A 57,671-nucleotide genomic window follows, 5' to 3' on the forward strand; every position below is an offset into this window, starting at 1 on the left:
GCCGTTCGGGCATGGGCGGCGGACTCCTCGAATCGTCTTGACATCCCATTGTGTCAGGTCGGACGCTTGAGTAAGCGACCTCCCACAATGGGATGTCGGGGGAGGGGAGTCGTCGTGCGTACCGTGCTCGTTCTCGTCCATGCCGGCTGCGGCGCCGTCGGCCTGCTGCTCGCGCTGCCGGTGCTGCTCGCGCCGAAGCGTCGGGGCCGTCACACGCTGCTCGGCTGGGCCTACGCGATCGCCGCGCTCGGCCTGAGCCTCAGCGCCCTCGGGCTCTTCGCCCTCGACCCGGCCCGGCTGTGGGGGCTGGCGGTGCTCGGCGCGCTGACGCTCGGCTGGCTTGTCGGCGGCGTCCTGATCGCCCGTCGCCGCCCGCGTCGTCTCGGTGCGCGCGGCTGGCGGATCTGGCACCTCAACCTGATGGGCAGCACCGTGATCGCCTTCGTCACCGGCTTTGCCGTGCAGATGACCGACGGCAACCTCGTGGCCTGGCTCGCGCCCACGGTGGTCGGCTCGCTCCTGATCGCCCGCGCCACCGCCCGTGAGGTCGCCCGTGCCCCGCGCCGGATCGTGACACCGCTCGCCGGCTGAGCCCCGGTCGGCCCGCCGCAGTCGGGCCGCCGGGTCGGGGCCGCCCGAGTCGGGTCGCGAAGGTCGGGCCGTCGGGACCGGGACGCCGCGGCCGGGCCGCGCGGGCGGTGGGTCCGGGGGCCGCCCTCGCGGTCCGGTCCGGTGCCGCCCCGGCTAGGCTGGCGGCGCTATGGACTCCCGTACCGGACTCCCCGTCGTCGGCATGGTGGGCGGCGGCCAACTGGCCCGGATGACCCACCAGGCCGCCATCGCCCTCGGCCAGTCGCTGCGCGTGCTGGCGCTCGCCCCCGACGACGGCGCGGCGCTCGTCGCCGCCGACGTCCAGTACGGCGACCACACCGACCTGGCCGCGCTGCGCACGTTCGCCAAGGGCTGCGACGTGGTCACCTTCGACCACGAGCACGTGCCCAACGCCCACATCCGCGCGCTGGCCGACGAGGGCGTGAAGCTCTTCCCGCCGGCCGAGGCGCTCGTGCACGCGCAGGACAAGCGGGTGATGCGCGAGCGGCTCGGCGAGCTGGGCGCGCCGAACCCGGCCTGGCGTCCGGTGGAGTCCCCGGCCGACCTGGTCGCGTTCGGCGCGGAGACCGGCTGGCCGGTGGTGCTCAAGGCCGCCCGGGGCGGCTACGACGGTCGGGGCGTCTGGATGGTGGACGACGCCGACCAGGCCGCCGAGCTGGCCGCGACGCTGCTGGCCGGCGGCACGCCGCTGCTTGTCGAGGAGCGGGTGACGCTGCGCCGGGAACTGGCCGTGCAGGTGGCGCGCTCGCCGTTCGGGCAGGTCGCCGCGTACCCGGTGGTGGAGACGGTGCAGTCCGACGGCATCTGCGTCGAGGTGTTGGCGCCCGCGCCGGACCTGCCCGAGGAGCAGGCGCTCGCCGCCCAGCAGCTCGCCATCGACCTGGCCACCGCGCTCGGCGTGGTCGGGCTGCTCGCGGTCGAGCTGTTCGACACGCCCACCGGGCTGGTCGTCAACGAGCTGGCCATGCGCCCGCACAACTCGGGGCACTGGACCATCGAGGGCGCCCGCACGTCGCAGTTCGAGCAGCACCTGCGGGCGGTGCTCGACTATCCGATGGGGGACACGTCGCTCACCGCCCCGGTCGTGGTGATGGCGAACGTGCTCGGCGGGGAGCCGGGCGGGATGTCGATCGACGAGCGGCTGCACCACCTGTTCGCCGCCGAGCCCGGCGCCAAGGTGCACCTGTACGGCAAGCAGGTCCGGCCGGGCCGCAAGATCGGGCATGTCACCGTGCTCGGGACCGATCTCGCAGACGTACGGGCCCGGGCGGCGCGGGCCGCCCGCTGGCTGCACGAGGGAGACCGGTGAGCGCGAGGAGTGAGCTTGCGAGCCCCGCAGTCGCGAACGAAAGGGAAGCACCGTGAGCACCGTCGGGCTGATCATGGGCAGTGACTCGGACTGGCCGACCATGCGGGCCGCCGCCGAGGCGCTCGACGAGTTCGGCGTGCCGCACGAGGTGGGTGTGGTCTCGGCGCACCGCACCCCGCTCAAGATGATCGAGTACGGCCGGGAGGCCGCCGGTCGGGGCGTCCGTGTGATCATCGCCGGGGCGGGCGGCGCGGCCCACCTGCCCGGGATGGTCGCGTCGGTCACCCCGCTGCCGGTGATCGGGGTGCCGGTGCCGCTGAAGCACCTGGACGGGATGGACTCGCTGCTGTCCATCGTGCAGATGCCGGCCGGCGTGCCGGTCGCCACCGTGTCGATCGGCAACGCCCGCAACGCCGGGCTGCTCGCCGTCCGCATCCTGGGCGCCTCCGACCCGGCGCTGCGCGACCGGATGGTCGCCTACCAGGCGAGCCTGGAGGACCTGGTGGCCGAGAAGGAAGCCGCGCTCCGCGCCTCGCTGGGCTGACCCGGCCACCCACGGCTCATCGCATGCCGCGCAGCGCGGTCTGGAGGCGTTCCTGGGCGCGGCGGCGGCGCTCGTTGCTCGCGCCGAGCACCAGCAGGACCAGGCCGACCGGGAGCAGCACCAGCCACGGGCCGAGGCTGAACAGCGCGTGCACGGCGGCCACGGCGGTCACCGTCGCGCCCACGATCACCGGCGCCTGCTGCCGGCTCGTCGAGCCGAAGATCAGCACCGCCACGGCACCCAACAGCAGCAGCACCTGGCGCAGCATGGTGGAGTCGGTCGCCAGCACGATCGCCAACGTGGGCAGGAACGCGGTCACCAGCGCCGGCCCGTACGCCACCCAGCTCGACATGTCCGGCCGCTGGCGCAGTTGCAGCACCCCGACCAGCAGGGCCAGCGCCGCGAACGGCAGCGTGTACGCCTCGGGCAGCGCCACGTCGGACACCCGCATCAGGATCCACCAGGCGGTGATCTCGCACGCCACCACCGCCCAGAACAGCAGGTTCCGCTCCATCGGCCGCCGACCCGGGCGGCTGGCCGCCACCCCGAGCACCGCGCCCCAGGCGGCCAGCAACGCGGCGATGTGCCGGGGCGAGTCGTACGCCAGGGCCAGCGCGATCAGCGCCGACCCGTAACCGCTCCACTCGACGGTGGCCGCCTCCCGGTACGCCTCGGGCCGGCGTAGCCGGGGCAGGGTGGCGGCGAAGACCTGCAACGCCGCGCCCACCGCGAGCACCCCGAACGCCGACCACACCGCGGCGAGCCCCGCCACCAGCCCCAGCGTGAGCACGAAGAGCTGAGCCATCAGCGAGGCGAACAACCAGCCGAGGATGCGGGCCCGCTGGGTGGTGCCGAAGAACGCGGCGATCGCCCCCACACCCACCGCGCTACCCAGGGTGATCAGGGTGAGATCACGGGTGGCGAGGGCGCCGGCGAGCCCGGCGCCGCCGGCGGCCAACCCGATGGCGAAGACGAGCACCCGGGCGACCCGGATCGAGCGGCCCGGCTCCGCCAGCGCCGGCGGCGGGGTCAACGCCAACCCCAGCATCGAGATGGTGAACACCACCAGCCCGGCCTGCGCGGTCACCGGCCAGCCCTGGCCGAGCGCCACCGGCGTGATCAGCAGGGTGAGGGCCGCGCCGGGCAGGACCACCGGCACCGCCCGGGAGCGGCGACCGCCGCTGAAACCGGTCGCGGCCAGCGCCGCGGTCGCGGTGAGCAGCAGCGCGGTGAGCACGTGGGTGGGGTCCACCGCCTCCGGCGGCGGCGTGAGCAGCTCCGGCGGCGGCCCCTGCCACACCCGACCCAGCACCGCGAACGTCGAGAACAGCGCCACCCCCAGCGACGGGGCCAGCGTGACGAGCGCCAGCGCGGTGGGCAGCGCCGCCGCGGCCAGCGCCCCGGCGGCCGGGCTGACCCGCCACCGCAGCTCGGTGCCGGCGTCCGGGTCCCGGCGCAGCGCCCCGTTCAGCAGCACCGACAAGCGGTGTACCGGACGGGCCGAGCCGGCCGGCGGGACGGTGGCCGCCCGTACCAGCTCGGCGAGCACACCGAGCAGCGCCGCGGCGGCGGCGAAAACACCGGCGGGCAGGTGGACGAGGAGGGCGGCAGCCGCCGTGACGGTGGCCCCGCCGACCACGGCCACGCTGGCGTACGGCAGATATTGCGGCACCTGCCGGCGGACCGCCGCGATCACGGCGAGGCCGATGCTGGCGGCGGCCAGCGCCGCGGTGAGTATCACCTGCGCCGGGCGGCCGAACTCGGCGGACAGCGCGGCCACCGCTCCGGGCAGCGCCAGCAGAGCCGCCCCCGCAGCCGCGCCGCCCACCTGCACCAGGTGCGGCGGCATGCCCTCGGTGCGGAAGTCGTCCACGAGCGCCGGCGCGAGCGCCCGGGCCAGCACCGCCACCGTCACCCCGATCAACGCGACGCTGCTGAGCGCCAGCGCGGTGGTCCAGGGCCGGACCAGTCCGGCGCCGGTGGCGTGCAGCGCCACCACGCCGGCCACGGTGGCCCGGGACAGCGCCGCCCGAGGGTCCGCCGCAGCCGCCGCGGCCATCCCGTAGACCGTGGCCACCATGCAACCGACAAGCACCGGCGACCACCAGGGCAGGTCGAACGCGGCCGGCGCGCCCACGGTGGCCAGCACCGCGGCCACGCCCGAGATGTCGTACTTCCACGGCGGCGGCAGCAGGACGGCGGCGGTCACCGCCAGCAGCGCCAGCGCGACGGGCGCCTGCCACGCCGCCCCGCCGGTGGGTGCGGCCGGCCAGCCGCTCAGGTCGCCCGCCCAGATCGGCCCCGGGGTGGCCAGCACGCCGAACCCGCCGCGCAGCGCGCTCCAGGCCGCGACGAGGCCGATCAACGTGCCACCGGCCGCGATGCCGAGGACGGGTCCGCGCCGCCACTCCTCCGGCAGCGCCCGCGCCGCGACGGCCACCACAAGCACCAGCGCGGCGGCCACCACGAGCTGGCCGCCCGGCGCGAGCACCGCGGCGATCCGGGCCAGCGTGGCGACAAGCGCCACCGTGGTGGCGGCGAGGGCCAGGTCCGACCCGTCGAACGACATGTCGGCGCGGCTCCGGGCGTCGATCCGCGGGGCCAGCGCCAGCATGGCGGCGGCGATCAGCAGCAGGCCGCCCACCCAGGCGTCCGCCGAGGTCGCCCCGGGGGCGCCGAACGCGGCGGCGACGACGGCCACCGCGCCGAACACCGTGCCCAGCGCGTGCGGCATGCTCAGTTGCCGCTGCGCCACCTGGACCAGGGCGGCGTAGGCGAGCGTCACGCAGACGCCGAGGAAACTCGCGGCGAGGATCGGTACGGTGATCTCGCGCAGGTTGGCCGGGGTGGAGATCGGCGGCGTCGGCACGCTTGCGGCGACGAACGCGGCCACCGCGCCGGGCAGGGCGAACGCGGCGCCGCCGGCGGCCCAGGCACAGACCGTGTCCGTCGCGGCGGCGGCGAGCCGGACCCGGGGCGCGAGCGAGACCAACGCCCCGGCCAGGAAGAGCAGGGTCAGCGCGGCGGCGGTGAGCGCGGGCCGGGCCAGCGCGGCACCGGCTCCGGCCAGCCCCAGCACGGCCGCGGTCACCGCGTGCGCCACGGCGGCGCGTTCCGTGCCGGCGCTGAGCCCGAGCACCCCGATCGCGACGGCGGTCAGCAGCATCGGCCAGCAGGCCGCCGCCCAGCCCAGCCCGAGGGAGGCCGGCACGGCGAGCGCGGTGAGCGCCGCGCCGACCACCGCGAACTCGCGTCGGATCTCGGGGGGCAGCGCGACCACGGCGGCGACGGTGAGCAGCAGGGCGCTGGCGGCGAGCTGCCAGCCGGTCGGCCCGACCGCCCGGGCCAGCTCGGCGTGCCACCCGCTCAGGTCCGCCGACCAGGCCGGCAGCGCCGCCCGGACCGGCGCCAGCCCGGCGCGCAGCGCGCCGCCGGCGACCACCAGGCCGCTCACCGTCAGCGCCACCGCGGAGGCGAGCTGCGGGCCCCGGCGGGTCACCTCCGGCATGGCCCGCACGGCGACGCCGGTGAGCGCGATGACGGCGGCGATGAACAGCAGGGACCGGCCGGGCAGGGCCACCGAGGCCACCCGGCCGAGCGCGCCGATGACCGCGAGGGTGACGATGCCGGCGCCCAGGTCGGGCAGGGGCGGCCGGCGCAACACGAGCGTGCCGGCCAGCGCGGTCAGCGCGGCCAGCAGCAGCACCGTGCCCGCGCCCGCGGCAGCCGACACGGTGGTGGCGCGCAGCAGGGCGGTGACCGCGTACGCCAGCGCGAGCGCGACCGCCACACCGTGCAGCAGCCAGGTCGCCTCGCGCAGCCACGGCACCGGACGGGTCGGCGCGGCGGCGGCCGGGCCGGCGGGCGGCTCACCGCCGAGCACCTCGGCGGACTCCTCCGGCGCCGACTCGGGCCGGTCGTCGTCGGCGCCCTGGCGGCGCGGGACCGCCGCCGGCGTGGTGGGGGGCAGGTCCGACCGGACCGGCCGTTCGAGCATCACCGCGGACCGGGCCAGCGCCAGGTCCAGCACGGCCACCACGGTGAGCACCAGGGCCCAACCGGCGGGGCCGGTGATCCGCTCGTACGCCAGCAGCGGCAGCACCGGCTGGGCGGCGAGCACGGTGGCGAAGCGGGGCGCGCGCAGCCCGGTGCCGTACGCGTACCCGACCGCGACCAGGGTGGTGACCAGGAAGATCGCTCCGGCGAACGCGGCACCGGACGTGCCGCCCCCGATCCGGTCGACGGTCCAGGCCGCGTACCCGGCGAGCGGCACCAGCAGCAGCCCGACGGCGGCGATGGTCTCGGCGGTCGAGGTCAGCCCGCGGCGGGCCAGCACCGGCGGGGCGAGCAGCATCAGCACGGTCGCGACAAGCAGCACGCCGAGCCGGGCCAGCGCGTCCATCGAGCTGGTGGCGACCGCGGCGAAGACGACAGCCGCGATGCCGAGAAGGAGCCCGGCGAGCCCGAGCGGGATGTTCTGCACCTCGCGGGAGGACGCCTCGGGCGGGTGCTCCGGGTCGTCCGCGTCGAGCCACTGTGGGCGACCGCGGGGCGGTGACGGGGGAAGGTCCTCCGGAGTGGGCGGCGGCGTGCCCTGCCGGGGCACCCGGGGCGGCGCGCCGGTGGCGGCGGTGGGCGGCCGGCGCCCCGGACGCCGGCGCAGCACCTTACGCGGCCGGGTGGCCTGTTTGATCCGTTCCTCGCCGGCGTGCGCCAGGATGTCGCGCTGGAAGAGCGCGGCCTGCATCTTGGCGGCGATCTGCCGCTGCTCGCGGGCGATCTCGGCGTCGCGCGCCTTCATCTCGGCGATCGAGCGCTCGATGTCGGCCAGGTGCTCGGCCCACTGGGGCTGCTCCGCGCCGCAGTGCGGGCAGACGGCGGCGGGTTTGATCTCCCGCCCGCACGAGGCGCATCTGAAGCTCTCCACGACAGTCTCCCGTCCGCCCACGCCCCGCACTGTGGACCTCTCAGTGGCAGCATGCCCTGACCGGGCCGGGATTTCGACAGTTGCGGGCGCGTTCCGGACAACAATAGGGGCCGGCCGGCCGGGGAACTGGTCCCCGGCCGGCCGGCCCGACGTTGATCGGTCAGGGGCGGCCCAGGCCGCGGTACTCCCAGCCGGCCTGCGTCCACAGTGTGGAGTCGAGGCAGTTGCGCCCGTCGACGACCCGGCGACCGTTGGCCAACTCGCCCAGCGCCACCGGGTCCGCGTTGCGGAACTCGGCCCACTCGGTGAGCACGCAGACCAGGTCGGCGCCCTGGACGGCGTCGGTCATGGTCTCCTCGTAGGCCAGGTCGGGCACCGCGCGGCGCGCGTTCTCGATCCCCTGCGGGTCGAAGACGTGCACGTCGGCGCCGGCCTTGCCGAGCAGCGCGGCCACCGCCAGGGCGGGCGCGTCGCGTACGTCGTCGGTGTTGGGCTTGAAGGTCGCGCCCAGCACCGCGATCCGGGTGCCGGAGAGGTCCGGGCCGGCGGGCCCGGAGCGGCGGCCGAGGAGTTCGGCGGCGAGCTGCACCACCCGGGTACGCCGGCGCAGGTTGATCAGGTCGACCTCGTGCAGGAACCGCAGCGCCTCGCCGGCGCCCAGCTCCTGGGCGCGGGCCTGGAAGGCGCGGATGTCCTTGGGCAGGCACGCGCCGCCGAAGCCGAGCCCGGCCTGGAGGAAACGGTTGCCGATCCGTGGGTCGTACCCGATGGAGCGGGCGAGTTGGGTGACGTCGCCGCCGGCGGCCTCGCAGACCTCGGCCATCGCGTTGATGAAGGAGATCTTGGTGGCCAGGAACGCGTTCGCGGCGACCTTGACCAGCTCGGCGGTGGCGAAGTCGGTGACCACGAGCGGCACCTCGCGGTCCTCGGTGGCGGCCAGGTCGAAGACGCCCTTGTGGGCGGCGAAGAGCATGCCGTTGGCCCACTCGCTCTTGACCCCGACCACGATCCGGTTGGGCCGCAGCACGTCGTCGACGGCGAAGCCCTCCTGGAGGAACTCGGGGCTCCACGCCACCTCGACCCCGAGGTCGTCCGGGCTGTGCTTGCCGACCAACTGCTCCACCCACTCGGCGGTGCCCACCGGCACGGTGGACTTGCCGACGATCAGCGCCTTGCGCGTCAGGTGCTGGGCCAGGCTGGTCACCGACGCCTCGACGTACGACAGGTCGGCGCCCATGCCGTCGGCCCGCTGCGGGGTGCCCACGCAGATGAAGTGCACGTCGCCGAAGTCGGCGGTCTCCTGCATGTCGGTGCTGAACCGCAGCCGGCCGGCGGCCAGGTTGCGCCGCAGCAGCTCGTCGAGGCCGGGCTCGTGGATCGGCACCTCGCCGGCGTTCAGCTTGGCGATCTTGTCCGCGTCGACGTCGAAGCCGAGCACCTCGTAGCCCAGCTCGGCATAGCAGATGGCGTACGTCGCACCGAGGTAACCGGTGCCGAGGAAGGTCACCCGGGGCCGGGCCGCGCCGGAGGGCGGGGTCACCGCGGCGATGGCGGGCATCGGCTGGGAGTTCGGGTACGGGATCGTCACGCCTGTCTTCTCCGCTCGCACTGGCGGCGCATCCTCGCGTCGCATTCTGCTGGGGCGCCTGGGCCGGGCACCGAGGGGACCTGATTCTGGTGTGAGGGTAGTGGGTCGGGTGGGCGACGCTCGGGCGCGATCCTACCCGCCGGTAGCTCCGGTCGAGGCCCGGTGGCTATCCTTCAGTCTGCGGCAGTCGGCGGCCCCCGGGCAGCACAGACTGCGCATGATAGCCGTGAAAGGGGGCCGACGTGGCCGCAGAGCAGTCGTTCGACGTCTACCGGTTGCCGGAGGAGCACGAGGCGATCCGGGAGGCGGTCCGTGAGGTCTGTGCGGCCAAGGTGGCTCCGCACGCCGCGGAGGCGGACGAGACAGGCGAGTTTCCCAAGGCGTCCTATGACGCCCTGCGCGCGGCCGACTTCCACGCCCCGCACGTCCCGGTCGAATACGGCGGCGCCGGCGCGGACGCGCTGGCCACGGCCATCGTGATCGAGGAGGTGGCCCGCGCCTGCGCGTCGTCCTCGCTGATCCCGGCGGTGAACAAGCTGGGCACCATGCCGCTGCTACTGGCCGGCTCCGAGGAGCTGAAGCGCAGATATCTGACCCCGGTCGCGGCCGGCGACGCGATGTTCTCCTACTGCCTCTCCGAGCCGGAGGCGGGCAGCGACGCCGCCTCGATGACCACCAGGGCGGTGCGTGACGGCGACCACTGGGTGCTCAACGGCGTGAAGCGGTGGATCACCAACGCGGGCGTCTCGGAGTACTACACCGTCTTCGCTGTGACCGACCCCACAGCCCGCTCGAAGGGCATCTCCGCCTTCGTGGTGGAGAAGTCCGACCAGGGCGTCAGCTTCGGCGCGCCGGAGAAGAAGCTCGGCATCAAGGGCTCACCCACCCGCGAGGTCTACCTCGACAACGTCCGGATCCCGGCCGACCGCATCATCGGCGCCGAGGGCGACGGCTTCGCCACCGCCATGCGGACGCTCGACCACACCCGGGTCACCATCGCCGCCCAGGCGATCGGCATCGCCCAGGGCGCGCTCGACTACGCCAAGGGGTACGTCCAGGAGCGCAAGCAGTTCGGCAAGGCGATCGCCGAGTTCCAGGGCATCCAGTTCATGCTCGCCGACATGGGCATGAAGCTGGAGGCGGCGCGGCAGCTCACGTACGCCGCCGCCGGCAAGTCCGAGCGCGGCGACGCGGACCTGACCTACTTCGGCGCGGCGGCCAAGTGCTTCGCCTCGGACGCCGCCATGGAGATCACCACCGACGCGGTCCAACTGCTCGGCGGCTACGGCTACACCCGTGACTACCCGCTCGAACGGATGATGCGGGACGCCAAGATCACCCAGATCTACGAGGGCACCAACCAGGTCCAGCGGATCGTCATGGCCCGGCAGTTGCTGAAGGGCTGACCGGGCTGTTCTGTGCGGGCGGACCGGGACTCCCGGCCCGCCCGCGCCGGTCAACGAAGGTCGGTCGGGCCGTCCGGCCGGGTGCCGCCGCGCGGGGGAGCGGACCACGGTGACTCGCCGCCGGTCCGGCGAGGCAGGGGTTCGGTGGGGGTGTCGGGATAGGCGAGCGTCAGCGGGGCCGTGTCCGGGTCCCTCGGCGGCGCCGGCGGCGGAGACCAGTCGCTCGACGCGGGCGTCGACTCGACCGGCGGAACGGCCGGGGTCAGCTCCGCCCCGTCCGTTTGCGGTGCGGGTCGACTCCGCCACCGCTGGCCGCTGAACACGGCCATCAGCAACAACATGCCGATCAGGAACAGCGTGCCGTTGTCCAGGGGCTGGCGCAGCGGCAGCGGGTCACCGAGCAGCTTCAGGTCGCCGGGCACCCGGTCCCGCACGCTGAAGGGCTCGACGAACAGCCAGAGGTAGGGGACCGCGAGCAGCAGCCCCGCCACGAGCGGGCCGAGAGGCGAGAAACGCAGCGTGCCGAGCAGGCCGAGCAGGACGCCGGCCACGCCGAGATAGACGGCCGGCTCGATCAGGTTGGGGGTGCTGTACGTACCGATCTCCACCCAGCGGTTGACGGTCCGCCCAGATCCGTCCTGACCGAGGGTGACGAGCACCCAGGTGACCGGCGCCACCACCAACCCGGCGAGGAAGCTCCAGAGATGTCGCATCCGCGCACCGTACCGTTTCCGGCATGACAGATCATCCCGCGGTGCCGTCGGGTAAGCCGACCTCGTACTCCCGCGTCACGCTGAGTCGCATCATGACCGCTGTCGATGTAAATCTGTACGGGACCGTGCACGGTGGGGTACTGATGAAGTTCGTCGACGACGTGGCCGGCGCGTCGGCCGCCCGGCACAGCGGCGGCACCGCGGTCACCGCGTCCATCGACGAGATCGTCTTCTCCGAGCCGGTCCGGGTGGGCGATCTGGTGCACGCGCACGCCCAGGTCAACTGGACCGGCAACACGTCGATGGAGGTCGGCGTGCGGGTGGTCGCCGAGCGCTGGGACTCGGCCGAGGACGAGCCGGTGCGGGTCGCCACCGCGTACCTGGTCTTCGTGGGCGTGGACGTCGGGGGCGCGCCCCGCGCGGTGCGCCCGGTGCTGCCGGAGTCACCGGACGACGAGCGCCGCTTCCGCGAGGCGGAGATCCGGCGCGCCCACCGGCTGGCCCGCCGCCGCGCCATCCAGGCCCACCGCGCCACCTGAGGTGTTAAGCGGGGCCCCCGCCTATGCAGAATGCGTTAACAAGGGCCCCCTCCTTACACCCCACATGGGGAGGGGGCGGGGGGTGTGGGGTGGGCACGCCGTACGAGGGGCGCCTGGTGCGGAGAATGGCGGCACCGGGTAGGGCAAGATGGCGCCACGGCCCATGCACAGTGTCGTGCCGGGCCTCAGGGGAGGGTGTGACAGTGGGTGACGTGCTGTGGACGCCGCCGGCGGACGTGCGCGAACGGTCCCGGATCGGTGACTACCTGCGCTGGCTGGCCGAGCACCGGGGGCTGGAGTTCGCCGACTACGACGCGCTGTGGCAGTGGTCGGTCACCGACCTGGACGGGTTCTGGGGCTCGATCTGGGACTACTTCCAGGTGGTGGCGCACACGCCCCCGACCGCAACGCTGGCCGGGAGGTCCATGCCCGGCGCCCGCTGGTTCCCCGGCGCCACGCTCAACTACGCGGAGAACGTGCTGCGCATGCCGGGGCTGCGCGACGACGACCCGGCGGTGATCGCGCACGGGCAGACCCGCGCGCCGGAGACGCTCACCGTGGCGGAGGTGCGGGAGCGGGTCCGCCGGGTGGCCGCCGGCCTGCGCCGCCTCGGCGTCGGCCCGGGCGACCGGGTGGCCGCGTACGCGCCGAACATCCCGGAGACGTACGTCCTGCTGCTCGCCGCCGCCAGCCTGGGCGCGATCTTCTCGTCCTGCGCGCCGGAGTTCGGCACCCGCAGCGTCACCGACCGCTGGCAGCAGATCGCGCCGACGGTGCTGGTCGCGGTCGACGGCTACCGCTACGGCGACAAGCCGGTCGACAGGCGCGCCGAGGTGGCCGCCATCCGGGCCGCGTTGCCGTCGTTGCGGCACACCGTCGGCATCGCGTACCTCGATCCGGACGGCCCGGCCCCCGACGGCGCGCTCGCCTGGGCGGAGCTGGCGGCGGAGACCGACGAGCCGCTGGCCTTCGCGCCGGTGCCGTTCGACCACCCGCTGTACGTGCTCTACTCCTCCGGCACCACCGGCCTGCCGAAGCCGATCGTGCACGGCCACGGCGGCATCCTGCTCGAACATCTGAAGATGCTGGCGCTGCACCACGACCTGGGTCCGGCCGACCGGTTCTTCTGGTTCACCACCACCGGCTGGATGATGTGGAACTTCCTGGTCTCCGGGCCGGCGGTGGGCGCGGCGATCGTGCTGTTCGACGGCAACCCGGGCCACCCGGACCTGGGCGCGCTGTGGCGGCTCGCGGCGGAGACCGGCACCACCTACTTCGGCACGTCGGCCCCGTTCCTGCTGGCCTGCCGCAAGGCCGGGCTGGTGCCGCGGGAGATCGCCGACCTGTCCGCGCTGCGCGGCCTCGGCTCGACCGGCGCGCCGCTGCCCGCCGAGGGCTTCACCTGGGTGTACGAGAACGTCTCTGACCGCCTCCAACTCCAGTCGCTCTCCGGCGGCACGGATGTGTGCACCGGTTTCGTCGGTGGGGTGCCGCTGCTGCCGGTGCACGCCGGTGAGATCGCCTGCCGCGCGCTCGGCGCGAAGGTGGAGGCCCGATCCGCCGACGGCTCTCCGGTCATCGGTCAGCTCGGCGAGCTGGTGATCACCGAGCCGATGCCGAGCATGCCGGTGGGGTTCTGGAACGACCCGGACGGCGTGCGCTACCGGGAGGCATACTTCGAGGTCTATCCCGGGGTGTGGCGGCACGGCGACTGGATCACCGTGAACGAGCGCGGCGGCTGCGTCATCACCGGTCGGTCCGACGCCACGCTCAACCGGGGTGGCGTGCGTCTCGGCACCGCCGAGTTCTACTCCGTGGTGGAGGGCCTCGACGAGGTGGTCGACTCGGTGGTGGTGCACCTGGAGGACGACGAGGGCGGCGCGGGGGAGCTGCTGCTGTTCGTGGTGCTCGCCGAGGGCCTGGAACTCGACGACGCGATGCGGAAGAAGATCTGCCGCGAGCTGCGTACCGCCCTGTCGCCACGGCACGTGCCGGACGAGATCCACCAGGTCCGCGCCGTGCCGCGCACGCTGAGCGCGAAGAAGCTGGAGGTGCCGGTCAAGAAGATCCTCACCGGCACCCCGGTCGACCGGGCCGCCGCGAAGGGCGCCCTGGCCAACCCCGAGTCCCTTACGGCCTTCGCCGCGTTCGCCGAGGGCCGCGCCGCCCCCTGACCTAGGTCAGGATGTGGGTGGCCTTCTCGGTCGCGGCCCGGGAGTCCAGGCGGGCGCGGTCGAGGTGGGCGCAGGCCACGACGCTGGCCCCGGCGGTCAGCGGGGCCAGCAGCCAGTCGACCGGGTCGGGGTGGCGGGTCACGTCGACCAGGAGGCGGTCGCCGGCGGTGAGACCCAGCTCCGCGGCGCGGGCCTCCGCGCGACCCAGCAGCGCCGCGTCCGCCTCACCACCGGAGGGGTACGGGGTGAAGTGGTCGCCGTGCCCGCGTACCGCCGCCACGAAGTCGGCGCAGCCGGCCGGCACCTGCCGCATCGGCAGGGCGAACGGGTCGAGCGCCAGGGCGTACCGCTCGCCGGCCGGCCACCGGCCCGCCTCGTCGACCCGGTCGACGGCGGTGAACAGCACCTCTACCGGACCCGGCGTGTCGATCATGGTCAGTTTCGCCGACCAGCAGCCGAGCAGGACCGCGGCGGTCTGCCAGTGCGGTGGCAGCAGCGCGCCGGCCGGATCGCCGGGGGCGCAGCCGGCCTCGTCGACGAGCAGGTTGGCGGTCTTGGCGACCCAGTTCGCAAGCGTCGCGCCGGAGAGTTCGGTGCGTTCGCCGGTGGCGTCGTCGTACCAGGTCAGCAGCGGTCGGGTGGGGTCGGTCGCGATCGTGTCGGCGAACACCCGGGCAATGTTGTCGGCCATCGGCGCGAACGATACGCCGCCCGGGTACGTACTCGATGACAGCGACAAGTCGGCGTACCGTCGGGTCGCAGTCAGCGTGGGACACCCGGTCCGGCGTAGGCTTGCCGACAGTGTTGTTCCCCACAAACGCGCCACCTGAGGAGTCGCCCCGTGACCGCCGGTCGCCCGCCCCGCGTTCTCATCGACGCCACGAGTGTCCCCGCCGATCGCGGTGGCGTCGGTAGATACGTCGACGGCCTGCTCGGCGCGCTCGGCCGGGTCTGCGGAGACGGCGTCGACCTGGCCGTGGTGAGCCTCCGCACCGACCTGGAGCGCTACGCCCGGAGGCTGCCCGGCGCCGAGATCATCCCCGCGCCGGCGGCGGTGGCGCACCGCCCGGCCCGGCTCGCCTGGGAGCAGACCGGCCTGCCGCTGCTGGCCCAGCAGGTCAACGCGGAGGTGCTGCACTCACCGTTCTACACCTGCCCGCTGCGGGCCGGGTGTCCGGTGACGGTCACCGTGCACGACGCGACGTTCTTCACCGAGCCGGAGCACTACGACAAGTCGCGCCGGACGTTCTTCCGCAGCGCGATCAAGACCTCGCTGCGTCGCGCCGCCCGGGTGATCGTGCCGAGCAAGGCCACCCGGGACGAGCTGATCCGGCTGCTCGACGCCGACCCGACCCGGATCGACGTGGCCTACCACGGCGTCGACCAGGCCGCCTTCCACGCGCCGGGTGACGAGGAGAAGGCCCGGGTCCGGGCCCGGCTGGGGCTGGGCGACAACAGCTACGTCGCGTTCCTCGGGGCCAAGGAGCCGCGCAAGAACGTACCCAACCTGATCCGCGGCTGGGCCCGGGCGGTGGCCGACCGGCCGAACCCGCCGGTGCTCGTGGTGGCCGGCGGCCAGGGGCACGACGACGACATCGACCGCGCGGTGGCCGAGGTCCCGTCGCACCTGCGGCTGCTCCGCCCGGGCTATCTGCGCTACGCCGACCTGCCCGGCTTCCTCGGCGGTGCGCTCGTCGCCGCCTACCCGTCGTACGGCGAGGGCTTCGGGCTGCCGATCCTGGAGGCGATGGCGTGCGCCGCGCCGGTGCTCACCACGCCCCGGCTCTCCCTGCCCGAGGTGGGCGGCGACGCGGTGGCGTACACAAGCGAGGACCCGGATCAGATCGCCGCCGACCTGGGCGCCCTGCTCGACGACGAGCAGCGGCGGCTCTCCCTGGCGAAGGCCGGTTTCGACCGGGCCAAGGAGTTCACCTGGGAGTCGAGCGCGGAGGTACACATCGCCGCCTGGCGGCGGGCGCGTTCCTGAACGTCCGCTGCGGATCCTTCGCGACGACCGTGGCGGGTCGCCCGCTTCGGGCATGATGTGCTGATGTTCTACGCCGTCATCCCGGCGGGCGGCAGCGGCACAAGGTTGTGGCCGCTGTCCCGCGCGGGCCATCCCAAGTTCCTCCACCCGCTGACCGGCACCCCCGCCTCGCTGTTGCAGGCCACGGTCGACCGGTTGGCGCCGCTGACCACACCGGAGCGCACGCTCGTGGTCACCGGGGCCGCGCACGCCGCGGCGGTGGCCCGGCAACTGGCTGGCCTGCCGGAGGAGAACGTCCTGGTCGAGCCGTCACCGCGGGATTCCTGCGCGGCCATCGCGCTGGCCGCCGCGGTGATCGCCCAGCGTGCCCCGGCGGCGGTGATGGGCTCGTTCGCCGCCGACCACCTGATCGGCGACCCGGTCCGCTGGGCCGAGGTGGTGCGGCAGGCGATCTGCGGCGCCGAGCAGGGGCTGCTGATGACGGTGGGCATCACCCCGACCCGGCCGGAGACCGGCTACGGCTACCTGGAGACCGGCGACCCGGTGGACGGCGGGCCGCTGCGTCCGGTCCGCGAGTTCAAGGAGAAGCCCGCCGCCGAGGTGGCGGAGGTCTACGTCCGCTCGGGCCGGCACCTCTGGAACGCCAGCATGTTCGTGTGGCGGGTGGACGTCTTCCTGGCCGAGCTGGCCCGTCAGCAGCCGGCGCTGCACGCGGGGATCACCGCCATCGCGGCGGCCTGGGGCACGCCGGAACAGGACGACGTGCTCGGCACGGTGTGGCCGACGCTGCCGAAGATCTCGGTCGACTACGCGGTGATGGAGGGCGCGGCGACCGCCGGCCGGGTGGCCACCGTGCCGGGCGACTTCGGCTGGAACGACGTCGGCGACTTCCACACCCTCGGTGAGGTGCTGCCGGCCGACGACGGCGGCAACGTGGTGCTCGGCGGCGACGCGAAGCCGGGCGTGCTGCTGCACGACACCTCCGGAACCGTGGTGGTGCCGCACTCCGGCCGCCTCGTCGCCACGGTCGGCGTGCACGACCTGATCGTGGTGGACACGCCGGACGCGGTGCTCGTCTGCCCCCGCGACCGGGCGCAGGACGTGAAGAAGATCGTCGATCAGCTCAAGGAGCGCGGCGAGGAGGGTCTGATCTAGGGCCTGTGTCGAAGTCGGTGCCAGGGCTTGAGTTGTTGGGTGAGGGTCTTGGCGTGTCGGTGTTCGAGATGTAGCGAGGTCTCCGGTATCTGGTTCAGCGACCAAGCAGAACCCGAACACCGGAGACCTCGTGGACACCCTAGCGGTGACGAGGCGGCATGACCTGACCGACGCACAGTGGGCGGCGCTGGAGCCGTTGCTGCCTGCGGGGCGTCGGCCGGGTCGGCCGTCGACATGGACGAAACGGCAGCTCATTGATGGGATTCGGTGGCGGGTACGGGTTGGTGCCCCGTGGCGGGACGTCCCGGAGTGTTACGGGTCCTGGGCGGCGGTGTACGCGCTGTTCCGGCGTTGGCAGCGCGATGGGACCTGGGCGACGATCCTGACCGTGTTACAGGCCCTGGCTGACGGGGGCGGACGCGTCGTGTGGGACGTGTCGGTGGACTCGACGGTCGCTCGGGCGCATCAGCACGCCGCTGGGGCGCGTAAAAGGGGGATCTGCAGGTCGAGCCGCCGGGCGGGGTCACGGTCGAGCCGGACGACCATGCGCTCGGTCGCTCGCGCGGTGGGCTGACCACGAAGGTGCACCTGGCATGTGAGCAGGGGCAGAAGCCGCTGTCGATCGTGTTGACCGCCGGGCAGCGCGGGGACAGCCCGCAGTTCATCCCGGTGCTTGACGGGATCCGGGTGCCCCGTCTCGGCGGTGGCCGGCCCCGGACCCGCCCGGACCGGGTCCTGGCTGATAAGGCGTACACGTCGAAGGCCAACCGCCGCTATCTGCGTCGACGTGGGATCGCCGCGACGATCCCGTCGAAGGCCGATCAGGACGCGAACCGGCGTAAGAAGGGGTCCAAGGGCGGCCGGCCACCGGCCTTCGACCCCCAGCGGTACCGGCAGCGTCACGCCGTGGAGTGCGGCATCAACCGCCTCAAACGCCACCGTGCCGTGGCCACCCGCTTCGACAAACTCGCCGTCCGCTACGAGGCCACCGTGCACATCGCCGCGATCAACGAGTGGCTGTGACCGACTTCGACACAGTCCCTAGGGGCCGGTTTCGGCCCGTCGGCCGCCGGTGCGCGACTCAGCCGGCGGCGCGGCGGGCCAGGGCGGCGAGCGCCGGCGCCACCAGATGGGCGGTCCCGTGCGCCAGCGGCTCGGGCAGCTCGTCCGGCGGGAACCAACCAAGCGCCTCGGACTCGTCACTGACCCGCTCCGTCGCTCCCGCCGGGGCGAACACCGCGTACCGCACGTCGAAGTGCAGCGAGCCGCCCTGGCAGGTGACCGGGTGGATGTCGACGTCGATCGGGTCGGGATCGAGCGTCAGGCCGGCGATTCCGGATTCCTCGGTGGCCTCGCGCAGGGCGGCTGCGGCAAGCGTCCGGTCGCCGGGCTCGCAGTGCCCGCCGAGCTGCACCCAGCGACGGAACTTGCCGTGCAGGCAGAGCAGCACCCGGTCGCCTGTGGAGTCGAGGACGAGCGCGCTCGCGGTGACGTGTCCCGGCCGGTGCGCGCGGCTCATCGCCACCGGCCCGTCGGCCAGCAGGGTCAGCGTCCGGTCCCGGTTCGCGGCGGCGGCCGGGCTGGCCGCCGTCCAGCGGCTCAGCGCCGCGACGGCGTCGGCGTGCAGGTCGGCGTACGCGGTGAGATCGCTGTCAGGCACCCCGACACTGTACGAGCGTCGTCTCCGTACCCTGACCCGGTGACCCTGCGACTCGTCGAGTTCCTGGTGGCCGGCAACGAGGCAAGTGATCTGCTGCCGGTCCGTTCGCCGGCGTTGCTGCGGGCCCACGGCGCGCGGCGTGGGTTCTGGACCGTGCTGGACGAGGGGCCGGTGGAGCAGTGCCTGGCGCTGCTGCTGGAACGCGACGACGGCGAGTGGCTGGCACACCACGTGCCCGCCGACGCGGGCCGGGAGAACGGCCGCACCGAGGACGGTGAGGCGCTCGCCCACCACGACGGCTGGGTGTACGTCTTCGGCTCGCACTTCGGGTCGAAGGGCGGGCCGCTGCGACCCCGTCGCGCCTTCGTGGCCCGGTTCCGGGAGGACGACGCGGTGGGCGGGTCGCTCGCCGTGCACGTGGTCCGCAACCGCTTCCGGCTGCACCGGGCGATCAACGACGCGCTCGTCGCCGCCCCGCTGACCCCGCTGCCGCCCGGCGACCGGGTCCGGCAGCGGTTCGTGGTGGAGACCGTGGCCCGGGGCGTCGCGCGGGCCAAGGGTTGGGTTAGCCGGCTGGCGGAAGACGACCTGCCCCTCAACGTCGAGGCGGCGGCGTTCACCCCGGCCGGGACGGTGCTGCTCGGGCTGCGTTTCCCGGTGACCGCCGCGGGCGAGCCGATCTACGTCGAGGTGGCCGGGGTGGCCGGGATGTTCGACGACGCCGACGTGGCGAGCTGGCCGCGGGCGCTCGGGGCGTACGCGCTGACCGGGGTGACGCCGGCCGGCGCGTTGGCCGGGTTCCGCGCGATCACGCCGACCGGCGACGGCGGCTACGCGGCCGTGATCGGTTCGATCGACGCGCTGGGCAAGGGTTCGGTGCTGCTCGACGACCACCCGCACGGTGGTGAGGTGACGTCCCGGCACGTGCGGTTCCGGCACAGCCCGGGCGCGGACGCCCGGGTGGGCGCCGAGCTGGTGGCGGAGTTGGCGCCGTTCCATCACGTGGAAGGGCTGGCCGAGGTGGCGGGACGCTGCTATTACGTGACCGACGAGGACCACCGGGTGGCGCTCTGGATCGGATGAGCGACGGCCGGACGGCACCCCTGCGGAGCGATCCGCAGACCCTCGTGGTGCCGTCCGGCCACGCCCGTCGGCCGGCGACCGGGTCGGCAACGCGCCCCGGCGTCGGTGGGCAAGGGAGAGTTTGCCGAACCGGTACGCCAAACGTCGAGGTCTTTCACGTCACGCTTAAAAATGGAGATTAGTGCCGGCGGGTAAAGTGCCAGGGGTGGCGGGCACCTCCGCCGTCCACCCGGGAGCGATTGATGTTGAAGATCATTTTCTCGCGCGAGGACATCCTGCGGACCCGGGTCGCCCCGGCCGCGGACCCGCTGTGGGAACTGGTTCTCAGCCTGCACCTGCTCCAGGGGCGCAGCCGTGACCCGCTGTCGACCACCTGGCGACGCGGCGTGGCGCGCGGTCTGCGGACCGACACTGGGGCCGAACGCTACCGGCTGCTCCTCGCGCTCAACCCGCCCCGCGGCTACTTTCCCGACTTCCTCACCCCGTCCGCCAGCCGGGACGGTTTCGAGGCCGGGCTGGAAGCGGTCCGCGGCACCCCGCTCGGCATGCTGCGCCGCGACCTGACCGTCCTCGCCGGAGAGACCGCGCTGCCGCCCTCGGCGACCGCGCTCGCCCGGGGTGAGCCCGAGGCGTTGCAGGACCTCACCGACACCATGGCGCGTTACCAGGCGCTCGCGGTCACCCCGTACTGGGCGCGGGTCCAGGCCGCCGTCGAGGCGGACCGGTCACGGCGTGCGCGGGCCATGCTCGACGGTGGCGCCGAAGGGCTGCTGGCCAGCCTGCGCCCCACCATGCGGTGGGCCGACGGCGTGCTCGAGGTGCTCGACTACCCGGACACCCGGGAGCTGCACCTGGACGGCCGGGGCCTGCTGCTCGTACCGTCGTTCTTCTGCACCGGAAACCCGGTGGCGCTGCTCGACCCGAGCCTGCCCCCGGTGCTGGTCTACCCGGTCGACCGGCTCGGCGGCCTCACCCCCGAGACCGGCGGCAGCCCGGACGACGCCGCCGCCCAGCGCGAGGCGCTCGCCGCGCTGCTGGGTCGCACCCGTGCGGCGGTGCTCCAGGTCGCCGACGAGGGCTGCACCACAGGCGAGATGGCCCGGCGGCTGCGCATCTCCGCCGCCGCGGCCAGCCAGCACACGTCGGTGCTGCGCAACGCCGGGCTGCTGGTCAGCCACCGCGACCGCAACACCGTGCTGCACACGTTGACGCCACTGGGCCGCGCCGTCCTCGACGCCTGAGAGGTGCCGCTCGACGGGTCAGAGTGCCAGCGTGGCGCTGGCCGTGCTGCCCGCCGGGGGCGGCAGCAGGACCGACCCGACACCCTCGGCGGCCAGCGCGGTGCGCAGGCGTTGCACGTCGGCGCCGAACCGGACCAGGTCCGCCCGGTCGACCGGGGTCGGCGCCGCACCGAGGACCAGGCCGGTGGCGGTGTTCGGCCAGCCGGACACGGTGGCGGTGAATCCGGCGCGTACCTCCTCGTCGGTGACGTGGGTGAAGACGGTGCCGGGGGCGACCGCCTCGGCGACCGCGGCGATCGCCCGGTCCACCGCGGCCGGGTCGGCCGGGGTCGGACCGGTCACGTCGGGCAGGGTGGCCGCCGCCCGCAGGCCGGCGGCCCGCGCCTCGGCCGTGCCGAGCGAGAAGAGGTCAAGCGACGCGTCCCGCACGAGGGTCCGGGCGCCCTCGTCGTCGTCCCGGGTCGCGGTGAGGTAACCGCGGACGACGGCGACCGGCACCTGATCGCACTTGCCCTTGATCAGCTCGCCGGCGCCGGCCAACTCGTCGACCACGGCCATCTGGGTGAGATGGAGTTCGTTGCCGTACGGGTCGACCTCGCCGCGGTGGTCGCGGATCGCCGGCATGCCGGCCACCCCGAGCGCCACGTCGGTGAGCCCGTTGCGCCACGGGCGGCCCATGGTGTCGCTGACGACGACGGCGACGTCGAGGCCGTGCCGGTCGCGCAGCGCCGCCCGCAACGCGCGCGCCGAGGCGTCCGGATCCACCGGAAGCAACACCAGCCGGGTCTTGTCCACGTTCGAGGCGTCGATGCCGGCGGAGGCCATCACGAACCCGTGGTGGGTCTGCACGATCCGGGTCGCGCCCCGGGTGGCGACCACCCGGGCGGTCTCGGCGGCCAACACCCGGTCCCGCTCGGCGAGGCGTTCCGGGCCGTCCGCCGGCACGTCGACAAGCCGGCCCTCCGCCTTCGAGACGATCTTGCTGGTGACCACCAGCACGTCGCCGTCGCGCAGCCAGGGCGCCGCACCGGCGATCAGCGCCGCCAGATCGTCACCCTCGGTCACGTGGCCGATGCCCGGCACCGGCAGGATCTCCAGCTTCACATCAACTCCAGCGCGGCGAGAACCATCGCGGTGGTCGCCGCCTCGTCGGTCATCCGCAGCGGCGCCGCACGGACCACCACGCCCGGCACCGTGGCGCCCTCGTCCTCCTCGGCGACCAACCAGCCGTCGAGCAGGCCCCCGGCGGAACGGGCGCCGTAGAGGCCACCCACGCCGGCCGCGCTGCACTCGACGCCGAGCACGGCCAGGCAACGGTCGGCCATGCCGCGCACCGGCGCGCCGCCGATGACCGGCGACACCCCGACCACCGGCGCGGGGCCGCCGACCACCGCGTCACGCAGGCCGGGCACGGCCAGCACCGGCGCGACGCTCACCACCGGGTTGCTCGGCGCGATCAGCACCACGTCCGCGGCGGCGAGCGCCTCGACCACGCCGGGCGCCGGCTTCGCCGCCTCCGCGCCCACGAACACGAACCGGTCCGTCGGTACGTCGGCCCGGTAGCGCACCCACCACTCCTGGAAGTGGATCGCCCGCTGCCCCTGCCCGTCGGAGACGACGGCGTGGGTCTCCAGGCGCTCGTCGGTGGCCGGCAGCAGGCGTACGCCGGGCTGCCAGCGGCTGGCCAGCGCCTCGGTGACCTGGGAGAGCGGGTAGCCGGCGTTGAGCATCGTGGTGCGGACCAGATGGGTGGCGAGGTCCTTGTCGCCGAGGCCGAACCAGCTCGGCTCCGCGCCGTACGCGGCAAGCTCGGCCTTGACCGTCCAGGTCTCGCCCGCCCGGCCCCAGCCACGCTCCGGGTCCGCGCCGCCACCCAGCGTGTAGAGCACGCTGTCCAGGTCCGGGCAGACCTTCAACCCGTGCAGCAACAGGTCGTCGCCGACGTTGACCACGGCGGTCACCTCGGCGCCCACCTCCCGGGCGTACGCCCGGACGCCGAGCAGGAAGCGGGCGCCCCCGATGCCGCCGGTCAGTACCACGATGCGCATGCCGTCCATCCTTCCGCACGTGCCGCCGTCGATCGCCAGGTGGCCGGAGAGACTAGGCTCACTTCGCCAACTGTCCGCTTTCGTCCCCTGGGGGAGTCCGTGACCAGCCCCGCCGAGCCCGCGTCCGGTGACGCCGCGCAGGCCAGCCAACTGACCAAGCCGCTGCGCGAACTGGCCGCGCTCGTCCTGCTCGGCGCGAACGCCGTGCTGCTCTTCGTCGGCCTGCTGCGCCTGCTGGTGCCGGTCGACGACTACAGCACGTTCGGCGGCCGGGCCGGCAGCACCTTCTACGCCTTCGTCGGCCTGGAGGCGACGGTCCTGCCGCTGCTCGCCGTCCTCCTCGCCACGCACATCCGCCCGACGCTGGCGAAGGCGAAACTGATCACCCTGGTGGCACTGGTCGAGTACGGCGTCTCCGCCGTGTTCGGGGTGCTGACGTTCCTGATCTGGCTGCTCGGCCGGCTCGCCGACGGTGAGGTGCTGGACGCGTTCCTCGGGCTGCTCACCCGGGCGGCCTGGCTGGCGATCTTCGCGGTCGCCGCGTACGTGGTGTTCAAAATCTGGCGCACGCTCTACTACGTGCCGAGGCCCAAGCCGCAGCCCGGCGTCTACGGCCAGGCCCAGCCCGGCTGGCCGCAGCAGCCCGGCCAGCCCGGCGGCTATCCGGCTCCGGGCGGGTACCCGCCGGCCGGTGTGCCCCCGCAGCCCGGTCACCCGTCGGCGGGTTACCCGCAGGCGGGCGCGCCGCCGCAGCCCGGCTGGCCGCAGGCCGGCCCGTACGGCCAGCCGCAGTCGGCGCCGCCGTTCAACACCGCCCCGCCGCACGCCCCGCAGTCGGCCCCGCCGTTCGGGGCCCCGCAGCCCGGCGGCCCGCAGTTCGGCGGCCCACAGTCCGGTCCGCAGTTCGGCGGCCCGCAGCCCGGCTCGCCGTTCGACGGCCCGCAGTTCGGTGCCCCGTCAGCGGGGTCCCAGCCCGGTGGTGCGTCGGCCGGATCCCAGCCCGGTAGCCCGTCGGCCGGGTCCCAGCCCGGTGCCCCGTCGGCCGGGTCCCAGCCCGGCTCGACGCCGCCGGCACCGCCGTTCGGCCAGCCGCCGTCGGCCGACCCGACCCAGGCCATCCCGCGTCAGCCCGGGGAGCCGGGCCAGCCGGCGTCCCCGGCCGACGACGAGCGCACCCAGCGTTTCGACCGCGAGGACCCGAACCAGTCCCGGTGACCCAGCGGGCGGCGGGCGGCGGCCTTCCCCGCCGCCCGCCCGCCGCTCCGCCGCGTGTCGTGTTAAGCGGGGGCCCCTCCTCTACCAAATGCGTTAACAAGGGGCCCCGCCTTACACCTGAGCGGGCGCATAGGCTGGGGGGATGGGTGATCACGGTGGGCGCGTTCCGAACGGGGCCGAGGTTCGGCGGGCGCTCGGCCGCGCCGCCACCGGCCGGGCGCTTGACGTGGGTGAGGCGACGGCGTTGCTCACCGCGCGCGGGGCGGCGCTGGACGAGCTGCTCCGCGTCGCCGGTGACACCCGCGACGCCGGGCTGCGGGAGGCCGGCCGGCCCGGCGTGGTCACGTACTCCAAGAAGGTCTTCGTGCCGCTGACCCGGCTCTGCCGGGACCGCTGCCACTACTGCACGTTCGCCACCGTGCCGCACCGGCTGCCCGCCGCCTACCTGGAGCGCGACGAGGTGCTGGCGATCGCCCGCGAGGGCGCCGCGCAGGGCTGCAAGGAGGCGCTGTTCACGCTCGGCGACCGTCCGGAGGAGCGGTGGCCGGCGGCCCGGCGGTGGCTGGACGAGCGGGGGTACGACTCGACGCTCGACTACCTGCGCGCCTGCGCGGTGGCGGTGCTGGAGGAGACCGGCCTGCTGCCGCACCTGAACCCGGGCGTGCTCTCCTGGTCGGAGTTGCAGCGGCTCAAACCGGTCGCGCCGAGCATGGGCATGATGCTGGAGACCACCGCCACCCGACTCTGGTCGGAGCCGGGTGGCCCGCACTTCGGCTCGCCGGACAAGGAGCCCGCGGTCCGGCTGCGGGTGCTCGACGATGCCGGCCGGGTCGGCGTGCCGTTCACCACCGGCATCCTGATCGGCATCGGTGAGAACCTCACCGAGCGGGTCGACGCGCTCTTCGCGATCCGCCGCGCGATGCGGGAGTACGGCCACCTCCAGGAGGTGATCGTGCAGAACTTCCGCGCCAAGCCGGACACCGCGATGCGTGGCATGCCGGACGCGGAGCTGCACGACCTGGCCGCCACCGTGGCGGTGGCCCGGCTGCTGCTCGGCCCGAAGGCCCGCATCCAGGCGCCGCCGAACCTGATCGCGGGCGAGTACGACCTGCTGCTGCGCGCCGGCATCGACGACTGGGGCGGGGTCTCGCCGGTCACGCCCGACCACGTCAACCCGGAGCGGCCCTGGCCGCACCTGGACGAGTTGGCCGCGCGTACCGCGAGCGCCGGGTTCACGCTGCGCGAGCGGTTGACCGTCTACCCGGAGTACGTGCGGGCCGGCGAGCCGTGGCTGGACCCGCGGCTGTTGCCGCACGTCACCGCGCTCGCCGACCCGGTCACCGGGCTGGCGGTGGAGGAGGCCCGTCCGGTGGGGCGGCCCTGGCAGGAGCCGGAGGAGGTCTTCGGCGGCCGGACCGACCTGCACGCCACCATCGACGTCACCGGGCGCACCGAGGACCGGCGGGGCGACTTCGACAGCGTCTACGGCGACTGGTCCGAGGTGGCGAACAAGGTGACGGCGGAGGCGCTCGCGGTCCGCGCCGGCGTACCCGGGACCGGTGGCGCCTCCGGCGCGGACGGCGACCTGCGCGCGGGCCTGCGGCTGGCGGCGGACGACCCGGCCGCGTTGCTGGAGCCGGCGCACGAGGCGAAGGCGCTGGCGTTGTTCGGCGCGGACGGGCCGGCGCTCGACGAGCTGTGCCGGATCGCCGACGACGCGCGCCGGGACGCGGTCGGCGACGACGTGACCTACGTGGTGAACCGGAACATCAACTTCACGAACGTCTGCTACGTGGGTTGCCGGTTCTGCGCGTTCGCCCAGCGGGAGAGCGACGCCGACGCCTTCCGGCTCTCGCTGTCGCAGGTGGCCGACCGGGCGGAGGAGGCGTGGGTGGGCGGCGCCACCGAGGTCTGCCTCCAGGGCGGCATCGACCCGAAGATGCCGGTGACCGGCTACGCCGACATCGTCCGCGCGATCAAGGCGCGGGTGCCGGGAATGCACGTGCACGCGTTCTCCCCGATGGAGATCGTCACCGCCGCCGCGAAGGCGGGCGTGCCGGTGCGGGAGTGGCTGGGCCGCCTACGCGAGGCCGGTCTGGACACCATCCCGGGCACCGCCGCCGAGATCCTCGACGACGACGTGCGCTGGGTGCTCACCAAGGGCAAACTGCCGGCCTCCGCCTGGGTCGAGGTGGTCAGCACGGCCCACGAGCTGGGCATCCGGTCCAGCTCCACGATGATGTACGGCCACGTCGACCACCCCGGCCAGTGGCTGGCCCACTTCCGGGTGCTGGCCGGGGTGCAGGACCGCACCGGTGGGTTCACCGAGTTCGTGGCGCTGCCCTTCGTGCACACCAACGCGCCGATCTACCTGGCCGGGGTCGCCCGGCCGGGGCCGACCTGGCGGGAGAACCGGGTGGTGCACGCGATGGCCCGCCTGCTGCTGCACGGCCGGATCGACAACATCCAGTGTTCCTGGGTGAAGCTCGGCGACGCCGGCACGGTGGAGATGCTGCGGGGCGGCTGCAACGACCTCGGCGGCACGCTGATGGAGGAGACCATCTCCCGGATGGCCGGCTCGGGCAACGGTTCGGCGCGTACCGAGGAGCAGTTGCGGGGGATCGCGGCGGCGGCCGGGCGGCCGTTCCGCAAGCGGACGACCGCGTACGGTCACGTCGGCGCCTGACGTCGAACCTTTTTCCGCCCCGCGCCGTACCTGTGGATGCCGGCGGCGGTTGCGGCGAGGACCGCCGCCGGTGACCCCAGCCCGGGGACCCGGCGGCGTCCGGGTGCCCGGCCCCCGCGGCGCCACGGCGCCGGTCCGGAAAGGTTGCCGATGAGCACTGACGAGACCACCGACGCCCCGAAGCGGCGGACCTGGCCGCGGTTGACGCGCCGGCAGACGCTGACCGCTGCCGCGAGCGCCACGCTCGGCGCGGCTGCCCTCACCGTGCCGGGCCTGTCCGCCGCGCAGAACTCCCCGTCGGCGAGCCGGCGGGACGAGCCGATCGTGGTCCATCTCCGGGACGCCGCCACCGGCACGATGGACGTCTTCGTCGGCACGACCCGGGTCCAGGTACGCGACCGCGGCCTGGCCGACCGTCTGGTTCGCGCCGCCCGTCGCTGATCCCGCTCCCTCCCGGCGCGGGCTCCCGGCGCCGGTCCGACTCACGTCCCCCGACGAAGGTGTGGTCCGCCATGTCCTCTCACCGCGAAGCGCCGGAAATCGCCAAGGATCCGGTCGCCGACAGCTCCGACCTGTACGCGTTCGTCAGCCCGAGCCGACCGGACACGGTCACGTTGATCGCCAACTACGTGCCGGTGCAGCTTCCGTCCGGCGGTCCCAACTTCTTCGAGTTCGGCGACGACGTGCGGTACGAGATCCACGTCGACAACGACGGCGACGGCTACCCGGACGTCACCTACCGGTTCGAGTTCACCACCGAGATCACGAATCAGAACAGCTTTCTCTACAACACCGGCCCGATCGATTCGCTCGACAGCAAGAACTGGAACCGGCGGCAGTTCTACAAGCTGACCCGGGTGGCGGACGGCCGCGAGCACGTGCTGGCGAACAAGCTGCCCTGCCCGCCGTGCAACGTCGGCCCGCTGTCCATCCCGAACTACCAGAACCTGGTGCGGCAGGCCACGTTCAAGCTGTCCACCGGGGAGAAGGTCTTCGCCGGCCAGCGGGCCGACGGCTTCTTCGTCGACCTGGGCGCGGTGTTCGACCTGGGCACGCTGCGGCCGTTCCAGCAGTTGCACGTCGCCGGCAAGAAGCTGTTCAAGACCGAGGGCGAGCCGGTCAACGCGCTGGACCGGTTGAACGTGCACAGCATCGCCGTCCAGGTGCCGTTGAGCAAGGTCCGCCGCAGGGCCAGCCGGTACGGCTACGCCGACCGCGCGTCCACCATCGGCGTCTGGACCAGCGCGTCCCGCCAGCAGGTCCGGGTGCTCGGGGACCGGGTGTCGGCGGACACCGCCACCGGCCCCTTCGTCCAGGTGTCACGCCTCGGCAACCCGTTGTTCAACGAGGTCATCGTGCCGATGTCCAAGAAGGATCTGTGGAACACGCTGCCGCCGTCGGACGACAAGCGGTTCGCCGGGTTCGTCGAGCGGCCGGAGCTGGCCGCGTTGCTGCCGGCGCTCTACCCGGGCGTGTTCGGAAACCTGGACGCGCTGAACAAGGCGAAGAAGCCGCGCGCCGATCTGGTGGCGATCCTGCTGACCGGCTTACCGGCCGGGCTGATCAACGGCTTCGCCAACACCACCGGTGACACGCAGGCCGACATGCTGCGGTTGAACACGGCGATCCGGCCCAGCGCCAAGCCGGACCGGTTCGGGGTGCTCGGCGGCGACCTGGCCGGCTTCCCGAACGGCCGGCGGATCGGTGACGACGTGGTGACCATCGCGCTGCGGGCGATCGCCGGGCTCACCGTGCCGCTCGTCGACAAGACGTTCAAGCCGGACGCGGCGGCGGCGGCCGTCACGCCGGGCCTGGACGCCACCGACGTGACCGCGCCGTTCCTCGCCGACTTCCCGTTCCTCGGCACGCCGTACGACGGGTTCAACAACCCGCCGGCGAAGAAGTCCTGACGGGAGCGCGGGATGCACAGGCACCAGCACCACGACCTCGGGCCGTCGTTCAGCGGCACCGTCATGCTGGACCTCGGTGGCGACTCCGGCGCGCTGATCGTCCACACCGGGCGGGACCTGCACCGGCGCGAAATCGAGATCAGCCGTGCGGACCGGGAGGGCCCGCGTACCCACTCCGCGGTGCGGGAACGACATGTCCAGGACGGCGTGTTCCACAGTGCGGTCTACCCGGACCTGGAGGCGGGCGTTTATACCGTCTGGTGGGACGAGGACACGCCGGCCGGCACGATCTCCGTCACCGGCGGGTCGATCGCCGAGTTCGTTTGGCCGACCAGCTCACCGACCAGAAACGACTGATCGGCCGCTCCGCCCACCCTGCGCGCCCCGTCCACATGTTGGACGGGGCGCGGTCGGCGTTGACGGCTCGACGAGCGGTACCCGGCCGGGGCGCGTTACCCTTTGCCCCACCGTTGGTGATCTTGGGGCGACGGCCGGCGGGGGCGCCGGTCGGTCCGCCGGTGGTGCGCCACGGCAGAAAACTTGGGGCAACTCGCCGGGAGGGGCGTTACTCGTCCGGGGTCTGAATCGATAGGGCAGGTTGCGAGGCTACGGGCGACCGCGGCGGTCGTCCCCCTCGTGTCGGGAGGGCGACTCCATTATCAAGTTTGGCTTGACGGCGCACGCATTACACGCGTGTAATTTGAATGGGGTTGTTCGCACGGAACGCATCAAATAGGGCCCGTACGGACACGCACGCCTTTCGCGTGGGGGGTTGCAGCGGCGAATGACGCCGGTGCGCGACAAGGAGGCAATTGATGGACGGCCAGCTCGAGGTGGCCGACCTGCTCGGGAACGCGCCGGAGTGGCAGGAGCGGGCGCTCTGCTCGCAGACCGACCCGGAGGCGTTCTTTCCCGAGAAGGGCGGTTCGACCCGCGAGGCGAAGCGCATCTGCTCGCGGTGTGAAGTCAAGACGGAATGTCTGGAGTACGCGCTCGGCCACGACGAGCGGTTCGGGATCTGGGGCGGCCTCTCCGAACGGGAGCGGCGCAAGCTCAAGCGGCGCGTGGCCGCCTGACCCGCGCACGGGCCGGGGCGGTGGGGGCCGCCCGGCCCGTGGGGTCGACCTGGATCAGGCCAACTCGTCGGGGTCGACCCCGAGCAGGTTCGCCACCTGCTCGATGATCACGTCGTGCACGAGATCCGCCAGGTCCTCCCGGTCCATCGCGCGGAACTCCAGTGGCCGCCGGTAGAGCACGATGCGCGGCGGCACCTCCTGCCGGCCGGGCCGACCCGGCAGGAGCCGGGCGAGCGGCACCTCGCCGTCCTCCAGCACGTCCGAGTCGTAGACGTTCAAATCCGGCGGAACGTCCTCGACGGCGAACTCCACCCCGGCCAACTCCTTGGCGAACCGGCGTTCGAGCGTCTCCACCGTGTCGAGCACCAGGTCGTCGAAGACCTCGGCCTTGGTCCGGGCCAGCGGCACCGTGGCCGGCACCAGCCGCCCGCGCAGCCCCCGACCGTGCCGGTCGCGATGGGTGCGCCGGCCGGAGCCGGGGCGGCGGTTCTGCGGGCTCGTCATGACCGACAGGGTAGCCCGGTGACCGGGCCCGTTCGCCGTCGCGCGGCTGCCCGGCGCGCCGGTGCGCCGAGGAGGCAGATTGTGATCACCATGACGGGCGTGTCGTAACGCGAAGCGGTGCGCCGAACCCGGTAATGGGGATACCCTGCCGCACGTGAGGTCACCACGGCGCTGCTCCCGTAACGGCTGCCCCCGGCAAGCGGTCGCCACATTGACCTATGTCTACAACGAGTCGACGGCGGTGGTGGGCCCGCTCGCGGCGTTCGCCGAGCCGCACACGTACGACCTGTGTGAGCAGCACGCCCGCAGCCTGACCGCGCCGCGCGGCTGGGACGTGGTGCGGCACGAGGGCGAGTTCGAGCCGCCGCCGCCCACCACGGACGACCTCGTCGCGCTGGCCGAGGCGGTCCGGGAGGCCGCCCGCCCGGCCCCACCCCGCCCGCCCGAGGACGACAAGTCCAAGCCCCCGACTCCCCAGCAGGGTCGCCGGGGCCATCTCCGGGTGATCCCACCCAACCACTGACACCCGAGACTCCAGGCCACTTGCGGCGTGGGTCATCCGGGGCTGAGGATGTGGACATGATCCCGCCGACCGTCGACGCGGCCCTCGGGCGGATCCATCTACGTGACCTGTCGACGGATCCCGACCCCGCGCTGCTACGGCGGGCCTACCGGGAGGTTCTCGAGCCGAGCTTCCCGCCTGACCAGTTGGTGAGCTTCGATTCCATCGCCACGTGCGAGGCGACGTGGGCCGCCGTCGCCCTGCACGACGGCTCTCCCGTCGGTGTCATCGTGACCGACACCTTCGAGCGGGTGCTGCTGCTGAGCTACCTGGCGGTCCGTCCCGGGCTGCGGGGCAGCGGGGTCGGTGCGGTCCTGCTCGACCACGTGTTGCCGGCCTGGCGGCGCCGCGCCGCAGCCGAGGTGGTGCTCGCCGAGGTCGAGGATCCCCGGGCGCACGTCGCCGGTGACTTCGGCGACCCCGCCGCCCGGCTGCGCTTCTACCAGCGCGCCGGCTTCGGCCTGCTGCCCGTCCCCTTCGTCCAACCACGGGTAGGCGACGACGCGCCCCGGGAACGCGGCATGTTCCTCGCCGCCCGCCCCGGCGACGCGGCGGTCCCGCAGGACCTGGTCCGGTCGTTCGTCGTCGACTACTACGAGGACGCCGAAGGGCCGGACGTCCACGACGATCCCGAGTTCGTCGCCGTGCTGGCGGCCGTCGAGCGGCAGCCGGCCGCGCTCACCCCGCTGCCACCCGACGGGTACGCGGAGATACCGACCCTCGACGTGGCGACCGAACTGCTCCACCGGGACTACCCGGCGACCGCCGCCGCGCTCGACCTGTTGGCCACCGACGACCGTGCCGGGGCCGTGCTCGACGCCGTCTGGGCGCGCGTGCTGGCCCGGCTCGCCGCCGGCGAACGGCTGCCCCGACCACGGGTCGCCGTGCTGACCCCGCTGCTCGACGCGCTGTCGGACGACGGGCTGCTCTTCGTCTCGGCGGATCCGGCCGACGAGGGCGTGCTCCAGTGGTGGTTCGCCGGCGAGGACGACCCGTGGGCCGGGTGGTGGCGCACCGACCCGCCGGAGTGGACCGACGACATGCCGCTGGAGCACCTGGTCGCGCAGGCCGTCCGGCGGCTGCCCCCGCTGCCACGGGTCGCCCTCGTCCTCGCCGACGTGCTCGGCGTCGCGCCCGCCGAGGCGGCCCCCCTCGTCGGGCGCGACGAACAGGAATACCAGGAACTGGTCGGCGCCGCCCGCGCCGAGGTGATCGCGCTCATCGACAGGCGAGCCGACGGGGAGGAGAAGGATGGACGCCTTCCTGCGCTGTGACCGGGTGGTGACACTGACTGCCCGGCTGGCCGACGGCACCGTGGCCGAGGACACGCGGGAACTGCTCGAGATGCATCTGCTGAGCTGCCCGGCCTGCCTTCAACACGTCCGCAAGGCACAACTCGTCCGGAGCAGCCTCGCCGCGCTGCCCGGCCGGCACGCCCCGGAGCACCTGGCCGCCCTGACGCCGGAGCCCGCCGCGGAAGGCACCCCGTCGTGACGTACTACAAGTTTCTCGGCGCGGGCCGGGTCGGGCCCTTCTCCGGCCACGTCTGGCCCACCGACTGGCTGGAGGCGCCCGAGGTCTCACCGTGCCACCGCGGGCTGCACGCCTGCCGGGTCACGGACCTGCCCTACTGGCTGCACGACGAGCTGTGGTCGATCGAGTTCGACGGGCCGGTCACCGTGGTGGGCCGCAAGGTCGTCGGGCGACGTGCCCGGCTGTCGGCTCGCGTGCCCGGATGGAACCTCGACACGTCGGCCGCGTTCGCCCGGGCGTGCGTGGGACGGACGGCCGGGCACGCCGCCGCCGAGTGCGGCGACCTCGACGAGGGTCACCTGGCCGAGGCCGCCGAACGGCTGCTGGCGTCACCGGCCGGGGAGTCGCCCGCCGGCCCCGGTCCGCTCACCGGCCTGCGGGAGTTGGCGCTGCGCCGGCAGGAGGCGGCGGCGCGGGCCGACCGACCGTCGGCGGCGCTCGTATGCGGCTACCTGGCCGACGCGGTCGAGATGGTCACCATCTACCCGGCCTCCGCGCTCGGCTACGTCGCGGCCCGGGCCGCGCGGTCCCGCCGCCCCGAACCGGGCGGTGACCGCCACGACGAGGAGCGACGCTGGCAGGCCGACTGGCTGGCGGACCGCCTCCGGCTGCCGAGCGACTGATCAGCCCCGCAGCGCGTCGGCGAGCCGGTCGATGGCGTCGAGTTCGACCTCGGCGTCCAGGTCAAGTCGTTCCACCACGTCACCCCAGTAGTCGGTGAAGGGCCCCCGGCGCTGATACAGCTCATTCGGCCGGGGCCCACGCGGAAAGAGCGTGGCGGCCAGCGCCGGACCGTCCGCGTCGAGGCGCGCGACGTCCGGCGCCTCGCCCGCGGTCGGCTCGACCAGCGCCGCCAGAATGTCCGGGAAGGAGCTGTGCCCCGCCCACCCGGGCACCCGGCCCGCCGCCCGGGTCGTCATCTCCGCGTAGAACTGGCTGGTGTACTCGTCCGGAGCGCTGACCACGGGCTCGAGTGAGTTGGCCATGCGATGGAACACGAAGGCCCGCTTGACCGCCTGCCCGTACTCCCGCGCGGCGGCGACCGGATCGGCGTCGTGCAACAGGTCCGCAAGCAGCCGGTGCACGTATGCCAGCAGCTCCGAGTCGACCTCACCCGCCTCCGCCACCCGGCGGATCATCCCGCTCGACCGGCGGCACCGGTCCGCGGCCGAGGCGTGGTCACCCGCCGCGTACGCGACCTCCGCCCACTCGAAGTAGAGCCAGGCGAACATCCAGTCGTCGTCGAGGTCGGCGAACTCCGACTCCAACTGCCGGTAGGCCCGCTCGGCGTCGGCGAACCGGTTGTCGTACCAGAACGTGTGCGCGGTGAACAACCGCAGGTAGAGCCACGCCCGACGGAAGACCCCCTCGGCTTCCGGCGAGCGGCCCGGAGCCTGCCAGCCGTGGCGGACCCCGCAGAGCTCCCCCACCGTACGCAGGGCGTGCCGGGCCTCCGTCCAGTGCTCACCCGCCGGCTTGTCCGGACCGGTCGGGTAGTTCGCGTGGAAGCGGCGGATCTCGTCGAGCAGATCCCGGTCCACGTCGTCCTGCGCCGCCCGCTGCCAACTCTCCAGCAGTTGGTGGCAGAAGGCGAAGTCGACGTACAGGCCCCACCACCAGAACGCCTCCAGGAACAGCACCACGAACTGCGCCCGGGTCAGGTCCCGATCGCCGGACAACTGGGCGGAGTGGTACATCCATTCGGTCTCGTGCATCTGCCACACGGCGTCCTCGTACTTGAACCAGGACCCGTACGCCGTCTCCGTCTTCGACTCGATCTCGGTGATCTGGCGGTAGTAGTAGCCGGCTGCCCGGCTGTGGATGCGCGCCCACCGGTCCGGCGTGAACCGCCGGACCGCCTCGGACATCGCCGGCCGGATGAAGTCGTGCAGGCGGAACCGACCGGCGACCGACAGCGGATCGAGAAGACCGAGCCGCTCGATCTGTCGTACAGCGTTGCTCACCTGGTCCGGACCGGCCGGGGGATCCTCGCTGCCGAGCAGGTCGACGAGCATCGGCACGTCGAAGCTGTTCAACAGCGACGCCACCTCGGCCACCCGCCACACGCTCGGGTTCCGGTCGGGTTGGATCACCTCGCGGACCAGCCGGTCGAGCTGCGGGTCACCGCCGTCGGAGAGGTCGATCAGCATCTCCCGCAGACGGCCCGGGACCAGCGCCTCGTCGAGATGGGCGCTGATGAACTGTCGGACGAGCCGGAGCCCGTACGGATGACCGCCGGTGAACTTGGTGACCGCCTGCGCGAGACAGATCTCGGCCCGATCGCCGAAGTGGTACGTCAGGTAGGAGTGCGCCTCGGCCACCGTGAACCGCGGAAGCTCCTCGATGAGGTCCGGATCCAGGACCCGGCGGCCGTGCTCGGCATACTCGCGCGGCACCAGCGACAGCACCACGGCGGTGTCCGGCAGGCGTCGGGCGAGCCGCACGAACCACTGGCCCACCGCGTCGTCGATGAGCGTCTCGAATCCGTCGAGGATGAGGATCGCCCGCCGGCCGGCCAGGAAGGCGCGCCAGTCGGCGAGGAAGGCGTCGTCGATGCGTCGCTGGGCCCGACTCAGCCGTTCGATGGCGCTTTCCGCCGGACCCTTCACGTTGACGTCGACCTGGGCGTTGGAGATGGCGCCCCAGGACTTCGCGACGAACGTGTTGTTCATCGTCACGTTCGACGCACGCGGCACCCCCTCCTTCGCGACGACGAAGGTGCCGAACTGTCCGACCACGTCCTGCACCAGGTCGCCGAGGAACTGCGCCGACTTGTCCAGGAGCAGGGCGGCGACGGCCGGCGTGACCGCGGACCCGTACTGGCCGCTGTAGGCCTCGCTGAGCCCGTACAACTCCGGCGACTCCTGCGGTCGCATCGGCATCAGCACCGCGTCCGGGAACTCCCGGCGGACGGCGTCGCGCAGCATGGACAGGAACGAGGTCTTGCCCATGCCGTGCCCACCGACCACCGCGAAGGTTCCCCGGCCGGAATCGCGGATGCCATCGAGCACCGCACGCAACTGGTCACCGCGGTCGATCAGACCGTCGACCACCCGGACGGTGGGTTCGGTTTCGGGGGCTACGGTGTCGCCCCGCGCCGGGGCCGGCTCGGGAAGCGACGGCGACGTGACAGGCGTTCCGGTCGCCCGGATGTCCTCGATCACACCGCCACTCGTGGCGTGGAAGTTGCTGTCGCCCTCACCGGAGACGGCCACCCGGCGGATCCGACCACCGAGGCTCGCCGTGAAGCGGTGCCCCAACCGGCGGGGGAGCTGGCCGCCGGTGCCGGCGGAGAGGGACGCGACGGCCGCCACGAAGCTGCCGACACCGGCCAGCCAACTGGTCACCTCCACACCACGCAGACCCCAGACGATCGCGACGATCGCGAGACCGAGAGCCGAGGCGGCGGCGGCGAGGGTACGCAGCTTTCGAGATCTCGAAGAGGGCATGCCGACACTGTGGGACAGGGCAACCAGGAAACTCGATCCTTTACTCGGCCTTTTTCCGTCGGGGAAACGGTCATTTGCTGGTCGAAGGCATTGTCCTGTCAGCTATCCGATACACCGCCGGCCGCCTGCCACCGGATCACGCCCGGTGGTGGGAGCAATTCGCGACGAGGCGCAGCGGTTCGGTGGTCTCGGTGAGCGAGTTGGGCTCGACGACCAGGCGCGCGGTGACGGTGGCCGGCCCGCCCCGGAAGGCGCCCTGGTCGGCGGGAATGGTCGAGGTCCAGGTGCCGGCCGTGCGCTCGTCGGTGCAGGCGCCGATCACGCCGAAGCCGAAGCCGGTGATCGAGGCACGCCGCACCCGCTGGCCGAGGTGGACCTCGATGTACGCCAGGCCGCGCTCGTCGCCGCAGTCGAACCGTCCGCCGACCGTGGCGGTGTGCGCGCGTACGTCGGCGGTGCCGAGCCAGTTGACCGAGATCGTGGGTTCCGAGGCGGCGACGGCGGCTCCCGGCGCGAGCCCGACGGCGGCGGCGGTGACGAGCGCTACGAACATGCGGGGACTCCTGTCGAGAGGTGGGATTCCGGTCCGGTGCGGGTGCCTCAGCATCCCATCGGCGTCCCGGACACGAGCTGCAAGATCTCGGACAGATCACACTCGTCACTCTCCGTGTGGATCGCTCCGGTGGAATGAACGGTCCGGCCCTCCCATCCGTACCAGGCGTCGAACGACACCGACGACGGGAGAGAACGTGAGGGTGCAGCGCAAGCACGTGCTGGCGGCGACCATGGCGGTGGCCGCCAGCGTGGTCGTCTCGGTGGGCACGGGAATGGGTTTCGCGCAGACCGCGCCGGCCGGGCGGGCGGTCTGCGCCGGTTCGGTCACCTTTTCGGCCGAGGGCGGCCCGCCCGCGGCGACAAGTGACCGGTTCCCGGTGGGCACCCGACTGCGGGTGACGAACCTGGACAACGACAAGGCGACAACCGTGACGGTGACCGGGCCGTCGGGCAGTTGCGTGCTGCTCAACGCCGCCGCCATGGACCTGGTACGCGAGCCGGGCAAGAACGTCATCCGCCGCAACGTGGTGGAACGCCTCGACGGCACCGCTCCGGTCCCCGGCGACGTGCAGCCGGTCGAGACCCGGCCGGGCAACGCCCAGCCGGTCGGCGGCAGCGCCTGCACCGGGGCGATCACCTTCTCCGCCGAGAGCGGGGCCCCGGCCGCCACCAGCGGTCAGTTCCCGGTGGGTACCCGGCTGCGGGTGACCAATCTGGACAACAACCGGGTGGTGACCGTGACGATCACCGGGCCGTCGGGCAGTTGCGTCCTGCTCAACGCGGCGGCCATGGACGCGATCCGCGAGCCGGGCAAGAACCTGGTCCGCCACAACCTGGTGCAGTTGCTGCGCTGAGATCCGCGACGGTCGGGGTGAGCCGCTGAGATCCGCGGCTCACCAGGTGCCGTCGTCGCGCACCCGGGCGGGGGCGCGGCCGAGCAGCAGCGTGGTGAGGGCGGCGTCGATGTCGGCGCCGAGGAACCACTCGCCGGCCTGGTCGAGCGCGAAGACCCGGCCCTGCTCGTCGACGGCGAGGATGCTCTCCTGACGCTCGCTGCCCAGTGGGAAGAGGCGGGTGCCCAGGACCGCGCCGAAGTCGGCAAGGGTGTCGGCGGTATGCGCGACCTTTCGCGGTCGTACCTCGAAACGCGAGATCCACACCGCCTCACCTGGACCTTGCCGGGCGCTCACCAGCCCGGGAAAGGCGGTGAGCGTCGCCAGGGCGGCCGGGAAAGAAGCATGGTCGTGCTGCGTGCCGCTGACTTCGGTGACCTTCCGGACGGAGGTGGCGGCCGACACCTCATCCCCGAAGTGCGGTCGCCAGCCGGCTATCACGAGCGCGTCCGCGACCTCGGGGGGGAACCGGTCGCGATCGGGGGGTGTCTGGGGATCCGGACGCCACTCCTCGACGTAGGCCAGCTCCGGCCAGGGCAGCACGTCGAAGTGCACGAGGAACCTGATGCACGACTCGCAGCGCAGGTCGGACGGCCCGCCGGCCGGATCGCCCGGTTCGCGGACGCGGAAGCACTCGATTCGACCCGTGGCCAACAGGCGGCGGGCATCCTCGTCGGAGAGCGGCGGAAGCCCCTCGGCGGCGCGACGGTGGTCGTGTTCGTGCAGCGCGTCGGAGACGACGATCATCTCGGCGTGCCGCTCACCGCCCCGGACCAGGTGGCCGGCGGGCAGATCGTCCAGGTAGGACCGGACGAGCGGGTGGTGCCGCAACTCGACGTCGCCCTTGGCGCCCTGCGCGACGTGCAGCCGGCCGTCCAGGGTGAGGTGTGCCGCGGTGCCGGGGGTGGGCAGCCGGGTCAGCTCGCGGAGCAGTTGCCCGGCCGGATCGACGGTGCGGGGGGCGCGGGGCTCGGGCGGCCGGCGCTGGCGGTACATCTGCTCGACCGCGTCCGCCGGCACCCGGGGCCAGGTGGACACCTCGCCGGTCTCCTTGTCGATGACCGTGGTCGGCAGGTCGCCGGGAAGGGCGCGGGCCTCGGTGGACACCGTGGACACGATCACGTAGCCCAGGTCGAACTCCTCGATCACCGCGGTGCAGGGAAAGCCGAGGCGGTCGGAGTCCCGCCGCGCCCACGCCGAGGCGATCTGCTCGGCCTGCTGTCGCTCGATCACCACCTGAAATTACCGGACCCCACGGAGTTCGTGGCACCCGGTATGGTCGGCCCTACCCACGGTGACGGGAGGGGTGCGGCGGTGGCTGAGAGTGTGGACCGGGATGCGAACCGTGCACTTCGGGCGCGGTTCGACGAGGTGTACGGGCAATACCGGCGACTCCGGTCCGGTCTGGACGAACTCCAGCGTGAGCTGACCGAGCTGCGGGTGACCGAACGCTCCGCCGACGGTCAGGTCACCGCGGTGGTCGGGGCGCGAGGTGAGCTGATCAGCGTCGAGGTGAGCCCCGGCGTGTTCCACGACCGGGACGCCCGGGCGCTGAGTCGGAAGATCACCGAAACCGTGCTGCGTGCGTCCGCCGCCGCGGCCGACGCCACCCGTGAGCTGGTCGCCGGCTATCTGCCGCCCGGCTCGCCGTCGGTCGACTTCCTGCGTACCCATGACTTCGGTGCGCTGCTGGGCCGGGCCGACGCCGTTGCCTCGCGCGGCGAGTGACAGGTGGCCGGGGAGGAGATCTGGCTGGACGCGGACCGGGCCCGGCGCGGTGGCGCCGACCTGGCGGCGACCGGGAAGGCGGTGACCGCGGCCCGGCGTGAGACCGGAGATCCGATCGCCGCGGCGGGCGCGCAGCGCCCGTGGGGGCGCGACGACATCGGCGCCGCGTTCGACAAGCAATACCAGGGGTACGCCGAGACGCTGCTGCGGGCGTGGGAACTGCTCGGCCGGTCGCTCGACGGGATCGGCTCCGACGTGCTCCGGTCGGTCACCGCGACCGTGGAGACGGACCTGAGCACCGCCCGCGATCTCGGGAATCTCCCGCACCAACGGCACACCCCGCATCGGCCCTGGCGCTGACCGGAGGACCCGCGTGAGCATGCTGCCCAGCCCGATCCCACATCCACTCGACTACTGCCCCTGGGACGTGCCCGGCTGGATCTACGAGGCGCTCGACTGGGTGGTCGGCGTGGAGTGGCCGGAGGGCAACGAGCGCGCCGTCTGGGACCTGGCCGACCGGTGGTACGGCGTGGCCGGCGTCCTGGCCGGGCCACGCGACGACGCCACCACGGCGGCCGGCGAGGTGAAGAGCGGGTACGGCGGGGTCGGGCTGGTGGCCCACGCATTCGACACGGCCTGGGACAAGGTGGCCGGGGGCGAGGACGCCCCGCTGCACGTGCTCGTGGCCGCCACCGACGAGTTGGGGCGGCTGGTCGACTCCTGCGGTTGCGATATCGAGGGCGCGAAGCTGGAAGCCTGGATCGAGCTGGGCATCCTGGTCGTGGAGTTGCTGTCCCTCGCGGTGGTCACGGCGCTCACACTTGGCGCGGCGTCGCCGGCGGCCGGTGCCGCGGTCGCCGCCACCCGGGTCGCGGTGCAGCAGATCTTCAAACGGCTCGTCGCCCAACTGGCCCGCAAGGCGATCAGGGAAGGGTTGAAGGAGGCGGGCGAACGGGCTGCGAAAGAGGTCGTCAGGAGCGGTGCCCGGGGGCTCGCCCGCAGGGCGGCGCTCGGTGGTCTGGTGGAGGCCGGGCAGGAGGCGGGCACCAGCCTGGCGACCCAGGCATACCAGAACTCCACCGGTCGCCGGGACGGCCTGGACCTGACCGACGTGGGCGCGTCGGGCCTGGGCGGCTTCGCCGGTGGCGCCGCCGCGCCCCTCGCCGGCCTGGGGCGGCACGCGAGCGGGCGATTCGCGCAGATCGGGGAACGTTTCGGGCGGGAGATGGCAGGCGAGAGCCTCGCCGAGACCGCGGCCGGCCTCGCCACCGGCCAGGGCCCGTCGGTGGAGGATCTGGCCCGCGCCGCCGCCTCCGGGGTGAGCGGATCCGCCACCGGGCAGGCCGACACGGCGCTGCACCACCGGCTCGACGGGAAGCTGGGCGGCCTCACCGCTCCGCCGCTCGGCTTGGACGTGCCGCCCGGCATCGAGGCGGCCGGGCTCGCCCCGGCACAGTTGTCCACCGCGTCGCCCCCCGTCCACCCCGGCGATCCGACCGTCGGTCACCCCCTGGCCGCCGATTCGCCGCCGGTGGCCCTGCCGACCTCCGATGCCGCGACGCACCAGCCCGCCCCGGTCGACCCGGCGCGACCGGCCCCGGAGGCGACCACCTCATCGCCGCCTGCTGCGGGGGACGCATTGGCGAGCGCCGCGACGGCCAGTCCGGCGCACCTATCCACCATCGCCGACCCGACCCTGTCCTCGGTAGCCACCGACGTGCCCGCCGCCGGCGCAGCCCTGGCCGGTCCGGCCGACACCGGTGCTCCCCACCAGCCGGCGTCGGTGCAGGCGGCAACGGCTCCGACCTCGTTCAGCACATCGGCTGCCGAGGCGCCGCATTCCGCGGCGCCCCCGTCTCCGGACCGCGCTTCACCGGTGACTGGTCCCGCGCAACCAGGGCCGGTGACCGCCCCGTCGGTCCACGCGCCAGTTCCGCCGGTGCCGGCGGTGTCCCCTCCTGGTGTAGGGAACGTGCCGAATCCTCGCTTCCCGCTTCTGGAGACGTTGGCTCCACGGCACTCGACACCAGCGCTGCCGGGCGTCTCCCACCCGCTCGGCCCGACGCCCCCGAGTCCTCATGGTGATCAGGAGAGGGCAGCGCGCCTGGCGGCCGACCGGGAAGCCTTCGATCGGCGTCGCTATCGGGGTTATCTGCGATCTCAACGGGACTGGTTCGAGGACCGTCGGCGTCAGACGAGGGCGGACTGGCTCCACGAACGCGCCGCCTATCACGAGGAACGGGCCAGTGACTGGGCGGCACAGGCTACGGAACTCCGCCGAGAGGGACGCACCCTGGCAGCCGAGCGTTGGCACCGAGAGGCGCATGAGGCCGGCATCGAGGCGTCCGAGTTGCGCGAGGAGGCACGGCACGTCCTCGCCGGGAAGCAGGCGCCCGAGCGGGTGATGGTCGAGGACGATCTCGACTTCTACCGGATCAACGACGACGTGGCAGACCTGGCCCTCGGCGCGGTGGAGACGGCCGACCACTCCGCGCTCACCGGCCACGGGCATCCACCGCCGGTCGACCGGTCCCGCCCCTACGGGCGGCGTGGTGGCCTTCGGCCGCCGCTCGCCCTGCACCAGACCGACCTCGAACGGCAGATGCCCCGCAACCCGGACGGCACCGTGGCCCGGACCGCCGATCCCCGGCGCGGTGGGTGGTTCCGACTGGCGAACGACGGCGGGCCGGCCGCCGACGCCACCCGGGGCATCAACTGCCTCGACTGCACGCTGTCGCTCTACGACACCTGGATGCACGGCCGGCCGCGGGTCGCCGCGCCGCGTACCTTCGACGGGTATCTGGCGGGCGACGTCCACCGGCCGGTCGGCGGCGAGTTGGACGGTCCGCTGCGGATCGAGGAGACGACCGGCGGGCGCTTCCAGGACCTGTGCGGGCCCGATCGCTCCGGCCGGGACCCGCGGATGCTTGTCGATCGCGGCTACCGGGACCTGCACGCGCAACTGGCGGCCGGCGGTCACGGCAGCTATGCCTTCCTCATCACCAGCTTCGAGGGCGGCGGCTCGCACGCCTGGGTGGCGCTCAACCAGAACGGCACGGTTCTCTACCTCGACCCACAGACGGGGGTGGTGGCGGGCCAACCGCTCTACCGCCACCGCGGGGTGCCGCTCGACACCAACGTGGTGGGCATCGACGCGCTGGTCCTCGGACCGGACGGCCGCCCGATGCCGCTCGCCGGTCGACCGCCCGGCACCTACAACGTGCTGCCCGAGCCGCGCCACCGCACGGCACCACCACGTCCGCCGGACCCGCCTTTACTCGACGGTGGGCCGGCACCGGACTTCAACCACGTCCACCTGCTCGGCGAATCGACCACCTTCCACCGCCCGGCCGGCCCCTCGCTGTCCGGCAGCGCTCCCCCGGGGAGCGTGCCCCCGGGAAGGGTGTCGCCGGGCAGCGTGCCGCCGGGCGAGCCGGAGCCGGATCGGGTCCGCCGGTCGCACCGGCAGGCACACGCGGACCGGATCGCCGCCGGGCTTTATGTCCGGGACGCGCTGGCGACGAGCGGCAGCCTGGACGACGCCTTCGCCGGCGGGGTGACGCCTGTCGAGTTGGCGCAGCACGCCGACGGGCCGACGCTGCGACGGCTCGTGCCGGGTTTGGACGAGACCGCCGCCGGTGAGCTGACCGGCCTGCTCGCCGACCCGCGCGTTCAGCGGATGCTGGACCAGAGCTGGGAGGCGCCGCCACGGCGGGAAGAACTGCTCGCCGAGACGCTGGTGCGGCAGCTCGCGGAGCGGCCCGACCTGGTACGGATGATCCGGGCGACCCCGGAACTCGCCAACTCGCTGACCGCCCGACCGGTGACCCTGCACCACCTGGCCAGCCACCAGCAGGCCATCGACGTGCTGCAGGACGTGTTGCAGGAGATCCGGACCAATGGTGCCGAGGCCGTCGCCTCGGCACCCGTATCCTCCGTCGAGGCCACTCCGCTCAGCCTGGCACAGATCGAGGTGAGTCGGAGATTCGACGGTGCGCGTCCAGTACCGGTCCAGCCGGGCTTCGACCGGGACCACCTTGCCGAGCCGACCTATGTGAAGTCCTACCTGGATCAGCTGTATCGAGATGCGGTGGCAGCGCAACGCGAGCTCGACTTACTCGGTAGTGAGCTGGCGGGCCTGTCGACGGACGGGGCCGAGTACAAGCCACGGCCTGGGCCGAAGGATCGCGTTCGAGCTGAGGACAAGATCGCCCGAAACGGCGGCAGGGCCGACCGCCTCCGAGATCTGGCCGCCGGCAGGGTGTCGTACGAGACAGTGGATGATCTCTACGCGGGGCTGGCGAGTCTGTGCGCCAACCCTCGTGTCGAGGTGGCGCGATTCGAGGATCGGTTCCGTGTCCCTCAGGACAGTGGATATCGAGACATCCAGTTCCTGCTGCGGACCTCTACCGGGCACATTGGCGAGTTCCGGCTGCAGTTGGCCGCGCTGGACCGCGTGGCGGAGTGGGAGCACTCCCTGTTCGAGGTCTGGCGTGACCTGGAGGCGGTGTCCCGGAGCGAGGGCCGTAATCTGACTGTCGCGGAATCAGCGATCCGAAAGGGCATCATCCGGCGCCAGCGTGAGCACTTCTGGGCCGCACTTCAATCGACCCTGAGCGGTGGACAGTAATGAAGGATGCGGCGGACGGGCTCAGCCTCGCCGGCTACTACGACTACAACGACACCCCGGTGAAGATCACTCCGACAGCGGAGGGCGGTCTGACCGCCTGGCGGTTGGATCTCCAAACGGGCGGCTGGCAGGTTGCTGACGACATCATCGACGAGATTGTTTTCGCCATGGGTGGAGAGGTCTTCGTCCGGTCGGTTGGGCAATTCGTGCAGCGTGTTGAGGAAGAGCGCGGATTGAGTCTGAGGGGCGAGGGGCCGGTGTTCGCGCTCTACGAGACCGTGCGGGCCATCGAGGAGCAGGCCGTCGCCGAGCGGCGTGCGTTCACCCCGGAGGAGGCGGCGCTCGTGACCGGCATTCGGCGGCGCACCTTCGTGATGTTCGAGGAGCAACTCCAGCGGGCGGGCGACCCGGGGGCCGACCCCAGCATCGCGACCGCCGTCCCCGGCAGCGACACCGAACCCTCGTAACACTCTCAACTGCTCAAGCCCCGCAACCTGTCCCACCAGCAGGGATGCGCCTCCCACCTAACAAGAAACGCGAAGATCTTGGTAGGAAAGTGCCCCTATGAGGGCCGTTTCGTACCAAGATCTCGAAGCGCCAGCGCCAGCGCCAGCGCCAGCGCCAGCGCCAGCGCGAGACGGCGTGGAACCGGGGGTGAGTCGGTGACCTGGGCTGACGTCCGCCGGGTGTCGCGGCACACATGTCGAGCGCTCGATGGGCGGGTGCCCGGGAGGCCCGGTAGTAACCTGACCGGCGGATCTTCGTCCGGGACGGGAACGGTGAGGTGGAGATGTCGGTCAGGCGGCACACGGCGCGTTGGGCCATGGTCGGCGTGACGCTGGGCGCACTGGTGGCCGCCCCGGCGTCCCCGGCGATGGCCGAGGGCGACCGGGTCGGGCTGCGCTCCGCCGGCAAGTTCACCGCCGGCGGTTCGGCGGGCGCGGTGACGATCGGGGTGCGCAGGCGCACCGAGGGTTGCGTGCAGGTGCGTACCGCGCTCGGGTTGAGGTTGGACGGCCTGCGGGCGGACCAGGTGCGGGTGGAGGTGGCGACCGGCGGACGCTGGGTGGCGGTGCCGGTCGCCGGCGGTGGTGGCGCCGTATCCACCGCCCAGGTGGCGCCGGTCGACCGTCCGCTGTGCAAGGGGCGGACCGCCAACGTGCGCTACCGGGTGACGTTCCTGGCCGGGGCTGTCGGCGGGCGGCTGGAACTTGCCGGTGAGGCGAGCGCCGCGAACGGTCAGGTGCTCGGCCGGGCCGGCGGTTCGGCCCGGGTGGTGGGTGCGAAGCGTCCGCCGACCCCGAGCCCGACCCCTTCCCGCAAGCCCACACCGACGCCCACGCCCAGCGCCGCCGCGTCCACGCCGGCCGAGACGGCCGGTACGTCGGCGGTGGTCGCCGCCGTCGGTCCGGCTGCCGACGCCGCTGCCGACGACTCGTCCTTCGGAGGCTCCCTCATCATGTGGTTCGGTATCGCGCTCGTCGTCGTCGGCGCCGCTCTGATCGTCCTGCTGGTGCGCCGCAGCCGGGCGGACCGGACGGACGACGGCCCGGCCGCCGACGAGTCTCCGGTCCCGCTGCCGCGCGGCAGCACCACCTACCGCTCCGGGACGCCCGGGCCGGCCCCGACCGGGTACGGCGGCGGGACCCCGCCCCGTCCGGCCGGCAACGTGTACGGGGCGCCTCCGCCCCCGCCGGCCGGGGATGCCACGAGCATCCTGCCCCGGCTGCCGGACTGAGCCGGAACCCGGCCGGGTACCGGGGTTACGGTGACCGTGGGTGATGCCGGCGTGACCCGGCCGCCGGGCCGGTCGGCGGGTGCCGAACACATTCCGGTGCCGGGGCCGGTTCGCCGTTAAGATCGCGTGCGCCGGACGGCACCGCCGACCGGTGAGACCGCATACGTGGAAGGAGCCGCGCCGTGGCCCTGGACCCGCAGTTGCTCGAGATCCTCGCCTGCCCGGACACACACCACGCCCCGCTCGACTACGACCCGCAGGCGCAGACGTTGACCTGCACCGAGTGCGGTCGCGTCTTCGAGGTACGGGACGACGTCCCGGTGCTGCTCCTGGACGAGGCGCGTGGTGGCCCCGGCGCCGACGACGCGCGTGGCGGGTCGTCGCGGTGATGGACGGTACGGCCGGGGTCAGTGGACACCGGCACGCGGACGAGGCGTTGCTGGACAATCCGGCGCTGCTGGCCGAGCGCGACCCGGGCGGGATGCTGCGGTTCACCGCCTCCGCCGGCGCGCAGGTGCGCGAGTCGGCGGCGCTGGCCGCCGAGGCGAACCTGGGCGTGCTCGGTGACGACGGTCGGCCGCGGGCGGTGGTCATCGCCGGCATCGGCACCGCCGGGCGTACCGGGGACGTGCTGGCCACGGTCGCCGGGCCGCGCTGCCCGGTGCCGGTGATCCCGCACCGCAGCGCCGGCGTGCCGGGTTGGGTGGGCGCGGCGGACGTGGTCATCGCGGTGAGCGCCTCCGGCCGCAGTCCCGAGGCGCTGGGCGCGGCCGAGGCGGCGCACCGGCGTGGGGCCCGCCTGGTCGCGGTCGGCGCGCCGGACTCGCAACTCCAGTCGGTGGCCGAGCGGGCCCGGGCGCCGTTCGTCCCGGTGCCCCGGCGTGCCCCGGCCCGGGCCAGCCTCTGGGCGCTGACCGTGCCCGTCCTGCTCGCCGCCCGGGCGCTCGGGCTGGTGAAGGTCAACGAGGCGGATCTGGCGGAGACCGCGGCCCGGTTGGACGCCGACGCCGACAGGTGCCGGTCGACCGCCGAGTCTTTCGTCAACCCGGCGAAGTCCCTCGCGCTGGGCCTGGCCGGTTCGGTTCCGATCGTCTGGGGGTCGTCCCCGTTGGCCACCGTCGCGGCCCGCCGGTTCGGTGACACGCTGTCGGCGAATGCCCGCTACCCGGTGGTCAGCGGCGCGCTCGGTGAGGCCGGTCGGGGCCGGGTGGGCCTGCTCGACGGCGTCTTCGGCGGGTTGGCGGAGGGCGAGCGGGACATCTTCGCCGATCCGGACGACTCCGACGCCGACGGGATCCGGCTGCGGCTGGTGCTGTTGCGCGACGGCGGGCTCAACGCCGACGACGACACCGACGAGCCGCTGGCGGTGGAGGAGCGCCGCGCGGACGCGGTGCAGACCCTCGCCGAGCGGCGCGGGGTGCGCTGCGACGTGGTGACCGCCGAGGGCGGCTCCGCGCTGGAGCGGCTCGCGTCACTGGTGGCGGTCCCCGACTTCGCCTCGGTCTACCTCGCCCTGGCACACGGCCTGGACCCGATGGCGGTTCCGGCCATCACGGAAATGAAGGAGCTGGCAAACCAGTGACCACGTGCGGCATCGAGCGAGGCGGAGAATGAGCGCCAACGGGGGCACAAAGGCGATCGTCGCCGCCCTGGCGGCGAATCTCGGCATCGCCGTCACCAAGTTCGTCGCGTTCCTGCTGACCGGCTCGTCGTCGATGCTGGCCGAGTCGATCCACTCGGTGGCCGACTCCGGCAACCAGGGCCTGCTGCTGATCGGTGGTCGGCGGGCCAAGCGGGAGGCCACCCCGCAGCACCCGTTCGGGTACGGGCGGGAGCGCTACATCTACGCGTTCATCGTGGCGATCGTGCTGTTCAGCCTCGGCGGCCTGTTCGCGCTCTACGAGGCCTACCACAAGGCGTCCGATCCGCACCCGATCGAGAGCTGGCAGTGGGTGCCGGTGGCGGTGCTGCTCGCCGCGATCGTGATGGAGGGTTTCTCCTTCCGCACCGCGATCAAGGAGTCCAACCACATCCGGGGCAACCAGACCTGGGTCCGGTTCATCCGCCGGGCCAAGGCCCCGGAGCTGCCGGTGGTGCTGTTGGAGGACTTCGGCGCCCTGATCGGTCTGGTCTTCGCGCTCTTCGGTGTCGGTATGACGCTCGCGACCGGCAACGGCATGTGGGATGCCGCCGGGACCGCGATGATCGGTGTGCTGCTGGTGATCATCGCGATCACGCTGGCGATCGAGACGAAGAGCCTGCTGCTCGGTGAGGGCGCCGAGCGGAGCGAGCTGGCCAAGATCGAGCGGGCGGTCACCGGCGGCCCGGAGGTCGAGCGGATCATCCACATGAAGACGCTCTATCTCGGCCCGGAGGAGCTGATGGTGGCCGCGAAGATCGGGGTGCCGCCCTGCGAGAGCGCCGAGGAGTTGGCCCGGGGCATCAACGCGGTCGAGGCACGGATCCGCCGCGAGGTGCCGATCGCCCGGGTGATCTATCTGGAGCCGGACATCTACAGCGTGGCGGCGGAGCGGGCGGGCACCGGGCAGGCGGCCGACACCGCGGTGCCGGAGGGGGCGGTCGACGACGCCGGCGCGACCACGCCGCAGGCCGGGGCGGTCGACGAGGTGGCCGGACGGTCCGGTAGCTGACCGATGGAGTTGTTGCAGGGCCGGATCCGGGACTACGCCTGGGGATCGCGTACCGCGATCGCCGAGTTGCAGGGCCGGCCGGCGCCGAGCGACGGGCCGGAGGCCGAGCTGTGGCTGGGTGCCCACCCGGGCGCCCCGGCCACGGTCGATCGGGACGGTCGACCGGTGAGCCTCACCGATCTGCTGGTGGCCGAGCCGGAGCACTGGTTGGGCGAGCGCCTGGTGGGTCGGTTCGGCATCCGGTTGCCGTTCCTGCTGAAGGTGCTGGCCGCGGACGCGCCACTGAGTCTCCAGGCGCATCCGGACGCCGAGCAGGCCCGCACCGGGCACGCGGCCGACGCCGGGCAGGTCAACTACGTCGACCCCTATCACAAGCCGGAACTGCTGGTGGCGCTCTCGGAGTTCGACGCGCTCTGCGGTTTCCGCGACCCGGCCGACTCGGCGGAGGCGATCGCCGCGTTCGGCGTACCCGCGTTGGAGCCGGTGGTGGCGGCGTTGCGCGCCGGGCCGGCGGGGCTGCGGGAGGCCGTGCGTGCGCTGCTGAGCTGGCCGGCGGCGGAGCGCGCGGGGCTGGTGGCGGCCGTGCTGGCGGGGGCGGTCGCCGGCCCGGCGTCGCCGGACGCCGCGCTGGTGCGCACGCTGGCGGCCGGCTATCCGGCCGATCCGGGCGTGGTGGTGGCGCTGCTGCTGCACCGCGTCCGGCTGTCGCCCGGCGAGGGCATCTGGATGCCGGCCGGAAACCTGCACGCCTACCTGCGCGGCACCGGTGTGGAGATCATGGCGGCCAGCGACAACGTGCTGCGCGGCGGGCTGACCCCGAAGCGCGTCGACGTGGACGAGCTGCTGCGGGTGCTGCGGTTCGAGGTGCTGGCCGACCCGGTGGTCCGGCCGGAGCCGGTGGCGCCCGGGGTGCTGGCCTGGCCGGTGCCGGTGGAGGATTTCGCGCTGCACCACGTCACGGTGAGCGCCGCTGCGACGGGGACGCGGCTGACGCTGCCCGGCCCGCGGGTGGTGCTCTGCCGGGCCGGCCGGTTGACCGTGGCCGACGGGGTCGGCGAGGTGACCCTGGACGCGGGGCAGTCGGCGGTCGGTACGGCGGCGGGTGCCGCGCTCACGCTCACCGGGGACGGCGAGGCGTTCGTGGCCACCTGCGGCCTGCGCTGATCCGCTGATTTCGCGGAAACAGCCCGACCCGGCGAACACCCGCTGTTACCTTATGAGTGCGCAGCGTTGTCGCGACGAAGGTCCGGGAACGCGCGGGGAACCAAACCGGGGGGATGCACGGGGCGGCCGAGCCGTGGGCGGAAAGTCCGTTCACGACCGACCGCCCCGTGCGCTGTCGTCTGCCGGCCCCGGCCAACCGGGCCAGGGTGAGCCGGCCCACGCGCGTAAGGTGAAAAGCTGCGCAGCACTTCCTTCGACAGGAGCTTCCATGACCAGCACGCTTCCGGCAGCCCGCAGCGGCGCCCGGCCGAGCACCCTCGCCGAGGGCGACTACAAGGTGGCGGATCTGTCGCTCGCCGAGTTCGGGCGCAAGGAGATCCGGCTCGCGGAGCACGAGATGCCCGGCCTGATGGCGATCCGGCGCGAGTTCGCCGAGGCCCAGCCGCTCGCCGGTGCCCGCATCACCGGCTCGCTGCACATGACCGTCCAGACCGCCGTCCTGATCGAGACCCTGGTCGCGCTCGGCGCGCAGGTCCGCTGGGCGTCCTGCAACATCTTCTCCACCCAGGACCACGCCGCCGCGGCGATCGTGGTCGGCCCCGAGGGCACCCCGGAGGCCCCGGCCGGTGTCCCGGTCTACGCCTGGAAGGGCGAGAGCCTGCCGGAATACTGGTGGTGCACCGAGCAGGTGCTCGCCTGGCCGGACGGGCAGGGTCCGAACATGATCCTGGACGACGGTGGCGACGCCACGCTGCTCGTCCACAAGGGCGCGGAGTTCGAGAAGGCCGGGGCCGTGCCGCCGGTCGAGTCCGCCGACTCCGAGGAGTACGCGGTCATCCTCGACCTGCTGCACCGCTCGCTCGGCGAGGACAACCAGCGCTGGACCCGGATCGCCGCCGGCATCAAGGGCGTCACCGAGGAGACCACCACCGGCGTGCACCGGCTCTACGAGATGCACCGCGCCGGCACCCTGCTCTTCCCGGCCATCAACGTCAACGACTCGGTGACCAAGAGCAAGTTCGACAACAAGTACGGGTGCCGCCACTCGCTCATCGACGGCATCAACCGGGCCACCGACGTGCTGATCGGCGGCAAGATGGCCGTCGTCATGGGCTACGGCGACGTGGGCAAGGGGTGCGCCGAGTCGCTGCGCGGCCAGGGCGCCCGGGTCGTGGTGACCGAGGTCGACCCGATCTGCGCGCTCCAGGCGGCGATGGACGGCTACCAGGTCGCCACGCTCGACGACGTGGTGGAGCAGGCTGACATCTTCATCACCGCGACCGGCTGCTTCGACGTCATCACCAACGAGCACATGGCCCGGATGAAGCACCAGGCCATCGTCGGCAACATCGGCCACTTCGACAACGAGATCGACATGGCCGGCCTGGCGAAGCGCTCCGACGTCACCCGGGAGAACATCAAGCCGCAGGTCGACGTGTGGCGGTTCGACGACGGCCACGCCATCATCGTGCTCTCCGAGGGCCGCCTGCTCAACCTGGGCAACGCCACCGGCCACCCGAGCTTCGTGATGTCGAACTCGTTCGCCAACCAGACGATCGCCCAGATCGAGCTGTTCACCAAGACCGACGACTACCCCACCGGGGTCTACGTGCTGCCCAAGCACCTGGACGAGAAGGTCGCCCGGCTGCACCTGGGCGCGCTCGGCGCCAAGCTGACCACGCTCACCAAGGAGCAGGCCGCCTACCTGGGCGTCTCCCCGGAGGGCCCGTTCAAGTCGGAGCACTACCGCTACTGATTTCGCACTCCCGGGAGGGACCGGGGTCGGCCGCCGCGCGGTCGTCCCGGTCCCTTTCGCGTACGCGGGTCCGACGGCGCCGGGTCTCGTCCGTGCGGGGGTGACGCTGCCATGAACAACTTGACGTGGCGGAAGAACGGGAGCAAGGTATGGCTGTCCTAAGTTAACTGAGGCATCCCTCACCTACTGCGGAGTAACCGATGTTCGCCACGTACCTGATCGGCCTACGGGAGGGCCTGGAAGCGACCCTGGTGGTCAGCATCCTGGTCGCCTTCCTGGTGAAGTCGCAGCGACGTGACCGACTGCCGCAGGTCTGGGCCGGCGTCGGCCTGGCCGTCGCGCTCTCCGTCGGCTTCGGCTCACTGATCCAGTACACCTCGACCTCGCTGCTGCGGACCTCCGAGTCGCGCGAGTTCTTCGAGGCGGTCACGTCCGTCGCCGCGGTGGTGTTCGTGACCTGGATGATCTTCTGGATGCGGAAGGCGGCCCGGACGATCGCGGGCGAGCTGCGCGGCCGGCTCACCGACGCGCTTGCCGTGGGATCCCTGGCGGTCGCCGGGATGGCCTTCCTCGCGGTGGTCCGGGAGGGCCTGGAGACCGCGCTGATCTTCTACGCCGCGGCCGAGAGCGTGGCCGGCGGCACCGGGCTGAACTCGCTGCTCGCCCTGGCCGGCGGCATCGTCACCGCCGTGGCGATCGGCTTCGGGCTGTACCGCAGCGCGCTGAAGATCAACCTGAGCCGCTTCTTCACCTGGACCGGCGCGCTGCTGATCCTGGTCGCCGCCGGCATCCTCAAGTACGGGGTGCACGACTTCCAGGAGGCCGGCGTGCTGCCCGGCCTGAACAACCAGGCCTTCGACATCTCCGCCACGCTGGACCCGAACGCCTGGTACGGCGCGCTGCTCGCCGGCATGTTCAACATCACCGCCGCGCCGACCGTGCTGGAGCTGATCGCCTGGGTCGCGTACGCGGTGCCGGTGCTCGTGCTCTTCCTGCGCAAGCCGGCCCGGCCCGCTGCGCCTGCGGCCAAGCCCGCCGCGGCCCCGGAGTCCGCGACGCCGGCCGAGCCTACCGAGGCCACGGCCGAGCCGGTCCGGCCGACCGCCGAGCCCGCCGCCCCGGCCGGGAACGCCCCGGCCGAGCGGTCGCAGCCGGCCGCCACCGCCCCGTCCCCGCGCGCCTGATCCGCCCCGTTTCCGAGGAGATTTCGCACCGATGCGTACCACTCGAATCGTCGCACCCGCCGCCGCCGGGTTGCTGGCCGTCGCCGGACTGGCCGGTTGCGGCGGCGGTGACGACGCCGACGCGGCGGCCGGCGGCCCGATCGCCGTCACGGCCACCGACAGCGCCTGCGAGGTCGCCAGCACCGAGATCGACGCCGGTCAGGTGACGTTCAAGGTGACGAACAACGGTTCCAAGGTCAACGAGTTCTACGTCTACGCCGCGGGCGACCGGGTGATGGGCGAGGTGGAGAACATCGCCCCGGGGCTCAGCCGTGAGCTGCGGGTCGAGCTGCCCGCCGGGACCTACGAGACCGCCTGCAAGCCGGGGATGAGCGGCCGGGGCATCCGGGGGGCGCTGAAGGTCAGCGGCACCGCCGAGAGCGTCGCACCCGACGCCGCGCTGACCGAGGCCACCGCCAGCTACCAGCGCTACGTGCAGAGCCAGACCGCCGCGCTGCTGACGAAGACCGAGGAGTTCGTGGCCGCTGTCAAGGCCAACGACGTGGCGAAGGCCAAGGCGCTCTATCCGGTGACCCGCACCTACTGGGAGCGGATCGAGCCGGTCGCGGAGTCCTTCGGCGACCTCGACCCGAAGATCGACGGTCGCGAGGAGGTGGTCGAGGAGGGCATGGAGTTCACCGGCTTCCACCGGATCGAGAAGGACCTCTGGACCACCGGCGACGTCAGCAAGGACGGGGCCATCGCCGACCGGCTGCTGGTGGACGTCAAGGCGATCGTGGCCAAGGCCAACGCCGAGAAGCTCACCCCGCTCCAACTCGCCAACGGCGCCAAGGCGCTTCTCGACGAGGTCGCCAGCGGCAAGATCACCGGTGAGGAGGAGCGTTACTCGCACACCGACCTCTGGGACTTCAACGCCAACCTGGAGGGCTCCAAGGCGGCCGTCGGCGCGCTGCGTCCCGCTCTGGAGCAACGCGCGCCCGACCTGGTCAAACAGCTCGACAGCGAGTTCGCCAACGTGGAGGCCGCGCTCGGAAAGCACCGGGCCGGCGACGGGTGGAAGCTGCACACCCAGCTCAGCGAGACCGAGCTGAAGGAGCTGTCGGACCGGATCAACGCGCTGGCCGAGCCGGTCAGCAAGATCGCGGCGGCCGTCGCGCGATGATCACCCCGGCCGGCGGTGACGCGACGAGCGAGCCGAGCAACTCCCGGGCCGATCGCCAGGTCTCCCGGCGACGGGCGATCACGCTCGCCGGCGTCGGCGTGGCCGGCGTCGCCGGGGTGGCGACCGGCGCGGGCGCGCTGCTGGCCGGCGGCGACCAGGCGTCGGCCACCGGTACGGCGGCGGGCGCGGTGCCGTTCCTCGGCGAGCACCAGGCCGGCATCACCACCGCGGCCCAGGACCGGCTGCACTTCGTCGCGTTCGACGTGGTCACCAAGGACCGGGACCGGCTGGTCGCGATGCTCCAGGAGTGGACCGCCGCGGCGGCCCGGATGACCGCGGGTAAGGACGCCGGGGTGATCGGCGCGGTCGGCGGCATGCCGGAGGCCCCGCCCGACGACACCGGCGAAGCGCTCGGGCTGCCCCCGTCGCAGCTGACCGTGACCGTGGGCTTCGGCCCGTCGCTGTTCCGCGACGCCCGGGGTCGGGACCGGTTCGGCATCGCCGACCGCCGCCCCGCCGCCCTGGCCGACCTGCCGCACTTCGCCGGCGACGCGCTCAAACCGGAGTTGTCCGGCGGCGACATCTGCGTCCAGGCCTGCGCCAACGACCCGCAGGTGGCGGTGCACGCCATCCGCAACCTGGCCCGGATCGGCATGGGCGTGGTGAGCGTCCGCTGGTCGCAGCTCGGTTTCGGGCGTACCTCGTCGACGTCGCGGGACCAGGCCACGCCGCGTAACCTGTTCGGCTTCAAGGACGGCACCGCCAACCTCAAGGCCGAGGACGCCGGACTGCTCCGGGAGCAGCTCTGGGTGCAGCCCGGCGACGGCCCGGACTGGATGACCGGCGGCTCCTACCTGGTCACCCGGAAGATCCGGATGTTGATCGAGACCTGGGACCGCAGCCCGCTCGCCGAGCAGGAGATGATCGTCGGCCGGACCAAGGGCAGCGGCGCCCCGCTGGGCCGGCGCGACGAGTTCGACGAGCCGGACTTCGCCGCGAAGGGCGACGACGGCGAGCCGGCCATCGCGGAGAGCGCGCACGTGCGGCTCGCCCACCCGGACCAGAACGATGGTGCCCGCCTGCTGCGGCGCGGCTACAACTTCGTGGACGGCTCGGACGGGCTGGGCCGGCTCGACGCCGGGTTGTTCTTCATCGCCTACCAGCGGGACCCGCGTAAGCAGTTCGTGCCGATCCAGACCCGGTTGGCCCGCAACGACGCGATGAACGAATACCTGCGGCACGTCTCCAGCGGCCTGTTCGCCTGCCCGCCGGGCGTGCGGGACGCGGCGGACTGGTGGGGGCGCGACCTGTTCTCCTGATCCGGCAGGGGAGAGGGCCCGGCAGAGGTGGCGGGTGGGGCGATCACCGGGGGATCATGGATACGACGGGTCCGCAACCGGTGGATCCGTCCGCCGCGGCACGCCACGCTGGTCGGCCACGCCGTCGGCTGTGGTGCGCGGGCGCGCTCGGCGTTACCGTGCCGTGAAGACTCCGACCTCCGAATGAACGGGGATGGAACGATAAACCCCATGAGAGCCCGCGTACTCGTGGTCGACGACGACCCCGCCCTTGCCGAGATGCTCGGCATCGTGTTGCGCAGCGAGGGCTTCGTGCCGTCCTTCGTCGCCGACGGAGAACGGGCATTAGCCGCGTTCCGGGACAGCCGGCCCGATATCGTCCTGCTCGACCTGATGCTGCCCGGCATGAGCGGCATCGACGTGGCCCGCGCGATCCGGGCCGAGTCCGGCATACCCATCGTGATGTTGACCGCCAAGAGCGACACCGTCGACGTGGTGCTGGGGCTGGAGTCCGGCGCCGACGACTACGTGGTGAAGCCGTTCAAGCCCAAGGAGTTGGTGGCCCGGATGCGGGCCCGGCTGCGCCGCGGCGAGGATGTCGCGCCGGAGCTGCTCACCATCGGCCCGCCCGGCAACCAGATCACCATCGACGTGCCGGCGCACACGGTCAGCCGGGACGACGAGGAGGTGAAACTGACCCCACTCGAGTTCGACCTGCTCGTCGCGCTCGCCCGCAAACCGCGCCAGGTCTTCACCCGTGAGGTGCTGCTGGAGCAGGTGTGGGGCTACCGGCACGCCGCCGACACCCGACTCGTGAACGTGCACGTGCAGCGGCTGCGCGCCAAGATCGAGCCGGACCCGGAGCGACCCGAAATCATCCTCACCGTGCGAGGCGTGGGCTACAAGGCGGGCACCGGATAACCTGGGCAGCACTGTGGTGACCACCCCGCTGCCCGACCCGCCGACCACCGAGTCCCGCCGGCTTCCCGCCGCGCGGGCGCTCTGGCGTGCGCTGGCCGGTCGCTCGACGCGGTTCGCCGCCGGCGTACGCCTGGCCTGGCGGCGGTCGCTCCAGGTGCGTGTGGTCACCATCACACTCGTGGCGTCGAGCCTGCTCGTGGGCGGATTCGCCTACCTGATCGCCGACAAGATCACCAACATCCTGCTGGAAAATACCGAGACCGACGTGCGGCTGCGGCTGAAGAACGGCAGCGACTACGCGGCCAAGCAGTTCAACCTCTACAGCCAGCCGCAGGAGGCCCAGCTCCAGGACACCATCGACGGCACGGTCAACTATCTGGCCGGGGGGGACCCGACCCAGACCAGCGGCGTGGTGGTGGCGATCACCGCCGACAACTTCACCGCGTTCATCGAGCCCCGCGTGTCCCCGGACGTGCCGGTGCGCACGGTGATCGGCGACGAGCTGCGGGCCACCGTGGCGTCCGGCAAGGTCGCCCACCAGATCCGCACCGGCACGCTCAACGGCGACCGCACCAAATACCTGGTCTACGGCTCGCCGGTGCCCACCAAGTTCGGGCAGGTGGAGCTCTACTACCTCGTACCCCTGGCCCGGCAGGACGCCACGGCGGCCGACGCCCGGGCCACCGTGGTCGCCACCGGCGTCGCGCTCGTGCTCCTGCTCGGCCTGCTGGCCGCCCTGGTCACCCGCCTCGTGGTGACCCCGGTCCGGGTCGCCGCGCGCACCGCCCAGCGGCTCTCCGCCGGCCTGCTCGACCAGCGCATGGTCGTCTCCGGCGAGGACGACCTGGCCCTGCTCGCCGCCTCGTTCAACCAGATGGCGACCAACCTGCAACGGCAGATCCTCCGGCTGGAGGAGATGTCCCGGCTGCAACGCCGGTTCACCTCGGACGTGTCGCACGAACTGCGGACGCCGCTGACCACGGTCCGGATGGCAGCCGACCTGATCTTCGCCGAGCGGGACGAGTTCGACCCGGCGGTGGCCCGCAGCGCCGAGTTGCTCCAGGCCGAGCTGGACCGGTTCGAGGAGTTGCTCACCGACCTGCTGGAGATCAGCCGGTTCGACGCCGGCTTCGCGGTGCTGGACAGCGAACCGACCGACCTGGTGCCGGTGGTGCACCGGGTGACCGAGCGGCTGTCCGGGCTGGCCGAGCGGGTCGGGGTGGCCATCGAGCTGGACCTGCCGGGCACCCCGGTGATCGCCGAGGTCGACCCGCGGCGGGTCGAACGGGTGCTGCGCAACCTGGTCGGCAACGCGGTCGAGCACGGTGAGGCCAAGCCGGTGCGGATCAGCCTGGGCATGGACCAGAGCGCGGTGGCGATCACGGTGCGGGACCACGGCGTCGGCCTCAAGCCCGGCGAGGAGAAGCTGGTCTTCAACCGGTTCTGGCGGGCCGACCCGTCCCGGGCCCGGCAGACCGGCGGCACCGGCCTGGGCCTGTCGATCAGCCTGGAGGACGCCCGGTTGCACGGCGGTTGGCTGGAGGCGTGGGGCGCGCCCGGACAGGGCGCGCAGTTCCGGCTCACCCTGCCGGCCCGGGCCGGGGACCGGCTGACCACCTCGCCGCTGCGGCTCGTGCCGGCCGACGCCACGCTGTCGTTCGGCGCTCCCCGTGCCGGCGGCCCGCTGGCCATTGGCCCGGGCAGCGGCGCGGGGGCGCTGGCCATCGACCCCGCCGACGGCCCGGAGCGGGTGGAGGTGGGCCCGTGAGCGCGAGGAGTGAGCCGGGTTTGCGAGCCCCGCAGTCGCGAACAGGGACGGGACGGCGCGTGCGAGGCCGGCTGCTGGCGCTGCTGCTCGCCGGGGTGCTGCTCCCCGCCGGGCTGGCCGGGTGCGGCATCCCGGCCGAGACCGGCGTTCAGGTCGACGGCTCGGTGCCCGCCGGCGAGGCCGGTTCGCTCAACGGCCCCCCGGCCTCGCCGCCCGCGCCGACCGACAGCGACGAGCCGGTGCCGTTCATCGAGAACTACCTGCGGGCAGCCGCCGCCGGGGAACGCGACGACGCCTACACC

48 protein-coding genes and 2 pseudogenes (2 of these 50 running past the window's edge) are annotated in these 57,671 nt (G+C 73.0%); 38 read left to right on the forward strand and 12 right to left on the reverse strand.

Features of this window, described 5'->3' with window-relative positions; all coding sequences use genetic code 11:
* Positions 1-13 carry the 5' portion of a helix-turn-helix transcriptional regulator gene (locus O7619_RS08755; RefSeq protein WP_282286881.1) on the reverse strand. The gene continues 548 nt to the left of window position 1, outside the view, so only the first 13 of its 561 coding nucleotides appear in the window; the start codon lies at positions 11-13; its stop codon lies off the left edge, out of view.
* Positions 14-114: 101 nt separating this feature from the next.
* On the opposite strand from O7619_RS08755, the gene O7619_RS08760 reads away from it, so the two are divergent.
* From O7619_RS08760 to purE, 3 genes are all read left to right on the forward strand, one after another.
* A complete protein-coding gene (locus O7619_RS08760) occupies positions 115-591 on the forward strand; it encodes a hypothetical protein (RefSeq protein WP_282286883.1) in 477 nt (158 codons plus the stop codon).
* A gap of 169 nt (positions 592-760) precedes the next feature.
* Entirely contained in the window at positions 761-1,921 is a 1,161-nt protein-coding gene (locus O7619_RS08765; protein WP_282286885.1) for a 5-(carboxyamino)imidazole ribonucleotide synthase, read from the forward strand.
* A 52-nt stretch (positions 1,922-1,973) separates the two neighbouring features.
* Positions 1,974-2,465, forward strand: coding sequence for a 5-(carboxyamino)imidazole ribonucleotide mutase (purE, locus tag O7619_RS08770; RefSeq protein WP_281584878.1), 492 nt, complete (start codon positions 1,974-1,976; stop codon positions 2,463-2,465).
* A gap of 16 nt (positions 2,466-2,481) precedes the next feature.
* Here purE and O7619_RS08775 read toward each other — a convergent pair whose 3' ends face one another.
* Positions 2,482-7,392, reverse strand: coding sequence for a permease (locus tag O7619_RS08775; RefSeq protein WP_282286886.1), 4,911 nt, complete (start codon positions 7,390-7,392; stop codon positions 2,482-2,484).
* Between the two features lie 160 nt (positions 7,393-7,552).
* Positions 7,553-8,980 (reverse strand): UDP-glucose/GDP-mannose dehydrogenase family protein, encoded by a 1,428-nt coding sequence (locus tag O7619_RS08780; protein WP_282286888.1) that lies wholly within the window; start codon positions 8,978-8,980, stop codon positions 7,553-7,555.
* 242 nt (positions 8,981-9,222) lie between these two features.
* On the opposite strand from O7619_RS08780, the gene O7619_RS08785 reads away from it, so the two are divergent.
* Positions 9,223-10,386, forward strand: coding sequence for an acyl-CoA dehydrogenase family protein (locus O7619_RS08785; protein WP_282286889.1), 1,164 nt, complete (start codon positions 9,223-9,225; stop codon positions 10,384-10,386).
* A gap of 50 nt (positions 10,387-10,436) precedes the next feature.
* Here the strand turns inward: O7619_RS08785 and O7619_RS08790 are convergent, their stop codons facing one another.
* Positions 10,437-11,099, reverse strand: coding sequence for a hypothetical protein (locus tag O7619_RS08790; protein ID WP_282286890.1), 663 nt, complete (start codon positions 11,097-11,099; stop codon positions 10,437-10,439).
* A gap of 23 nt (positions 11,100-11,122) precedes the next feature.
* Between O7619_RS08790 and O7619_RS08795 the strand changes: the two genes are divergently transcribed.
* Positions 11,123-11,638, forward strand: coding sequence for an acyl-CoA thioesterase (locus O7619_RS08795; RefSeq protein ID WP_282286891.1), 516 nt, complete (start codon positions 11,123-11,125; stop codon positions 11,636-11,638).
* 203 nt (positions 11,639-11,841) lie between these two features.
* A complete protein-coding gene (locus tag O7619_RS08800; RefSeq protein ID WP_282286892.1) occupies positions 11,842-13,812 on the forward strand; it encodes an acetoacetate--CoA ligase in 1,971 nt (656 codons plus the stop codon).
* A gap of 1 nt (position 13,813) precedes the next feature.
* Here the strand turns inward: O7619_RS08800 and O7619_RS08805 are convergent, their stop codons facing one another.
* Complete coding sequence (locus tag O7619_RS08805; RefSeq protein WP_282286893.1) at positions 13,814-14,503, reverse strand: TIGR03089 family protein; 690 nt, start codon at positions 14,501-14,503, stop codon at positions 13,814-13,816.
* Positions 14,504-14,653: 150 nt separating this feature from the next.
* Here O7619_RS08805 and O7619_RS08810 point away from each other — a divergent pair, with 150 nt between their 5' ends.
* From O7619_RS08810 to O7619_RS08820, 3 genes and pseudogenes are all read left to right on the forward strand, one after another.
* Positions 14,654-15,799 carry a glycosyltransferase family 1 protein gene (locus tag O7619_RS08810; protein ID WP_282286894.1) on the forward strand — a complete coding sequence of 382 codons (1,146 nt, stop codon included), beginning with the start codon at positions 14,654-14,656 and terminating at the stop codon, positions 15,797-15,799.
* A 63-nt stretch (positions 15,800-15,862) separates the two neighbouring features.
* The gene (locus O7619_RS08815) at positions 15,863-16,954 is read left to right on the forward strand and encodes a sugar phosphate nucleotidyltransferase (RefSeq protein WP_282286895.1); all 1,092 of its coding nucleotides are present in this window, start codon (positions 15,863-15,865) and stop codon (positions 16,952-16,954) included.
* 130 nt (positions 16,955-17,084) lie between these two features.
* Positions 17,085-17,977, forward strand: a pseudogene (locus O7619_RS08820) (IS5 family transposase).
* A 58-nt stretch (positions 17,978-18,035) separates the two neighbouring features.
* Here the strand turns inward: O7619_RS08820 and O7619_RS08825 are convergent.
* Complete coding sequence (locus O7619_RS08825; protein ID WP_282286897.1) at positions 18,036-18,614, reverse strand: NUDIX hydrolase; 579 nt, start codon at positions 18,612-18,614, stop codon at positions 18,036-18,038.
* Positions 18,615-18,653: 39 nt separating this feature from the next.
* Here O7619_RS08825 and O7619_RS08830 point away from each other — a divergent pair, with 39 nt between their 5' ends.
* Positions 18,654-19,697: a hypothetical protein gene (locus O7619_RS08830; RefSeq protein ID WP_282286899.1), complete on the forward strand. Its 1,044-nt coding sequence runs from the start codon at positions 18,654-18,656 to the stop codon at positions 19,695-19,697.
* 242 nt (positions 19,698-19,939) lie between these two features.
* Positions 19,940-20,938 carry a winged helix-turn-helix domain-containing protein gene (locus O7619_RS08835; protein ID WP_282286901.1) on the forward strand — a complete coding sequence of 333 codons (999 nt, stop codon included), beginning with the start codon at positions 19,940-19,942 and terminating at the stop codon, positions 20,936-20,938.
* 18 nt (positions 20,939-20,956) lie between these two features.
* Here O7619_RS08835 and O7619_RS08840 read toward each other — a convergent pair whose 3' ends face one another.
* Together O7619_RS08840 and cofD are read right to left on the reverse strand one after the other, a co-directional pair.
* Positions 20,957-22,042 (reverse strand): coenzyme F420-0:L-glutamate ligase, encoded by a 1,086-nt coding sequence (locus O7619_RS08840; RefSeq protein ID WP_282286902.1) that lies wholly within the window; start codon positions 22,040-22,042, stop codon positions 20,957-20,959.
* Positions 22,039-22,986, reverse strand: a complete 948-nt coding sequence (gene cofD / locus O7619_RS08845) for a 2-phospho-L-lactate transferase (protein ID WP_282286903.1) — start codon at positions 22,984-22,986, stop codon at positions 22,039-22,041. Before cofD ends, O7619_RS08840 begins: the two co-directional genes overlap by 4 nt.
* A gap of 99 nt (positions 22,987-23,085) precedes the next feature.
* Between cofD and O7619_RS08850 the strand changes: the two are divergent.
* From O7619_RS08850 to O7619_RS08875, 6 genes and pseudogenes are all read left to right on the forward strand, one after another.
* Positions 23,086-23,781 (forward strand): annotated as a pseudogene (locus O7619_RS08850) (hypothetical protein); the annotation flags it as partial.
* Positions 23,782-24,343: 562 nt separating this feature from the next.
* A complete protein-coding gene (locus tag O7619_RS08855) occupies positions 24,344-26,887 on the forward strand; it encodes a bifunctional FO biosynthesis protein CofGH (RefSeq protein WP_282286904.1) in 2,544 nt (847 codons plus the stop codon).
* Positions 26,888-27,037: 150 nt separating this feature from the next.
* A complete protein-coding gene (locus O7619_RS08860; protein WP_282286905.1) occupies positions 27,038-27,328 on the forward strand; it encodes a hypothetical protein in 291 nt (96 codons plus the stop codon).
* 71 nt (positions 27,329-27,399) lie between these two features.
* Entirely contained in the window at positions 27,400-28,797 is a 1,398-nt protein-coding gene (locus tag O7619_RS08865; RefSeq protein WP_282286906.1) for a DUF4331 domain-containing protein, read from the forward strand.
* 12 nt (positions 28,798-28,809) lie between these two features.
* Complete coding sequence (locus O7619_RS08870) at positions 28,810-29,154, forward strand: phospholipase (RefSeq protein ID WP_282286907.1); 345 nt, start codon at positions 28,810-28,812, stop codon at positions 29,152-29,154.
* A gap of 458 nt (positions 29,155-29,612) precedes the next feature.
* Positions 29,613-29,873 (forward strand): WhiB family transcriptional regulator, encoded by a 261-nt coding sequence (locus O7619_RS08875; RefSeq protein ID WP_013284161.1) that lies wholly within the window; start codon positions 29,613-29,615, stop codon positions 29,871-29,873.
* 54 nt (positions 29,874-29,927) lie between these two features.
* On the opposite strand, the gene O7619_RS08880 is transcribed toward O7619_RS08875, so the two are convergent.
* Entirely contained in the window at positions 29,928-30,377 is a 450-nt protein-coding gene (locus tag O7619_RS08880; protein ID WP_018787548.1) for a metallopeptidase family protein, read from the reverse strand.
* A gap of 154 nt (positions 30,378-30,531) precedes the next feature.
* Between O7619_RS08880 and O7619_RS08885 the strand changes: the two genes are divergently transcribed.
* Genes O7619_RS08885 through O7619_RS08900 form a run of 4 tightly spaced genes read left to right on the forward strand, consistent with a single transcriptional unit; the run spans position 30,532 to position 33,095 of the window.
* Positions 30,532-30,900: a DUF3499 domain-containing protein gene (locus tag O7619_RS08885; protein WP_281584856.1), complete on the forward strand. Its 369-nt coding sequence runs from the start codon at positions 30,532-30,534 to the stop codon at positions 30,898-30,900.
* 56 nt (positions 30,901-30,956) lie between these two features.
* Positions 30,957-32,213 carry a GNAT family N-acetyltransferase gene (locus tag O7619_RS08890; RefSeq protein WP_282286908.1) on the forward strand — a complete coding sequence of 419 codons (1,257 nt, stop codon included), beginning with the start codon at positions 30,957-30,959 and terminating at the stop codon, positions 32,211-32,213.
* Positions 32,191-32,433 (forward strand): zf-HC2 domain-containing protein, encoded by a 243-nt coding sequence (locus O7619_RS08895; protein WP_282286909.1) that lies wholly within the window; start codon positions 32,191-32,193, stop codon positions 32,431-32,433. The genes O7619_RS08890 and O7619_RS08895 overlap by 23 nt, the downstream gene beginning before the upstream one ends.
* The gene (locus tag O7619_RS08900; RefSeq protein ID WP_282286911.1) at positions 32,430-33,095 is read left to right on the forward strand and encodes a hypothetical protein; all 666 of its coding nucleotides are present in this window, start codon (positions 32,430-32,432) and stop codon (positions 33,093-33,095) included. Before O7619_RS08895 ends, O7619_RS08900 begins: the two co-directional genes overlap by 4 nt.
* Here the strand turns inward: O7619_RS08900 and O7619_RS08905 are convergent, their stop codons facing one another.
* Positions 33,096-35,921 (reverse strand): hypothetical protein, encoded by a 2,826-nt coding sequence (locus tag O7619_RS08905; RefSeq protein WP_282286912.1) that lies wholly within the window; start codon positions 35,919-35,921, stop codon positions 33,096-33,098.
* Positions 35,922-36,057: 136 nt separating this feature from the next.
* The gene (locus O7619_RS08910) at positions 36,058-36,474 is read right to left on the reverse strand and encodes a hypothetical protein (protein WP_282286914.1); all 417 of its coding nucleotides are present in this window, start codon (positions 36,472-36,474) and stop codon (positions 36,058-36,060) included.
* 196 nt (positions 36,475-36,670) lie between these two features.
* Here O7619_RS08910 and O7619_RS08915 point away from each other — a divergent pair, with 196 nt between their 5' ends.
* Positions 36,671-37,330 carry a hypothetical protein gene (locus O7619_RS08915; RefSeq protein ID WP_282286916.1) on the forward strand — a complete coding sequence of 220 codons (660 nt, stop codon included), beginning with the start codon at positions 36,671-36,673 and terminating at the stop codon, positions 37,328-37,330.
* A 39-nt stretch (positions 37,331-37,369) separates the two neighbouring features.
* Here the strand turns inward: O7619_RS08915 and O7619_RS08920 are convergent, their stop codons facing one another.
* On the reverse strand, positions 37,370-38,602 hold the full coding sequence (locus O7619_RS08920) for an SUKH-3 domain-containing protein (RefSeq protein WP_282286918.1): 1,233 nt from the start codon (positions 38,600-38,602) through the stop codon (positions 37,370-37,372).
* Between the two features lie 81 nt (positions 38,603-38,683).
* Here O7619_RS08920 and O7619_RS08925 point away from each other — a divergent pair, with 81 nt between their 5' ends.
* The 16 genes from O7619_RS08925 to O7619_RS09000 all read left to right on the forward strand — a co-directional run.
* On the forward strand, positions 38,684-39,097 hold the full coding sequence (locus O7619_RS08925) for a YbaB/EbfC family nucleoid-associated protein (RefSeq protein WP_282286919.1): 414 nt from the start codon (positions 38,684-38,686) through the stop codon (positions 39,095-39,097).
* Between the two features lie 3 nt (positions 39,098-39,100).
* On the forward strand, positions 39,101-39,457 hold the full coding sequence (locus tag O7619_RS08930) for a hypothetical protein (protein WP_282286920.1): 357 nt from the start codon (positions 39,101-39,103) through the stop codon (positions 39,455-39,457).
* A gap of 19 nt (positions 39,458-39,476) precedes the next feature.
* Entirely contained in the window at positions 39,477-43,727 is a 4,251-nt protein-coding gene (locus tag O7619_RS08935; RefSeq protein WP_282288741.1) for a toxin glutamine deamidase domain-containing protein, read from the forward strand.
* Positions 43,727-44,194, forward strand: a complete 468-nt coding sequence (locus tag O7619_RS08940) for a hypothetical protein (protein WP_282286921.1) — start codon at positions 43,727-43,729, stop codon at positions 44,192-44,194. The genes O7619_RS08935 and O7619_RS08940 overlap by 1 nt, the downstream gene beginning before the upstream one ends.
* Positions 44,195-44,517: 323 nt before the next feature.
* Positions 44,518-45,465 carry a hypothetical protein gene (locus O7619_RS08945; protein WP_282286922.1) on the forward strand — a complete coding sequence of 316 codons (948 nt, stop codon included), beginning with the start codon at positions 44,518-44,520 and terminating at the stop codon, positions 45,463-45,465.
* A 182-nt stretch (positions 45,466-45,647) separates the two neighbouring features.
* Complete coding sequence (locus tag O7619_RS08950; protein WP_281584844.1) at positions 45,648-45,854, forward strand: Trm112 family protein; 207 nt, start codon at positions 45,648-45,650, stop codon at positions 45,852-45,854.
* The gene (locus O7619_RS08955; RefSeq protein ID WP_282286923.1) at positions 45,851-47,047 is read left to right on the forward strand and encodes an SIS domain-containing protein; all 1,197 of its coding nucleotides are present in this window, start codon (positions 45,851-45,853) and stop codon (positions 47,045-47,047) included. The genes O7619_RS08950 and O7619_RS08955 overlap by 4 nt, the downstream gene beginning before the upstream one ends.
* Before the next feature lie 28 nt (positions 47,048-47,075).
* On the forward strand, positions 47,076-48,116 hold the full coding sequence (locus tag O7619_RS08960) for a cation diffusion facilitator family transporter (RefSeq protein WP_282286925.1): 1,041 nt from the start codon (positions 47,076-47,078) through the stop codon (positions 48,114-48,116).
* Positions 48,117-48,119: 3 nt separating this feature from the next.
* Positions 48,120-49,280: a mannose-6-phosphate isomerase, class I gene (manA, locus tag O7619_RS08965; protein ID WP_282286927.1), complete on the forward strand. Its 1,161-nt coding sequence runs from the start codon at positions 48,120-48,122 to the stop codon at positions 49,278-49,280.
* Between the two features lie 268 nt (positions 49,281-49,548).
* Positions 49,549-51,036, forward strand: coding sequence for an adenosylhomocysteinase (gene ahcY / locus O7619_RS08970; protein WP_282286928.1), 1,488 nt, complete (start codon positions 49,549-49,551; stop codon positions 51,034-51,036).
* A 200-nt stretch (positions 51,037-51,236) separates the two neighbouring features.
* Positions 51,237-52,220, forward strand: coding sequence for an iron uptake transporter permease EfeU (gene efeU / locus O7619_RS08975; protein ID WP_282286930.1), 984 nt, complete (start codon positions 51,237-51,239; stop codon positions 52,218-52,220).
* A 31-nt stretch (positions 52,221-52,251) separates the two neighbouring features.
* The gene (efeO, locus tag O7619_RS08980) at positions 52,252-53,382 is read left to right on the forward strand and encodes an iron uptake system protein EfeO (protein ID WP_282286932.1); all 1,131 of its coding nucleotides are present in this window, start codon (positions 52,252-52,254) and stop codon (positions 53,380-53,382) included.
* Positions 53,379-54,701 (forward strand): iron uptake transporter deferrochelatase/peroxidase subunit, encoded by a 1,323-nt coding sequence (efeB, locus tag O7619_RS08985; protein WP_282286935.1) that lies wholly within the window; start codon positions 53,379-53,381, stop codon positions 54,699-54,701. Before efeO ends, efeB begins: the two co-directional genes overlap by 4 nt.
* A 210-nt stretch (positions 54,702-54,911) precedes the next feature.
* On the forward strand, positions 54,912-55,601 hold the full coding sequence (gene mtrA, locus O7619_RS08990) for an MtrAB system response regulator MtrA (protein ID WP_281584836.1): 690 nt from the start codon (positions 54,912-54,914) through the stop codon (positions 55,599-55,601).
* Between the two features lie 13 nt (positions 55,602-55,614).
* Positions 55,615-57,369 carry an MtrAB system histidine kinase MtrB gene (gene mtrB, locus O7619_RS08995; RefSeq protein WP_282286938.1) on the forward strand — a complete coding sequence of 585 codons (1,755 nt, stop codon included), beginning with the start codon at positions 55,615-55,617 and terminating at the stop codon, positions 57,367-57,369.
* A 59-nt stretch (positions 57,370-57,428) separates the two neighbouring features.
* Positions 57,429-57,671 carry the 5' portion of an LpqB family beta-propeller domain-containing protein gene (locus tag O7619_RS09000; RefSeq protein WP_282286940.1) on the forward strand. 1,548 nt of this gene lie beyond the right edge of the window, so the window shows 243 of its 1,791 coding nt (coding positions 1-243); it begins with the start codon at positions 57,429-57,431; the stop codon falls past the right edge of the window.

The sequence above is a fragment of the Micromonospora sp. WMMD998 genome (assembly GCF_029581235.1).
Taxonomy (GTDB): domain Bacteria; phylum Actinomycetota; class Actinomycetes; order Mycobacteriales; family Micromonosporaceae; genus Micromonospora.

Bases quoted from the DNA above. Each gene is read 5' to 3' on its own strand.
- O7619_RS08765 (WP_282286885.1), top strand. From the start codon at position 761: ATGGACTCCCGTACCGGACTCCCCGTCGTCGGCATGGTGGGCGGCGGC.
- O7619_RS08790 (WP_282286890.1), bottom strand. From the start codon at position 11,099: ATGCGACATCTCTGGAGCTTCCTCGCCGGGTTGGTGGTGGCGCCGGTC.
- O7619_RS08795 (WP_282286891.1), top strand. From the start codon at position 11,123: ATGACAGATCATCCCGCGGTGCCGTCGGGTAAGCCGACCTCGTACTCC.
- O7619_RS08805 (WP_282286893.1), bottom strand. From the start codon at position 14,503: ATGGCCGACAACATTGCCCGGGTGTTCGCCGACACGATCGCGACCGAC.
- O7619_RS08815 (WP_282286895.1), top strand. From the start codon at position 15,863: ATGTTCTACGCCGTCATCCCGGCGGGCGGCAGCGGCACAAGGTTGTGG.
- O7619_RS08835 (WP_282286901.1), top strand. From the start codon at position 19,940: ATGTTGAAGATCATTTTCTCGCGCGAGGACATCCTGCGGACCCGGGTC.
- cofD (WP_282286903.1), bottom strand. From the start codon at position 22,986: ATGCGCATCGTGGTACTGACCGGCGGCATCGGGGGCGCCCGCTTCCTG.
- O7619_RS08855 (WP_282286904.1), top strand. From the start codon at position 24,344: ATGGGTGATCACGGTGGGCGCGTTCCGAACGGGGCCGAGGTTCGGCGG.
- O7619_RS08860 (WP_282286905.1), top strand. From the start codon at position 27,038: ATGAGCACTGACGAGACCACCGACGCCCCGAAGCGGCGGACCTGGCCG.
- O7619_RS08865 (WP_282286906.1), top strand. From the start codon at position 27,400: ATGTCCTCTCACCGCGAAGCGCCGGAAATCGCCAAGGATCCGGTCGCC.
- O7619_RS08870 (WP_282286907.1), top strand. From the start codon at position 28,810: ATGCACAGGCACCAGCACCACGACCTCGGGCCGTCGTTCAGCGGCACC.
- O7619_RS08875 (WP_013284161.1), top strand. From the start codon at position 29,613: ATGGACGGCCAGCTCGAGGTGGCCGACCTGCTCGGGAACGCGCCGGAG.
- O7619_RS08880 (WP_018787548.1), bottom strand. From the start codon at position 30,377: ATGACGAGCCCGCAGAACCGCCGCCCCGGCTCCGGCCGGCGCACCCAT.
- O7619_RS08890 (WP_282286908.1), top strand. From the start codon at position 30,957: ATGATCCCGCCGACCGTCGACGCGGCCCTCGGGCGGATCCATCTACGT.
- O7619_RS08895 (WP_282286909.1), top strand. From the start codon at position 32,191: ATGGACGCCTTCCTGCGCTGTGACCGGGTGGTGACACTGACTGCCCGG.
- O7619_RS08905 (WP_282286912.1), bottom strand. From the start codon at position 35,921: ATGCCCTCTTCGAGATCTCGAAAGCTGCGTACCCTCGCCGCCGCCGCC.
- O7619_RS08910 (WP_282286914.1), bottom strand. From the start codon at position 36,474: ATGTTCGTAGCGCTCGTCACCGCCGCCGCCGTCGGGCTCGCGCCGGGA.
- O7619_RS08935 (WP_282288741.1), top strand. From the start codon at position 39,477: ATGCTGCCCAGCCCGATCCCACATCCACTCGACTACTGCCCCTGGGAC.
- O7619_RS08940 (WP_282286921.1), top strand. From the start codon at position 43,727: ATGAAGGATGCGGCGGACGGGCTCAGCCTCGCCGGCTACTACGACTAC.
- O7619_RS08945 (WP_282286922.1), top strand. From the start codon at position 44,518: ATGTCGGTCAGGCGGCACACGGCGCGTTGGGCCATGGTCGGCGTGACG.
- O7619_RS08960 (WP_282286925.1), top strand. From the start codon at position 47,076: ATGAGCGCCAACGGGGGCACAAAGGCGATCGTCGCCGCCCTGGCGGCG.
- manA (WP_282286927.1), top strand. From the start codon at position 48,120: ATGGAGTTGTTGCAGGGCCGGATCCGGGACTACGCCTGGGGATCGCGT.
- ahcY (WP_282286928.1), top strand. From the start codon at position 49,549: ATGACCAGCACGCTTCCGGCAGCCCGCAGCGGCGCCCGGCCGAGCACC.
- efeU (WP_282286930.1), top strand. From the start codon at position 51,237: ATGTTCGCCACGTACCTGATCGGCCTACGGGAGGGCCTGGAAGCGACC.
- efeO (WP_282286932.1), top strand. From the start codon at position 52,252: ATGCGTACCACTCGAATCGTCGCACCCGCCGCCGCCGGGTTGCTGGCC.
- efeB (WP_282286935.1), top strand. From the start codon at position 53,379: ATGATCACCCCGGCCGGCGGTGACGCGACGAGCGAGCCGAGCAACTCC.
- mtrA (WP_281584836.1), top strand. From the start codon at position 54,912: ATGAGAGCCCGCGTACTCGTGGTCGACGACGACCCCGCCCTTGCCGAG.